Raw genomic sequence first — 55107 nt, forward strand, 5'->3', positions numbered from 1 at the left:
GTACGCGACACCGGCGACGTATTCGCCCGGAGCGCATTGGCCCTTGTAGTGGCCCGACGCGAAGTCGCCGCCGGGGCTCCCGGACGGCCGGTTGTCACCGCGGTCGAACCAGACGGTCCGGCCGGTCCGGCCGAGCGGAGTGGTGGATCCGCCGCACAGGAGTGCGGAGAACGCCGCGCCGGTGACGCTGTAGCCGACCGCGGCGTGATCGGGCGGGCACTGCACCTTGGTGTAGCCGGACGCCCAGTCGATGTCCACATAGGTCTCCCCGCGGACCACGACGTAACCCGCCGGGGCGGCGAGCCTGCCGGTGCAGAGGCCCCGGTTCCCGGTATGGGAAAGACCGGTGAGGCGCTGGCCGTCGGGACAGGCTCCCTTGCGCGCGCCCGGATTCCAGTCCGTCATCGCGCGAACCTTGCGCGAGGCCTGGAAATCCGCGTAGTCGAGGTTCAGCATCGACCAGCGTTCGGTCTCGGGGATCCGTCCGGAGCGGGTTGGCGCGTTCACCAGCCGTCGCCACGCGGGGCCACGCCAGTCCGTGCCGTCGAGCACGTCGACGCGTCGGCCGGCCGCGTCCCACGAGAGCAAGGACCAGCCGTTGCCCGTGCTGCCTTCGTGGAAGCCGACAGCGGGCCAGTAGGCGAAGTCGGTGTCGGTCTCCGCGAGGTAGCCGACGAAGTTTTCGAACCAGGCTCGGCTCGCCGCGTCGGTGGTGTGACGTCCTTCGCCGAACTCACTGATCCAGAGCGGCGCGGTGTAGTGCTTGCCGGTCTCCGCCGAGACGAAGAACGCCTGCCGGTAAAGGACATCACGGAGTTCCTGCGGCGAGAGGTCGCGGTAGCGCGGGTCGTGGGTCTCGCCGGTGCCGGTCGCCCCGGAATGGTTCGGACCGGTGTACCCGTAGAAGTGTGCGGCGTAGACCAGTTTCCCGGAGTCCACGAGCGTATGCGAGAGCGTGCGGGCAGGCTCCAGCGTCGGCCTTCCGTGGGGAAGGCCGTCCACGGGCAGGCCGGTCCAGTTGATGCCCTCGACGATGAGCAGCAGGTCGGGATTGGCCTCGGTCAGGATGCGGTCGGCCACCCGCTGGCTCGCGCGCTGCCAGTCCGTGCCGTTTCCCCAGCCCCAATTGGGATCGTCGAAGACGTTGCGGCGGACCTCGTTGTACAGATCGGCGCCGGCCACCCGTTTGTTCGCGGCGTAGCGGCGCGCCATGAACAGCCAGTCGTCCTGCCACTGCTGTTCGGTCTGCGCGGTGTTCCAGCGCTCGTTGCCGTCGAGGCCACAGCACCAGCGGGAGGTCGTGGTGTGGTTGTTGAGGATCACCGCGAACCCGCGCGTGGTCAGCCGCGCGACGACGCGATCGTAGACCCGCAGCGGAGTGAGGCCGCGCAACTCCGGGTTCGCCGGGAGGTCGGGGACCGGCCTGGTGTCGTGGATCATCGCGTTGGAGAAGGGAAGCCGGACGCTGTTCAGGCCCAGCTCCGCCAGCCCGTCGATGATCGTGTCGATCGAGGCACGGTCCAGCCCGAGCGGAGTCTGGTAGGCGATCTCACCGGCGTGGTGCGCGGCCGGATCGTTCACGTCGCCCGAGCCGGTCCACGTACCGCTCGCGCCGTGCCAGTTGGCGGCCTTCAGCTTGAACCGGTCGCCCGCCGCGTCGACGATGTAGCGGCCGCGCGTGCTCAGCGGCGCCACCCAAGCCGACGGGTCCGCCGTGGCGACGGCGGGCGGGGGAATCACGATTCCGGCGGTCATCAGGACGGCGAGCAGCACACTCTTGATCCTCACCCGCCGGAGGCTAGCCAGTCGCGCGGCCGGTTGTATACGGACGATCGGGTAGCTTCCGTGCATGACCACCGCGCTGATCATCGGTGACCTCCAGCGAGGTATCACGGGGAATTACCCGTTCACCGGAACAGTCCTGCCGCCGATCAAGAGTCTGCTGCCGCGTGCGCGTGCGGGCGGCGCGCTCGTCGTGTTCGTCCACTTCGCACTCCGCGGCAACGGGGCCGACCTGCCGCCCGGGAACGCGCTGTTCAAGACGTTCCACGAGGTGGGGGACACCTTCCACGAGGGTTCGGCCGGGACGGAGATCGATCTGCCGGTCGCCGACGAGGACGTGGTCGTGCTGAAACGCCGTGCCAGCGCGTTCGCCGGCACCGATCTCGATCTGGTGCTCCGCGCCAGGAGGGTCGACACGGTCGCGATCGCCGGAGTCGCGACCAGCGCCATGGTGGCCGCGACGGCCTACGACGCGGCGGACCGCGGCTATCACGTGACCGTGCTGCGCGACGGTTGCGCCGACGGCGATCCGGCGATGCACGGCTTCTTCGTCGACAAGGTGTTCCCGAGCCGCGGCTTCGAGGTCGTCTCGTGTGCGGAGTGGCTCGTCGGCGGCGAATAAATCGCGGGACCGGATCGCCCGGATGTGGCACCGTGGTCGCCGACCTGATCAAGGGGGCCGGTTATGGAGACGAGGCGACTCGGGCGCACCGATGTCGAGGTGACGCGGCTGGGTTTCGGCGGCGGGCCGCTCGGCGGCTTGTTCGCGCCACTGGACGACGAGACCGCGGCGGGGGCGCTGGCCGCGGCCTGGGACGGCGGGATCCGGTACTACGACACGTCACCGCATTACGGGATCGGGCATTCCGAACGCCGCATCGGCGAGTTCCTGCGCTCGCGGCCGCGTGATTCCTTCGTCCTGTCGACGAAGGTCGGCCGCCTGCTGGTACCCCAGGATGCGGACGGGCAAAGGGATCCGGCGGGCTTCCACGTCCCCGCGACGCATCGCCGGGTACGCGACTTCACGCGCGACGGGATCCGGCGCAGCGTCGAGGATTCCCTGGAGCGGATGGGCCTGGACCGGATCGACGTGCTGTACCTGCACGACGCCGAGGAGTACTTCGACGACGCGATGCGCGACGGCTACCCAGCCCTCGCGGAACTGCGGTCGGAAGGGATCGTCGGCGCGATCGGCGCCGGTATGTACGACACGGCCATGCTGACCACTTTGGTCGAGGAGACCGATGTCGACGTGATCATGCAGTCCGGCCGCCACACGCTGCTCGAGCACAGCGCGCTCGACACCTTCCTGCCCGCGTGCGAGGAACGCGGTGTCTCGGTGATCGCGGCGTCGGTCTTCAACTCCGGGCTGCTCGCCGTGCCGAGGCCGGTTGCGGGAGCGCACTTCGACTACGAGACCGCATCATCGGAAGTCGTGGAGCGGGCGAACCGGATCGCCGACGTGTGCGAGGCGCACGGCGTGACGCTTCCCCAAGCGGCCATGGCCTTCCCGCTCCAGCACCCGGCCGTCGCCGGCATCGCGGTCGGGATGCGGTCCGCCGAAGAGGTACGACGCAACGTGGAGTCCTTCGCCGCGGAGGTGCCCGCACAGGTCTGGGCCGATCTGCGCGCCGCGGGTTTGATCGGTTCGACAGCGACTAGGGTGGTCTGATGGTGTCGGTGAAACAGGTCCAGGTCACTTTCGACTGCGCGAAACCCGAGCGTCTCGCCCGTTTCTGGTGCGAGGTGCTGGGGTACGTCGTGCCGTCGCCGCCGGAGGGGTTCGCCACCTGGGACGACCACACCCGCACGCTGCCGCCCGAGAAACAGGACGCCAGCTTCGCCTGCAGTGACCCCACCGGGGTGGGCCCGCGGCTGTACTTCCAGCGTGTCCCCGAAGGCAAGGTCGTCAAGAACCGGGTGCATCTCTGCGTGCGGGCGGGCACCGGGCTCGTGGGGGAAGAGCGTCTCGCCGCCCTCCAGGCCGAACGCACCCGCTTGGAGGCGCTCGGTGCGGTCTGCGAGCGGGTCATGCTCGCCGACGGGGAGAACGAGTCCTGCATCGTGATGCAGGACATCGAGGGCAATGAGTTCTGTCTCGACTGAGGTCACGTTCAGCGCGCGTCGCGAATGCTGAACGTCGTGATGCAGAAGCCGCCGTCCTCCGTGCGGTCCGCGATCACGGTGCCCCTGGCGGACCGTCCTTTGACGACTCCGGCGACGTCGGCCAAGACGAACTTGGCCGTCCCGCCAGTGGTCGTCATCTGAACGCGGGAACCCAGCGGGAGAAGAGAATCGATCTTGTCGTCCATGAACCTCTTCTGCGCCTCGCAAGCGAGCGCGATCGCCGCCGGCTTGTCCCCCGCGGCGATCTCGGCGAGGAAGTCCGCGATCACCTGAATGCCCTTCTCCGGCGGCGGAGCCGGGCGCCTGGTGATGGTGATCCGCTGGCGGCTCGGACGGCTGACCCTGGTGCTGGTCGGGCTTTCCGTGGTGCTCGTGGGTGAAGAGCTGGTCGTCGGGCTGCTGAGCGGGGCGGGCAACGAGATCCCGGGCCCTTTGCGGAGCAGGAAACCGGGCGCGGCGAAACCGGTGACGCAGAAGGCGACCAGCGCGATCACCGCGACCAGGATCCCGATGGCCACACCGGGCTTGACGGTCGAAGACTGGGTGTTCTGCTGGTCGGGCAGGCCTGGACAGGTCATCGGATTCACCCTTCGTGCGGATCTGGATCGGCGATCCGACGAGGTGTTCCCGGTGGGGGTTCCGACCCTTTCGAGGATCTTACGGTTGTGGCGAAAGGTGTTCCGCGACAAGGAAAAGCATGCTGTGGCGGGTTCGCGTGACACGCGAACCCGCCGTCTTGGACTTCAGCAGGGTTGCAACAGCCAGCAGAGCCGGTACTTCGCCTGATAGGTCGTGGATGTACCCGGCGCGATGATGTTCTGCGTCCGCGCACCGCCGTGCGCCCAGCCGGTGAAGGCGTACTTCAGGTTGAGCGGCGGCAGATTCTGCGGGCTGTCCGCGCTGATCGAGTTGGTGGAGCCGGCGATCACCGTCCGGGAGAACGGTGTGCGCTGCTGCGTGCCGCCGACGGTGAGCATCGCCTGGTTGGGACTGGAGGTGAAGCTCAGCGACACCGTCTGGGGCTGGAGGTCGACGGTCTTGCTGCCGGTCCGGCCGGTCGAGTCGGTCACGATGAGGGTCAGCCGCAGGTACGACGGGTAGTCGTGGTCCGGTGCGACGAACGAGCCTGCCGCGGCGCCGGGGAAGTCCTGGACGTTGTGCGTATGGCAGGTGCCGTTGGTCGCGCAGTGCCGGATCGCGAGCCGCCACGAGAGCGCCGCCGCCGGGAGCTGTCCGTCCTGGGCGTCGACGGCGCGGCCGGAGAAGGACACGCTCTGGCCGACGGACCAGGTCAGCGTGCTTGCCGGGCTGTCGATGACCGGCACCGGGTCGAGGCCCTCCGGGTTGCCGACGGTCACCCGCACCGTCGTGGTCGCGCTCGCGCCGTGGGAGTCCGTCACCCGCAATCCGGCATCGACGGCGGCGGCTGCGGTGTAGGTCCAGGTGGGGGCGGAGTCCGACGAGTCGTCGTACGCGCCGTCCGCGTCGAGATCCCAGGCGTAGGACAGGGTGTCCCCGGCGTCCGGGTCGGTGGAGGACGTGCCGTCGAACCGCACGGTCAGCGGAGCCGGTCCGCTCGTCGGATTCGCCGTGGACGCCGCGGAAGGCGGCCGGTTGGTGCCGCCCGGATGGCTCACGCGGCGGAGTTCGCCGCTGCCCAGCGCGACGTAGAACAGGTCGCCGCCCGGTCCGGTGAGCACCTGCACCGGGACGTTGACGCCGGTCACGAACGGTACGAGACGGCTTGGGCTCGGCCGGCCGTCGACGGCCTGCATGGCCCAGATGCACCCACGGGACGAGTCGGAGAAGAACAACGCGCCGGAGTAGTCGGCGGGGTAGTTGCTGCCGGATTCGAACGCGATGCCGCTGATCGACGAGCCTCCGGTGGGGCAGGGGTCGCTCGCCACCACCTTGGCGCGGTGGTTGTAGGCGTAGTAGGGCACGGAGTGCCCGCCGAAGGCGTACAGGGACTCGCAGCGGTCGAGGTTCGCGCCGTCGTAGCCTGCCTGCCTGGCGTTGCCTTCGAAACAGGGCCAGCCGAAGTTCTCCGCCACGCCGTCACCGACGTTGGCGACGCGGTTGATCTCCTCCCAGGTGTCCCAGCCGACGTCACCCGCCCAGAGCTCGCCGGTGCCCGGCCGAAAGCCGAACCGGAACTGGTTGCGAGCGCCGTAGGCGATCACGCGCCGGGCGTTGGCGTCGGCGCTGTTCGCGAAGGGGTTGCCGGGGACGCCTTCGCCGGTGTCCGGGTCGATGCGCAGCACCGTTCCGTTGAGCAGGACCGGCTGCCCGGCAGGGCGCCGTGGCGACTGCGAACGCAGCGCGCCGCCCTCGGCGGTCGGCGGCGCGAGGTTCGTCCCGGCAGGCGAGGGCGGATCGGCGCACGGGTTCCCGGCCTGGCCGTAGTCGGTGAAGGTGAAGCTGGCGCCGTCACCGCCGCCCGCGTACAGGGCACCGTCCGGCCCGAAGGCGAGCGCACCGACCGAGTGGCTGGGGAACTGCTGGCACCACCCCGTGACCAGAGGCTTTTCGCTGACGGCCGTGCCGGCCGAACCCATCGTCAGCTGGGAGACCCGGCCGGTCACGACGCATCCCTTGTCCGTGGCGCCGGGCGGGGTCGGGCAGGTGTCACCCCATCGCGGCGCGGTCCCGCCGGGCTCCGCGTCGAGGGTGTACGAGACGTAGACGTACGGCCTGGCGGGAAAAGCGGGGTCGACGGCGAGCCCGAGCAGGCCGCGATCCCAGAAGTCCTGTGTCTGCGGACGGAGGTCGGCGAACACCGTCGCCGTCGTGTCGGCGAGCGAGTCGAAGACCTTGACCAGACCGCTCTTTTCGGCGACGAACACCCGTCCGTCCGGCGCGAACGCGGTGGCGGTCGGCGAGCTGAGCCCGCCGATCGCCACCGCGTCGGTGAACCCGGCGGGTACCGCGGCTTCGGCGGGGGCGACGGTGACGAGACCGACCGCGAGCGCGCCGATCAGCGGGCCGACCACGCCCACCGCCAGCGCGCGCCGTGATCTTCGGGGGAACGGGAAACGACGGGAACTCAGCACACGAACTCCTCCGCGCGGGGACCGGCCGGAACAAGACGGCTCTCCGGTATGCCGCGAGAAGGCCGAAAGTTGTTACGCGTCTGCCGGAAACGCACGCAAGTGCCGGGTGGGTCGTGCCGCGATCAGCCCGTGGCGGCGGGGAAACCGATCAGGCGGGCGAGCGCGTCGAAACCGTCTTCGGTGCCGGGCCAGTGCGCGCGGACGGCGTCGAGCCCGGCGCGGCGGACGACGCCGCGCAGGACGACCGTGACGATGATGGCGTCGTCGGCATAGCCCAGGACGGGGATGAAATCGGGGACGAGATCGAGGGGCAGGGCGAGGTAGACCAGCAGCAGCGTGAGTCTGATCCGGACGCCACGCGGCAGCGTCCCGTCCGCGGCCAGGCGGCGGATCAGCCGCAGCACGTCGGGCAGCAGCCGCAGCGCCTCGCGGAGCAGTCCGCCACGCGGCCGGGCGAGAACGAGCGTCACGACGAGCGCGAGCCAGGTCACGAGCAGCGCGCCGCCGAGGCCGAGCAGCAGATCCCACCAGAACGACCCGATCATCGCGGCCCAGGTGCGGGGGCTTCGGCGCGCAGAGCGGCTTCCTCGAAGGCGGCGAGTTCGACCGCGGCCTGCTCGACGGAGTCGCGGGCCGCCTGACCGCCCGGAGCGGCGAAATAGTCGCGGGCGGTGATCTTGCCGAGCCAGCCGCGGAACCGGTTCAAGTCGGCTTCGGATTCTTCGACTTCCGCGTAGGTGGCGTTGCCGCGGGCCTGTTCGTCCGCGAGTTCCCGCCGCAGCTCGGGAAGCCGATCGAGGACTTCGGCGTACTCGGCGTCGCGGGCCTCGTTCAGTTCGGCGATCACCGCCTGTTCCTCGGCTGGGTCGGTGAACTCCATCGGCAGCACGCGCGCCGTCCCGCCTTGACGGCGGACCCGGTCGACGAGACGCAGTACCTCCCGCGCCACCTCCGCTCGCGCGGGGAGCAGGCACACCGATTGCTGCAGGTAAAGGGCGCCGAGGGAGCGGAGTTTGCGCCAGACCTGGACACGCAGCGAGTCCGGGGCGGCGGCGGTGGACACGCTGATCACCAGCCAGCCGCGATCGCGAGGTTCACCAGTCACATTGTGATGTTACGTCCGTAACATCACGCTGATCCGGTCGAGTGGCATACGGGCGATTCACCCGTTCGGAATAAGATCCGCTTCGTGGTCTCCCTTCGGCGGGTCTCGGAGCAGTGGCGGCGGCTGTTCGGCCCGGTCTGGTATCTCCCGGTCGCCGCGCGGCCAGCGTGTTCTGGAGTCCGGCCAGCTTTGTGACGTCGTCGCCCCCGCCGTGCAGCAGGACGACGACCGGCCGCCCATCGGCCGGCTCACCGGCGCACGAAACGTTCACCGCACGCTCGCCGACCTTGATCTTCTGCGTTCCGGTGAACGCGGCTCGATCCTGTGTGGCGGCGCTGCTGCTCGCGGGCGCCTCCGGTTCCGCTTCCGTGGCTTCGTCGCAGGCCGACAGTGCCACGCCTGCGACGGCGCAGCACAGTGCGATCAGAGCGGATGCCTTACGGGACATGGTGAACTCCTGGTACAGGGGAACGATTCACCCGGCACGCTACGGATCACGCGGCCGGGAATCGTCACCATGCGGAGTGCACCTGCGCGTAGCTCTCAAGGGTGACAGGACGTCAGCCGTAGGCGCGCAGGAACACGTCCACCCCGTCGGCGAGGATCGCGAGGACCTCCGGCTCGCCCACCGCGCCCGTCTGGTCCTCGTCGGTCACGTCGAGGACCAGGCGCATGGTCAGGGCGACGAAGTGCTGCATGGCGCGCCGCGGGTCGGTCAGCCGGAGCTTGCCGTCCACCGCGAACTTCGCGAACCGTTCCTCCATCATCCGTTCGGGTTCGTCCCGTGCCGCTTCAGGCAGTCGTGGCGCCACCGGGGCCTGGGAACTCAGCCGCCGGAACGTCGCGTAGTCCGAAGTCGGGAACATCCCCGTCGTCACCCGCCGCGCGAAACCGAGCAAGGCGTCGCGGACGTCGCGGTCGTCGGAGAGTTCTTCGTCGATCGCCTTGCGCACGGTCGCGACCACGGCTTCGTTGGCGCGGCCGAGCACGCCGCGGAAGAGGGTCTGCTTGTCACCGAAGTGGTCGTAGACGGTGCGTTTGGACACTCCGGCCCGTGCCGAGATCGCGTCGACGCTGGTGAGTTCGTAGCCGTCCGACACGAACAACGCTTCGGCGGCGTCAAGGATCGCCGTTCGTTTGGTCTCGGCCTGCAGCCGACGGCCCGGTGTCCGTGCGGTAGCTCTCGGGGTCGCCATGTTCTCATCGTATTCTCAGCCACAGAAAACTGCACCGTGTAGTGTAGTTTTTGAGGCGGGGGATCCGCCTTTCCCTGAATCCCGCACAAGGAGTCCTTCATGCAGGAGAGCAGGATCGGCGCAGGACCACACACAAGATGGAACGGACGGCTCGTCGGCCTCGTGGCGGTGCTGGTGCTCGTCAACTTCATGGTCGACACGGCCATCACCGCACCGCTGCTCGTCCTTCCGGAGATGCTCGACCACTTCGGCACCGATCAGACGGCCTGGCTCAACGCCAGCGCCATGCTGGCGGGCGTGATGTGGGCGCCGTTGCTCGGCAAGAGCGCCGACGTGCACGGCAAACGCAAGGTGCTCGTGCTGACCTTGCTGCTCAGCTGCGCGGGCGCGCTCGTCTGCGCGGTCGCACCGAGTCTCTGGGTCTTCGTGCCCGGGCGCCTGTTGCAAGGGGCGGCCGTGGCCGCCTTGTTCCTTTCGGTCGCGATCGTCCGTGAGATCTGCGCACCGCGGATCGCCATGATCGTGGTGGGCATCGTGACCTCCGGGTCCGCGGTGCTCAACATCGGTTCCCGTTTCCTCACCGAGAAACTGGCCGCGGAGTTCGGTTTTCAGATCTTGTTCCTCGTGTCGGCCGTCGTCGCGATCGCGATGGCGATCTGCGTCCGCGCCGTCCTTCCCGAATCCGTGCTCAAGACCCCGGGCAGGATCGACGCCGGAGGGGCGCTGCTCCTCGGCGGCGGCCTTGCCGGAGTGCTCGGCTACGTCAGCCTCGGCTCGGAGTTCGGCTGGCTCGGACTCGGCCCGGTGGTCCTGCTCACCGGCGGTGCCGCGGCCTTGTCCAGGTGGTTCCTCGTCTCGAGCCGGAAGCCCGATTCGCTGATCGACGTCCGGCTTATCGGTGCGCCTTTGGCGCTCACGTTGCTGGTGCTCGTCCTCGGCACCGGTTCGTACCAGAGCATGCTCCAGCTCATCCCGCTGGTCAGCGATGTCTCAGCGGACCAAGGGCTCGGGTACGGCCTGGCAGGTCAGGGAACGCTGGCGCTGCTTCTCGCGGCACCCGGTATCGGCGTCATGATCGGCGGCCCGGTGGCCGGGATGCTCGCCACCCGAGTCGGGCCGGCGATGACCCTGGCCGGCGGAATCGCGCTCGGAACCGTGGCCACCCTCGGGATGTTCGTCGGTGTTTCGCAGTTCCCCGTCGCGGTGTTCTTCGCTTTCCTGCTGGGTTTCACGGTCGGCGCGCTGGGGACCTCCGGCTTCAACCTGGCGGGCGGCCTCGCGCCGGCCGAACGGCAGGGCATCGTCTCCAGCCTGGTCATGGTCGTCGTCGCGATCGGATCGGTGGTGCTGGACTTCGTGGGCGCCGCGGTGCTCAAGTCGACCGCCGTGTCCGTCGGCGGCGAGACGGTGAATTCGGGAACGGGTGTCTTCACCTACGTCACCATCGCGTCCGTCGCCTTCGCGATCGCCGCCGTCCTCGTCGTCATGCTGGTGCGAAAGTCGCGCTCCAGCACCAAAACCCCGTCACTGGCGTCTCTCTGACGGAAACGGAGAATGGAAATGAACACCGTGAAAGGCACTGTTCTGGTCTCTGGAGCGAGCATCGCAGGCCCCGCCGTCGCGTTCTGGCTGCGACGTCACGGATTTTCCGTGACGGTGGTGGAAAAGGCGGGCGGACTGCGCGGCGGCGGATATCCGATCGACGTCCGCGGCACCGCCTTGGAGGTGGCCAGCCGCATGGGAATCCTGCCACAGCTTCAAGAAGCGCATATCGAGACTCGTTTGCTGACCTTCGTCGGCGCCGACGGCGGCGAGGTGGCGTCGGTACATCCGGAGACGGTGACCGGCGGGGTCGAAGGGCGCGACGTCGAGGTGCGACGCGGCGATCTGGCGGAAATCCTGTACGGAGCCACGCGCGACGACGTGGAGTACGTCTTCGGCGACTCGATCGAGACGCTCAGCGAGCACGAGGACGGTGTCGATGTCACCTTCCGCAGTGGAGCGCGGCGCGGTTTCGACCTGGTGGTGGGAGCCGACGGACTGCACTCTCGCACCAGGGAACTCGTTTTCGGTCCCGAGCAGCACTATCACCGCTATTTGGGATATTGCTTCGCCGGCTTCACCATGCCCAACGAATTCGGCCTGTCGCGGGAAGGTGTGCTCTGGAACGCGCCCGGCCGAGGGGCGGCGCTGTACGCGGTCAAGGGAAGCGACCAGCTCCACGGTTTCCTGGTCGCCGCCCGTCCCGAACCGCCGTACGAGATCCTCCGCGATCCCCAAGCGTGGCGAGACCTCATCGCGACGACCTTCGCCCGCGACGGCTGGGAAATCCCGGCCATGCTCGGCGCCATGCGCGACGCGGACGATCTGTTCTTCGACACCGTCAGCCAGATCCACCTGCCACGCTGGTCCAGCGGCCGCGTCGGGTTGGTCGGCGATGCCGCCTACGCGCCGTCTTTCCTGACAGGACAAGGCACCAGCCTCGCGCTCGTCGGTGCCTACATGCTGGCGAGGTCGCTCGCCACCACCGGGGCTTTCGACGCCTACGAAAGGGAAACGCGGGAATTCGTCGAACTGAACCAGGCGCAGGTAGGCGTCGGCGACGCGGCACTCTTCCCGGTCACCGCCGAAGCCCTCGCGCGACGGGACAGCAGGCTCCGTGGTCTCAGCACCTTGCCGCCGGACGGCGGGCGACCCGAGCACACCGCCCTTGTCCTGCCTGATTCCACCGTGGCGTATCAGGACGCGGATTGAGGTTCCAGGATGACGGTGATGGGGCGAGAGGCCCGTCGCCGGTGCGACTGGCGGCCTCCTCGGTGGTCAGACGTGGTGGAAGTATTGCGCCGAGGTTTCGGAACGGATCGCGGTATTGGGGTGGGATGAACTCCGGTGGGTCGTCGGCGGCCATGCGGACTTCCCAGTCACCGTGATGAATCAGCCGGTGATGGAAACCGCACAGCAGCACCAGATTCCGGAGATCGGTGGGTCCTCCGTCTGCCCAGTGATGAATGTGGTGTGCGTGGCAGTTCTTCGGCTTCCGATGTCAGAACGCCGGGGAACGCACAGCCCCCATCGCGGATGTTCAACGCACGCCGCTGGCCTGGGGCGACGAAGCGTCTGAGTCGCCCCACATCCAAGGGTTCGCCCGCGGCGCTCATCACGATCGGCAGCATCAGGCAGTCGCAGGCGGCGAGCGGGGCTTCTCTGGCGGTCATCGTGCCGACGAAGTCCAGGCACGCGGTGCCGAGGCCGGATTTCAGTTCGTCGAGTCCGATGGTGACGTGCAGCAACGTGCGGTAGCCGCTGGTGCCGGGTTGGTCGGGGCGGGCGATGGCGAGGTCGAGGATGTCGGCCCAGGCGTTCGCATTTCATTCGCAGATCGGCTTGCCCGAACTCGTCCACCGGCCGCGGCTGGGCATACGCCTCCAACGCGGCCGCGGTGCGGGCACCGGTCTCGTCATCGAGCAGCCCGGTCAGCTTCCAGAACCCGTCCTTGCGGCGCTCCAGGGTGATTTCCCGGCGCGGCTCCTTGGGCTCGGGATCCTTCGGTTCGTTGCCGTCGGGGTCCAGCCAGCCCAGCAGGTTCGCTTCGGCCTCGGCGAGCTGACGGGACCGGCATCCCGGGCGAGGTCGGCCAGGACTTTCTCCGCACTGGCACGGTCCTCAGCAGAGGTGTCGGCGGGGAGTTTCTTCAAGATCTCCAGGATCTGCTCGATCCGCTCATTCCGACCAACCCCTCTGCCGCCATTACGGCGGTCGCGGGAGCCACAGGCGGAACCTCGGTGCCGTCCAACGCGCGGGTGGGGTTCAGCGCGACGGCCCGGTTCACCACCGCACGCGCTTCACCGACCGACAACCCCGCCATATCGGCGAACCAGTTGGCCGTGCGGCCATAGCCGTACAAGTCTTTCGCACCACGAGACTCGATCTCCGCCAGGAATTGCCCCAATCCGGCGGTAGCCATCCGAATCACCCGCAAGGACTGTTGCACGCCATGGGCAAGCTCCAGCTTGCCGGCGCGCCAAAGTTCTTGCGGCAACGCGATGACCGGACCGCCCGGCTTCGATGCCGAGGCCTACGCCAGAAGCGCCGCCTGCTTTCAGGCCGAACTCGCCATCGCGTCATCATCCTCGAACAGACTCAGAGGACACGGGCTAACGGCGCATCGTCGACAACTTCGGTGTCGCCGGGATCGAGTCACGTTCGACGGAAAAAACGGTGAGGAAGTAGTTCGCCGTAGCGCAGTTGACGTTTTCCCCGCCGGTGAGGTTGACGTTCAACGTATCGCCTTCGACGGTCAGTTCCGCGCCGTCCTCGGCGCAACCGGGCACGACGAAGGCGAAGCCGCGCCGGTCGGCCGGCGGCGCGAACGACAAGGCGGCACGGACTTCGTCCAGGTTCGAGATCTTGGCGCGCTCCAGGGTTCGCTGGAGATCCTGTGCGTCGGCCGTTCCCAGCTCCGCGGGTTCCAAGCCCGCCAGCCCGCGGGCTGAGCCGAGTGCCGTGAAGGTCTCGAGCTCCACCTGTCCTTTGCCCGTGCCCACACCGCATCCCGCCACGACCAGTAGAAGGCACACCGCGATCCATCTCATGTGACGTGGACGTAGTGGGCCATTCCCTCGGTTGCGCCGTTCGGGTCTCGAAGCGATATCTTTCCGGCCCGAGGTCGACCATGACCTCAACGTCCTGCTCGACGCGACCAAGGCTACCGTGACGATCGAGAACGACGTCACTCGCGAGAGCACCGTTTCGTTCGCGGAGTTCCGGCGACTGTGTGTCCGAAATGGACAGAACTGCGTCGTGACCGGGTGTCCTACGGCTGATGTCCGCGCCGGAAAGGTTCGACGCCGACGACATGGCGAGCGCGGGTCGGCTCGACGAGGACCTTGACCCGCCGTTCTTCCGGGATCCGCCATTCGAAACGGTCGGTTCCGACGTACTTCTTCGCCAGCCGGTCCATGCACCGATCCGCCTCGTCGCCTTCGACGAACTCGACGACCCGGCCGTGGATCACGACCCGGTCGTAGGGATTCTCGTTGTCCAGGCAGGACAACGACACCCGAGGCTCGCGGCGCAGGTTCTCCTCCTTTACCCGGCCGACGGCGGTGTTGAACACGATGTGGTCGCCTTCGAGGTCGATCCACATGGCGGAAACCTGGGGGGAACCGTCCAGGTTCACCGTGGCCAGGTGCCAGAACCTCGGTGCCGCGACCCAGTCGCGGATCTGCTCGCTCAGCTCAGCCACAGGGCCCTCCAGTGGGTCAGGACGACGATTGTCGCGTGGCCGACCGCGGATGTCACCTGGTGCCGCCCCTTGACACTCGTGACAGTATTTTTCCAACTGTACGACTAGTGCGTTGCCGGGGTTGTGGCGGAGCAGACGACGATCCGGGCCGGCGCCTCTGGGGAGAGGAACTGTCCATGCGGCCAGCCCGCCGAATCTCTGTCGTACTCGCGCTCGGTGTCGCGGCGGGGATCGCCTTCGCGTCGCCGACCCTCGCGGGTCCGTCCGGTGACGACTACTACCAGGACGCACTCGGCAAGACCGGCCCCGAGCTCAAGGCGGCGTTGCACAAGATCATCAGTACCAACACCAAGCTGACGTACGAACAGGTGTGGGACGGGATCAGGGCCGCCGACGAGGATCCGGCCGACAAGGCGAACGTCGTACTGCTCTACAGCGGCCGCTCGCAGGCGAAGACGGCCAACGGCGGGGGAGTCGACGACTGGAACCGGGAACACGTCTGGGCCAAGTCGCACGGTGACTTCGGCACGGCGGTCGGGCCCGGTACCGACTTGCACCACCTGCGCGCGGAAGACGCGTCGGTCAACAGCACGCGCGGGAGCAAGGACTTCGACGCCGGTGGTTCTCCGGTCGAGGAAGCGCCAGGGAGCCTGACCGATGACGACTCGTTCGAGCCGCGCGACGCGGTCAAGGGCGACGTGGCCCGCATGATCCTGTACATGGGCGTCCGGTACGACGGCACCGACGGTTTCCCCGACCTCGAACCCAACGACGCCGTCGACAACGGGTCCAAACCCCACATCGGCCGGATCTCGGTCCTGCTGAGCTGGCACACCCAGGACCCGCCCGACGCCACCGAGCAGCGCCGTAACCAGGTCATCTACGACCAGTTCCAGCACAACCGCAACCCGTTCATCGACCATCCGGAATGGGCGGCCTCCATCTACGGCTAGACGCTGTCCTGTAAGTCTGTTCTAGGCGATTCTTCTGAAGAAGCAAACCCTGTCCTGGCCAGGACCGTCGTAGTCGCTGTGCACGGGGAGACCGCCGACCTCTCGATCCCCTGGTTCGAGGGTGAACCCCATGGCGCGATGAAAGGCGATGGATCCGGTGTTCCCCGGCGAGGTGATCGCACGGACTTCCGTGCGGCCCGCCTCGGCGGCGCGCTGGAAGAATGTCGTGTACAGGCGGCGGGCCGTCCCCTGCCCGCGAAGTTCGGGGTCCACGCCCACGAAATGGATGTACGCCCCGGCGTCGTCGTCGGGGGAGTGGAAGCCGACGAGGAACGCCCTGATTCCGGTTTCGTCCTCCAAGACCAGGCTCGTGCCGGAGAAGAACTGCAGGAACAGCTTGGGGAGCAGCAGGGAAAGTTCGCGGGCCTGGGCGGGGGTGCGCGAGTCGCCCCACCACCGCTGGACCCGGTCGACGATCGCGCTGTGGTCGGAGACGTGGGCTCGGCGCGGCTCGGACATGGCTCTCCTCTCGGCCGATCTCGTCGCCTCACCGTTCTACCGGGTCGTCAGCCGGTCGGCGAGGAAGGCGAGGATCTCGTCCCTCGCGCGCAGTGTGGGATTCCCGGCGGAGTCGACGAGGTGGGCGGTGACGACGCTGTGCGGCGTGCCCACCAGGTCACGGAAAAACGGGGGAGGGTCGGTGTTCGCGGCGCTGTCCGGCAGCACCCGTCCGTCGAAAGCGTCACCGAGGAGTGCCCGGTAGGCGGCGAACCGCTGTCCGGTGCACCAGCGGTCGCCGTCGAAGCGATAGGCGAGCACCTTCAGGCCGTCGCGCGCGATCCGGTCCCGGACCTCGATCGCGTCCTCTTCGGCGAGTTCGAGCGCTCCCGGGTCGTCCAGGGGTAGCGAAGGGTGGTTGACCACGGGGGCGATGACGGCGGGTTCGAGCGCCATGGTGAGGGCGAAGTTGCCGGTGAAGCACAGGCCGATCGCGCCGACCCCGGGACCGCCGCATTCGGCGTGGGCGATCCGCGCGAGCCCCCGCAGCCACCGCGTGACGGGGCTGGTGCCGCCTCCGGCGAACGCGCGGAATTCGGCGCTGACACAAGCGCGGCGGACCACCTCCTCGCCTGCCTCCGCGGTGGGATAGGCGCCGTCGCGCCCGAAGAGCGAGGGAACGTAGACGGTGAAGCCGGCGTCTCGCGCCCACCGCGCGAACCGAAGGACGTCAGGACTGATGCCGGGCATTTCCGGCATCAGTACCACTCCGGGCCCGGATCCCGCGACGTGAACCGTCTTCGTCACGCCGTCCACCTCCACGAGCCGGTGTGAGAAGTCGGTGATGGCATCGTCCAGGTGTCCACGCATGGCGAAAGCTTCGACCGGCGCGGCCTTCGGAGGGATAGGCCAGATCGCCGGATATCGGGGTAATCTCGCCACATGCTGCGAGTGGGAGTCCTCGCCTACCCTGGCTGCTTCGCGTCCGAGGTGTTCGGTGTTCCCGATCTCCTGACGATGGCCACGCACGTCGCGGGTCCGGACCACGCCGGATATGAGGTTTTCGTCGTTTCCCCTCGTCGCAGGGTCTCGGCGTCGGGCGGTGTCGTGGTGACCGTCTCGCCGCTGCGTGAAGTCGACGTCCTCGTCGTCCCGGGATTCGAGCTCACGCCGGGACAGGACATCGACGCGAAGATCGCGAACCTCGCACCGGAGATCGAAGCGATCCGGTCGCACGCCGCCGCGGGCGACGTCGTCGTCTCGCTCTGCGTCGGCGCGTTCCTGCTGGCCGCGGCCGGCCTGCTCGACCATCGCCGCGCCACCACCTCATGGCTCTTCGCGGACGAACTGGCTCAGCGGTGCCCCGAAACCGAAGTCCGGCCCGAGCGTCTCGTCGTGACCGACAGGGGAGTCACGACGACGGCGGCGTTCAGCGCCATGTACGACTTCGCGCTCGAACTGATCCGTGAGCACAGCGGCGCCGAAGTGGCACGGACGACGGCACGGGTGGCACTGGTGGACGACGCGCGGTCGTCGCAGACGCCGTACGTCGACACGCGCCTCCTGCCGCAGCCCGGCAACGCGTTTTCCCGTCGGGTCATGCGATGGCTGGACCAGAACCTGACCGTTCGTTACGACCTCGCCGCCTTGGCCGGACGTTTCAACGTCAGCACCCGGACGTTGCTGCGGCGCTTCGCGGAGGAGGCCGGACAGACGCCGCTCGAATACCTGCATTCCTCACGTGTCCGGCGCGCCCGGCATCTCCTCGAAACGACGGATCGGACGGTCGCCGGAATCTGCGCCGCCGTCGGGTATCGGGATCCGGGGACGTTCGCGGCGCTTTTCGCGAAGCACACGGGAAGGCGGCCCGGTGACTATCGGGCCGCCTTCCGCCGCGACCCCAGTACTCTGTGATACTTTGTAGTGGTAGTCAGTGACACTGACTACTGGGAGTCGAAGAGGGGCGCGATGGACGGTCTGACCGAGATGCTGAAGGGCACGCTCGAGGGTTGCGTGCTGGAGATCGTCGGTGGTGAGGAGACCTACGGGTATGCCATCACGCGCCGGTTGAACGAGCTCGGTTTCGCGGAAGTGGTCGAGGGGACGGTGTACGCGATCCTGTTGCGGCTGGAGAAGAACGGACTGGTCCAGGTGACGAAACGGCCGTCCGAGCAGGGGCCGCCGCGTAAGTTCTACGCGCTCAACGACGCGGGGCGCGAGGAGCTCGCGAGGTTCTGGGCGAAGTGGGAGTACGTCACGTCGCGGATCGACAAGCTCAAGGAGGGCGGGAAATGAAGTTCTGGGACACCATCACGGGCGGCGATCTCACCAGGGAATGGAAGGCCTTCGAGGTCCGGGTCGGGGCCTTGCCCGCCGACCATCGGGCGGCGTGGGAACAGATCGCCGGGCATCTTTCATCCTATTCGGACTTCACCGGCCGGAATCTGATGCCGATCCTCGACGGCGCGTTGGGGTTGCTCGAGGAAACGGCGGCGGACGGGCAGAGTGCGCGCGAGGTGCTGGGTGACGACATCGAGGGCTTCTGCGCGGCGCTGGCAGGCGGGGAGCGTGGCCGTGGCTATCGCGACCGCTGGCGTCAGCAGCTGAACAGGAACGTCGCCAGGAAACTGAAGCAGCTGGGAGGCTGACGTGGGCATCCAGGACATCATCGAGGGCAAGAAGCAGTGGCGTGCGCACGTGGCGCGGGTCAAGGCGCTCCCGCCGGACTATCGGATCGTCTACAAGGAGATGCAGAAGTACCTTTTCAAGGTGGGACCGGTCGACCTGGCCGACGGGCCCCTGCTGCCCGGGATCGTGGACTTCTTCGAGGAAGGAGCCGCGTCCGGAAAGGGAGTGCTGGAGCTCATCGGTGAAGACGTCGCCGCCTTCTGTGACGAGCTGATCAAGGACACACCCACTTACGCGGACGTCTATCAGGAGTCCCTCGACGGGCGATCCGGCATGGCCGGGAAGTAAGGCCTAGTACCGCTCTCGGGGCGGTTCGGTGTGGGCCCTGCATGTCTTACGGGGCGTGGATTTCGAGGTGGCGAGGGGTAGCATCTTCGCCCTTCTCGGCTCCAACGGGGCCGGCAAGACCACCGTCGTGAGAATCCTGTCCACGTTGCTCAAGGCGGACGCGGGGAAGGCGAGTGTCGATGGCTGGGATGTCGCCACGCGACCGGCGAACGTGCGGGAAAGCATCAGGCAAGATCGCGGACGATCTGCTGGCCCGGTTTTCGCTGACCGACGCGGGCACGCGGAAGGTGTCGACGTATTCGGGCGGGATGCGCCGTCGGCTGGACATCGCCATGAGCCTCATCGGGAATCCGCCGGTGATCTTCCTGGACGAGGCCGAACAGCTCGCCGACCGGATCGCGATCCTCCACAAAGGACGGATTATCGTGAACGGCACGCTCGCCGAACTGAAGCGGCTGCTCCCGCCCGCCGAGGTCGAATACCTCGAGAAACAGCCGTCTCTCGAGGACGTCTTCCTGGCCATCGTCGGCGCGGGCAAGTAGGGGAGAAGACGATGAGCGAACATTTCTTCGGTGACACGACCGTCCTGTTGGGACGCTCGATGAAACATGTCACGCGCAGCATGGACACCATCATCACGACCGCGATGATGCCGGTCGCCATGATGCTGATGTTCGTCTACGTCTTCGGCGGCGCGATCGAAACGGGGACGGATTCGTATGTGAACTAAATGCTGCCCGGCATCCTGCTGATCACGGTCGCGTCGGGTGTCGCCTACACCGCGCTCCGGCTCTTCACCGATATGAAGAGCGGGATCTTCGAGCGATTCCCATCGCTGCCCATCGCGCGCTCGGGCGTGTTGTGGGCGCACGTACTGACCTCGCTGGCCGCCAATCTGCTCTCGCTGGTCATCGTCGTGGGCGTCGCCCTGCTCATGGGCTTCCGTTCGGGGGCGGGTGTGCTGACCTGGTTCGCGGTCGCCGGCATCCTGCTGCTGTTCACCCTGGCGCTGACGTGGCTGGCCGTCATCCCCGGCCTGTCCGCGAAATCCGTCGACGGGGCGAGCGCGTTCTCCTACCCGCTCATCTTCCTGCCCTTCCTCAGCTCGGCGTTCGTGCCCACCGCCACCATGCCGGGCCCCGTGCGCGCCTTCGCGGAGCATCAGCCGGTGACGTCGATCGTCAACGCCATCCGTGCCCTGTTCGGCCGGCAACCGGTCGGCGACGGCATCTGGATCGCCCTGGCCTGGTGTGCCGGTCTTCTCGTCGTCGCGTACTTCTTCGCCACGATCACCTACCGGCGCAAGATCTCCTGACCTGCCGGTCAGTCGTCCGGGCCGCGCAAGGTGAGGACCACGCGGAGCACGTGTTCGACCGCGGCCGGGAACGCGGCTCCGCGTAGTTCGCCGCGGCTGACGAGGGTGCGTCCGGCGAAGTCCAGCATCCGGTCCTCACCAAGGCGCCGGACGGTCAGCGTCGCCACTTCCTCGAGGTCGAGTTCGGGATGGTCCATGCGGGTCAGCGCGAATTCGATGAGCAGCTGTTCGTCCGTCACTTCCCACCTCCGCCTCGCCTCGAGGATACGGCGGCGCCGGGCGGTCAGCGCGAGGTGCGGTCGAGGAAGTCCCGGATCAGGGTGGCGATCTCCGGGCCGTGCGTTTCGAGGGCGAAATGCCCGGCGTCGAGAAGGTGCAGTTCGGCGTCGGGCAGGTCTCGAAGGAACGCGCGGGCTCCGTCGGCGCCGAAGATCTCGTCGTGCTCGCCCCAGGTGATGAGCGTCGGGGGACGGTGGTCGCGGAAGTACTGCTGGAAGGCCGGGTAGACGTCGAGATTGAACTGGTAGTCCCAGAACAGCTGCAGTTGCACCTCCTTGTTGCCGGGGCGGTCGAGCAGGGCCTGGTCGAGGGTCCAGGTGTCCGGGGTGAGCCGGTCCAGCCGGTCGGCGGGGACGCCGTGGGTGTACTGCCAGCGGGTCGCCGCGGGCTCCAGGAGTTCGCGCACGGCTTCTTCGTGGGTTTCGCGGTCCTTGGCGTGCGCGAACAGCACATCCCAGAACGGTGTGAAGCCGTCGACGTAGGCGTTGCCGGACTGCACCAGCAGCGCGCTGACCCGCTCCGGATGACGGCTCGCGATGCGGAGCCCGATGGGTGCCCCGTAGTCCTGGATGTAGAGGGCGAAACGGTCCAGGCCGAGCGCGTCGATGAGCCCCATGGTGATCGCGGTCAGATTCTCGAACGAATAGTCGAACCGATCGACGGGCGGGGCGTCCGAGTACCCGAAGCCGATGTGGTCGGGGGCGATGACGTGATAGCGGTCGGCCAGCGCGGGGATCAACGTGCGGAACATGTGCGACGACGTGGGGAAACCGTGCAGCAGCAGCACGGTGGGCGCGGTGGGGTCGCCGGCTTCCCGGTAGAACACGCTGCGGCCGTCGATGGTCGTCGTGCGGTGAAAGACCTCGTCGGCGGACCGGGTTGCTTCGGGCATGTCAGGTGCTCCTTGCTCTAACTGTCTAAATACGTTTGAACGGTTAGAGGTAAACATGGGGCGACCTAACCTGTCAAGCGGCTGACGGAGGGTAGGATGACGCTGTGCTGCAACGCCCCCTGGTCGGCGAGCCGATCGCCCTGGACCTGCTGAACACCACGTGGCCCGACCGTGGTGAGCAGCGGGACGTCTTCGACGAACCCGGCGGGGTGGGCGCCTGGCTGGCCGAGCGAGGCCTCCCGGATGTGCCGGGAGCGGAGGAACCGTTGCGTCACACGCGTTCCGTCCTGCGCGAGGTGCTCGAAAGCCCCGGCGTTTCCGCCGAACGCGCGCTGAACGAGGTCCTGGCGCGCGGACGTTTGCGGCCGGAGCTGCGGCAAGGCGGCCCCGAAGAAGTGGTCGAGGTCGAGGAAGCGGCCTGGCGACCGGCATGGCTCGCGGCATACGGCTACTTGACCCTGCTTCGCACGCGCCCGGAACGGATCAAGCGATGCTCGGCGTATCCGGTGTGCACGCTGTACTTCGACGACACGACCCGCAACGGCACCAGGCGATGGTGCTCCATGGAAACCTGTGGCAACCGGGCGAAGGCCGCTCGTCACTATCGCCGCGAACGGTCGGCCTAGCGCCCGCCCTCGAGGGCTACCGCCGGAACCAGCGGCGCCGTTTTTCCTCGGTGTCGGCAGGCTGTAGTCCCAACCTTCCGGTCAGGAAGAAGGTTCCCGTCACGATGTTGCCGCGCGCGGGCGGCTGCTCCAGTTCGGTGGCCGCGATGGCGACGTCGAGCTCGATCGCGGCGATGGTGCGGACCCGGATCCGATGGAATGCCTTGCCGGTGACCGTATTCACGGGAGTTTCGGCCTCGACGACCTCGCCGGCGAACAGCGCGTGGGCGGACGGCGTCCAGTCGGGCGAGGGCTCCTCGGGCGCGAAGGTGCCGGACGGGATGAAGTGGTCGGCTGCGAATTTCAGTCCGTCGTCGTCCTGGGAGGCCGCGTAGGCATCGGCGTCGGCGTGCACGGTGACGTCTTCGGCGAGAGCCGCCAGCACCAGGGAGCCGGACTCGAGCCGCCCGCCGGCGTTGGCGAGGACCGCCCGGTCTTCCAGCTCGACCGCGATGGGGCAGATCATCTCCCCGGCGACGCCGTCGAGGAGGTCGAGCATCGCGGTCTCGGCGTCGACGAGGCGAACGTCGCGCACCGGTACCGCCGTCGTCGTGCCGGCCAGGCAGGGCAGAAGGAAGTCGATCTCGCCCTTGCGAACCTGCGCGACCAGCCGGGCGCCGGAAGGGTCGGTCCAGACATGTTCGCTGGTCTTCTTGTCGATCTGCCGGGCCGCGCCCGCGCTGATCGAGGAGACCACCAGTTCCCCGAACTCGTCCTGACTGGTGACGCCGATCCCGATCGCCTCGAAATGGCTGGCCACGATAACTCCCTCTGTCGCACTGTCCGCTGGAGACTACTGGGCGGACCCGAACAAGGTCATCCAGGTGTTCGTGCGGCCGCAGAGACCGGCGCTTGCGTAATACTGGCCGTCATGAACCAGACCGCCCGCGAGTTCGCACGGTTACGAAGTCTGATCGAGCGGGAACTACCCGGCGCCGCGCCGTTCCTGCCCGGCGCGACCGAACGCGACCTCGACCGGCTCGCCACCGAGACCGGGCTTGTCCTGCCGCCCGAACTGTGCGCCCTGCTGAGCGTGTCGGCGGGCCAGGACGACCCCGACGAGTTGAACGGCCCGCTCAACTTCCAGCATTTCCTGACCATCGACGAGATCGTCGAGATGCACCGGATGCTGACCGACGTGGTCGGCGACATGGCCACGCCCGTCGGGCAACCTTCCTGCTACCGGTGGACGGTGTGGTCGGAATCCTGGCTGCCGTTCCTCGCGTTCCAGGGCGATTGCCACTTCCTGGACCTGGATCCCGGCGAACGTGGCACCCGCGGTCAGGTCGTGTTCCGTCCCAACGTCCCTGAGCTCGACGAGCCGAAAGCGCCGTCGCTCAACGCGTTTCTCGCCCGTGCCGCCGACCTCGTCGAAGCCGGGCACGTCAAGGTCGAAGACAGCACGTTCGTCGTCCCCGATCTTTGCTGAACGGGTGAGCCGGGCGCCGAGGTGCTCTTCGGTGTCGTCGGAGCCAGGTCGGGGCTGTTCGTCATCCTCGTTCACTGAGGTGCTGGACGAGTTCGTCGATGAGCAAGGCCTCAGCGATCTCCACGGCGATCTTCGCGACGCCCGCACCGGCGACTGCGGACTCGAAACAAAGTATGTGCTTCTTCGGCCGTCAGCTCCCGGGTCGATTCGCCCGCGGCCAAGGTGATCCTGTACAGATCCGCCACGTAGCTGAAGGACAAGGCGACGAGGAAGAAGAGGTACAGGGTGAAGACGGCGTACTCCACGCCGTCGTCCTCGGCGAGCTCTTCGAACTTCAGCATGGCTTCGACAGCCAAGTTGCACACACCTGGAATCATCACTGGAAGGACAGCCTGCGAAATCCTTTCCGCCGTTTCGTCTTGCCCCCGAGAATCGGCATCGGAGTCCGTCCGTACGGTGACTCCGCGGCGATGATGAGCCAACAGCCGGTCGACGAAATCGGCAGTCGAGCTCCGCACCGACTTGAACTTCTGCAGCGCGAAGCGCATGGCGCACCCGGCCGTCATCGCATCGTATTCCCCTGGAGGAACGCGGCAATGTTCGAGGAGTCAGCAAATGAAGCGTCGAATCGTCGGCGAAATGACAGAAGAGCGACGGTCGCGACGGCGGGCGCGGCGATCCGGTCGAAAAGACTTGCCATTCGGCGAACTGGTGCGGCGGTGTTTCGTCCGCGGAGCGGCGACGGCGGCCGGCGGCGCCGTGATCAGCCTGGCGATGTTCTGGATCGAGAACCGTGGCTGAATTGCGAGGCGCCGTGAAATCGACCGACAACGGCGGTGGAACGCGAAGCGTCGAGGACGATCAGGCCAGGTGTGGCTCCTGAACTCGCCAAGTCCTGTGTGGACGTCGAGGCAGCCGTCGCTTTGACCGAAGGCCATGGGGGCAAGGAACAGCGTCCCCAGGATGAGGGAGTCGTGGTCCGTCGTGAAGGGGTTTCCACCGCTGACCTGCCGCCCGGTGGCGAAGGCCGGTGCCCACTGTCCGGGTGTGATGGCACCGCGGTGCCAAGGTGGGGCACGATCCGTTCGGCGTCCTCTCGCCGGGCCGAGTCCGGAGTGGTGACTCACTGTCCGCCGGTAGATCCCGGCCGCCCGACGGTGGTCCATCTGACGCGCGTGGAAAAGACGGAGGTCGGCCTCGCTGCGGCGATCGGCGAGTTCGCCGACAGGCGTCCACTCATCGGGTCGCTGCTCGGATGCGGCGTCACGCTGGGTCGGCCATTCGGCCGATGTGCACCCCGGCCGATGAGCCGATCCAGTCGTGATCATCACCCCATAGCGTGACGACTGTCAGCAATTCGTCGTCTTCGGGGAGTTCACGATAATGCTTCGCAAAACAGGCGTACTGATGATCGGGTTGGCCACGGCGGGAGCGGTGCTGGTACCGGGGATCGCCGCGGCGGCTGACGGGCCGACGCCCTACGTCATCGGCGGGCACGACGCCACCGAGGATTACTCGTTCATGGTGTCGTTGCAGCAGGGCGGGAGGCACTTCTGCGGCGGCTCGCTGATCAGTGAGGACTGGGTGGTGACCGCGGCGCACTGCGTGCAGGGAGCGCAGCCGGGGCAGATCAGGACCAGGATCGGGGCGCGGCAGCACGCCGGCGGGGGCACCGAGACCGGGGTCAGCCGGATCATCGTGCATCCGGACTTCACCGGGAAGGAGCCGCTGGGCCAGGACATCGCGTTGGTGCGGCTGGACAAACCGGTGACCGAGCGGCCGATCAAGATCGCCGAGGCCGTGGGCGACGCGGGAACGGCGACCCGGATCCTCGGCTGGGGTGAGCACTGCGCCGACCAGAACTGCGGCGCGCCGGAGATCCTCCAGGAACTGGACACCGAGGTCAGGCCGGCGGAGGACTGTCGCACCATCGCCGCGGGCAAGGAGATCTGCACCGGTTCCGACACTCCGGACGCGATGGGCTGCTACGGCGACTCCGGCGGTCCGCAGATCAAGGGCAGGCCCGGTGAGTGGGAACTGGTCGGCGCCACCAGCCGCGATGGTGACGCGGATCCGAAATGCGCCAGCGGTCTGGGCATCTGGACCGATGTGACGGTGTACCGGGACTGGATCGCCGAGCAAACGAGCCGAACGCAGACCGTGGCGTGATGTAGGGGCGTGTCGTGAAAGCCACCTTCGGCACCGCGGAAGTGGCTTTCGCGACACACCTGACGAGGCCGTCCTCGCCCTCAACCGCCGCCTCGCGGGGCCACCGGAGCCGCCGGTCGGCGCGGACGTGGTGATCCGTCCCGCCACTCCCGGCGACGGGGCGGCGATCGACGAGATGCACGCTCGGTGTAGCGAAGAGAGTCGCGTCCGGCGGTACGGCCGTGACCGGCCACCGGCATCGAGCGCCTGCTCGGGCACAAGGGGACTCGGACCCTCCTCGCCGAAACCCGGGCGGGTCTGGTCACCGGGGTGGCGACGCTGCGGAGAAGCGGCCGCTGCGCGGAGGTCGGCATCCCCGTCGAGGACCAGTGGCAAGGCCGCCGCGTCGGCACGGCTTTGCTCGACCGGCTGATCACCCTCGCGCGCGCCGACGACAGCGTGGCACTCGTCGCGATCGCCCAGGACGCGAACACGGCGATGATCCGCGCGATGCGGCGAGCCGGCGCCCAAGCCGAGCGGGTCGAACCGGATCTCACCTGTCTCACGGTGCCCCTGGACGCGCGTCCGGGAACTCGGCCGGACGACGTCGTTCGATAGCAACCCGTTGGCATGTCGCGAAACGGGTGGCCAGGGCGTCGCAGTACTGTGTGGAGCTGAATGGGGGGAGGAGGGTTCCTTGGGTCTATGACGATCGATAGCAGCAGAAACCGTTGCCGCCGCCGCGACTGCGACGATGTGGAGTTCTGGCTGGGCTTGTGCGTCCAGGACTGGGTGCGGTGGCAGGACGGCTTGGAAGCCCTTGACCTGCCGGATGACGAGAGACCGGCGCCGCCTCGCAGCGTGTTCATCGCCCCGGTGCACGCCGGCAGTGTGTCGCGGCGGGCACTGGCGACGGGTTGACGCTGTCCGGAGGCCATGGTCACCGGTCATTCGACCGCCTGGTTGCGGCGGCACTTCCCGTTGATCCGCCCTCCGCGGTACAGCCGAGGCTTGCCGGCAGGGGTGACGCGCCCGGCCGTCCTGACGTCGGCTGAGCTGATGTCCCGCGGTCAACCTCGTGGTGAAGTGTCCGGAGCGGAGTCTTGGAGCGCGTTGTGGAGGTCGTCGGGCTCGACGCCCAGTTCGGTTCGCGCGATTTCCGGGTCGAGGATCATGGCGGTGGCGTGCAGTTTGCTCCACTGTGCCGGATGGAAGCCGATGGTGAAGCCTTGGCGGCGCCGGCGGATGCCTTCGAAGCGGATCAGGAGTTCGATGACGCGTGAGTGAAGCTTCCAGACGCGTTGGGGAGGGCGGCCGCTCGCGGTTGCGAGGCGGGTGAAGAGATCGGCCCAAGCGAGGTTCGCGGTGACGATCGGATAGTCGCCATTGGCGCGACGGTCCAGTGCCGCGACGGCGGCTCGCGCGACTTGGGTGACGGTGACCACGGCGGTGGCGCCGGAGTAGGCGAAGATGCCTGCGTCACCGATGGACAGGCTGTGCAGCATGGGCGCGAGAGGTGATTGCCGGCCGGGGGTTGTGCCCGCGACGTAGGGGAGTTCCAGAACGGCCACGGACGTTTCCGTGTTGACCGCGGCGCGTGCGTGCTCGGCTTGTTCGATTCTGCTGGCGATGTACGGGTTGAGTTCGGCCAGGCGGAGTGCCGGCTGTTCGCGCTGGAGGGTGGCGTAGAAACTGCCGAGGATGACAGCGCGGTCGCATTGTGCCCGGCATCCGGCGGTGAGCAATCTCGCGACGGGGGCGACGTTGGTGTCGTGGAAGAACGCGGCGATGTCGGCGCCGCGCGGTGCGGCGACGGCGGCGGCCGATGCGATGACGATGCCCGTGTGGCCGGCGACGATCGTGTCGAGTCGTTCGTCGGAGAGGTCGGTGAGGTCGCCGAGTCGGACCGTTACCGCGGCGGGGAGATTCGTGGGTGGCGTGCGGACCAGGACCGTGACGTCGTGCCCGCGTGCCAGTAGTTCGCGCACGATGTGATGTCCGATGAACCCGGTTCCGCCTACTACCAGGACCTTCACAGGCCTGTCCTTTCATCGGGGGCGGTAAGTACCTGTCGTCCTGCTGAGCACCGCTTGACTGAAGGCGCCGTCGAGTCTTTTGGGCCGTGTCGGCGCCGGAACAGCAGACTTCGGCCCAGCCGGCAGGTGTAGATCATCTTGGGTGCCGTCCTGATCGCGGCCGCGTGGCCAGTGCTGGATCCATCAGCCGGAGCCAGATGTCCTGGTCGTCGGTCAGCGGACGCGGAAGGGGAAGCGGCTGGAACCGGCAGGCGAACCTCATGCCGGCGTCGCTGCCGGTTCCCCCGGCACAGTGTATCCAGTCATCGGCTGTGTCGTTGGGCGCCAGCAGGTGAAAGTAAGTGGTGCGACGGAGTTGTCCGGTCTCTGGATGGGGTTTGTCCTCGGTCGCCAGCGCCTTGACGACAGTGACGCCGGCCAACCCTGTTTCCTCAAGGACTTCCCGCAGCACTGCCTTCGGGAGGTCTTCGTTGGAGTTCACTCCTCCGGCAGGGACTTGTTGTCCGGCTTCGGGGACGTCGATGTGCTCGAAGATCAGGAGTTCAGGCTGTTGTCTCGGGCGGATGACGTAGGCGGCGACACGGATTCTCGGGTTCGGGAGAACTGTCCCGGAGTTCGGTAGTGACAGTACAGCCGTCTCCCTTGGGTGTGAGCCGATCATCGGCGGAAGGAGTTGCCGGAGGTTCGTGCCTGCCGCGGGATCCACGCGACCGCGGTCGCCAGGAGAGCCAAGCGCAAGATCCGAAAGCTGTTCCTCGGCGGGCTGGGCGGGCACGAAAGGTGGCGCGGCCGCCGCGTGGGTTCCTTCGAGAGTATGCCTCAGTTCGAAGAATTGTGCCTGCAGTTCCGCCACCTGTTCTCGTGAAGGCGCTCGGCGGCTGAGAAAGACCTGGAAAGAACGAAGGTCACCGCCGCACCGACCAGCCTGCCGCGAGAAGGGAGTTCGTCGTTTCTCTTTCATGGCCGCCCAGGTCTGGCCTCGTTGCCGGCCGGTGAGACCGAGTATCGCGATACCGACCAGCACGGCCGCCGTGGAAACCAGGAGTTCGAGCGTCTCTGCCCGCGAGTCCGACTTTTCGGTGACGAAATACGAGTGCGTGTAACGGACTTCGTCGCCGTATCGGATCTCCAGCCATCGCCGCGAACCATGCGACTCGCCACCGGTGACATCGGCCTTGAGGATGATCAGCTGCTGGCCCCGGTGGTATGTCGCGGTCGACTCGCCTTCGACTGACGGGCATCGCCGGACGTTCGCCTCGTCACCGGAGATATAGGCGACGTCCTTCCCCGCAACGCTGGTCGCCGGACCTCCGAAGAACAGCATCAACCCGACGAGGAGGATGGTCGCGATCGCGATGACGCTGAGCCGGCCAGTGCCGCGCCGAGCTGAACCTGCCACAGGAAGCCTTCCGCCTTTGACCGATCGCGAACGAGATTGGCCATGATCTCGCGACGGCCGGAGGCGGGAACCGCGTGACGTCTCACGATCGGCCGGCGCGTCCGCCTTCTCGCAAGGCGATTACCCGGTGGCAGCCGGCCAGTGTGGCGGGGCGGTGGGCGATGACGAGGACACCGATGTCGTTCCCGGCCGACGCGAGGGCCGCGGTGATGGCTTCGTCGGCTTCGGGGTCGAGGTTGGCGGTGGCCTCGTCGAGGATGAGGATCCGGGGATTCACCAGCAGCGCCCTGGCGACGGCGACTCGTGCTCGCTGGCCACCGGACAGTCCGTCACCGGATTCGCCGACGACGGTGGCGAGTCCGGCGGGGAATCCGGCTCCCGGGTCGAGGATCCCCGCCCGCCGCGCGGCTCGTTCGACTTCGATGTCGCCGGCATCCGGGTTTCCGAGCCGGATGTTGGTGGCGATCGTCCCGGTGAGCAGGCCGGGTTCCTGGGGAACGGCGCTGATCGCGCGGCGGAGGTCGTCGTCGGTCAGCTCGGTGAGGTCGACGCCGTCCAGGGTGATGCGGCCGGCGTCGGGGTCCCACATCCGGGTCGCGAGCAGCGCGCACGTGGTCTTGCCCGCCCCGGACGGCCCGGTGAGGGCGACCCTTTCGCCGGGGCGGACGGTGAACGACACGTCGCGCAGGACCGGCGGAGCGTCGTCGCGGTAACCGAAGGACACGTGATCGAAGACGAGCCCGGTCGCGCGATCACGGGACGGCAGGGGCCGGGGCGCGCGGGGCTCCTGGACCGCCGGTGCCCGGTCGAGGATTTCGGTGATCCTGGTACCGGCGGCGCGCAACGTGCCGACGTTGCGCAGCAGATCCGAAATCTGTGCGATCGGGCCGAGTGCCGCGGTGGCCAGCACCATGGCGACCGGTGCGAGCGCGCGGTCGATCGTGTCGAGGTTCGCCGCGCAGACCGCGAGCGCGCCGATCGCACTGAGCGCCAGAGCCGCGTCCGTGACAGCGCGCTCCCAGCCGACCCGGGAGCCGATCCTCGTTTGCACGGCGGTCAGCGCACTCGTCCGTTTCTCCAGGGCGGCGGTGCGACGGTGCAGGGCTCCCGCACCGCTGAGTTCGCCGAGTCCCCGGACGGTGTCGACGAGTTCGGCGTTGAGGGTCGCGGCGGCCTCGGTGAGTTCGGTGCCCTGCCGCGTTCCCGCTCGGCCGGACAGCCACGGCAGCGCCGCGGTCACGACGACGAACGGTACCCACGCCAGCAGCAGCCACGGCGTGACGAGGAGCGACAGGGTCGCGGTGGCGGCGACCATCATGGCCGAGGTGAGTGCTTGGGCCGCGGTGTGGGCGTAGAGCCATTCGAGACGGTCGATGTCGGCGAAGGCGACGGACACGAGATCACCGCTCCTGCGTGGCTTCCGGCGGTCGGGCAGGCTCACGCGGAGCCGGTCGAACACCCGGGCACGCAAGGTGCCGATCAGCCGGTAGGCCAGATCGTGGGAGACCCAGGACTCGCGCCAGGTCATCGCCGCGGTCACCACGGCCAGGCCGCACAGGACGGTTGCGACGATGGCCAGTGGCGCGGTACTGGTCGCCGCGGCCCGCCCGGCCAGCCACGTGCCGAGCACGGTCGTCGTCAGCGCACCGAGCTGGACGGCCGCGTTGCTCGCGACCGTCCAGACGAAGGTGGCCCGCTGCTCGCCGACGACCGGCAGCAGCCGCCGGAGCGGTCCGCTCACGAGTGGACCGCCTGCCCGGTGACGCGGCCGGACTCGATCGTGACGATCGCGCCGGCGTCACGCAGGGCGGTCTCGCGGTGGGCGATCACGACGCGGGTGGTGCCATCGCAGTGTTCCGCCAGCCGGGTGAGGACGCGTTTCTCGGTGTCGACGTCCAAGGCCGAGGTCGCTTCGTCGAGCAGCAGCACCGGAGGCGCGGCGAGCACGGCCCTGGCGATGGCGAGGCGCTGCCGCTGGCCGCCGGACAACTGGGTCCCGTTCTCGGTGAGGACCGTCGCGAAGCCGCGGGGGAGTGCTTCGACGAACTCGATCGCGTCCGCGACGTGGGCGGCGGCGCGGATCTCGTCGTGCGTGGCGCCGGGCCGGGCGAGCCGGAGGTTCTCTTCCACGGTGCCATGGAAAAGATGGGTGTGCTGGCCGACGACGCCGATGCTCGCGCGGAGAGCGGCGAGGGTGTACCCGGCGATCGGGGTTCCGTCGAGTTCGATCGTCCCCTGCTGCGGGTCGGCCTCGCGGATGAGAAGCCGGGCGATCGTGCTCTTCCCGGCGCCCGACGGGCCCACGATCCCGGTCGTGTTCCCCGGCGCGCATTCGAAGCTGATGCCGGAAACGCCCGCGCCGTTCGGGTAGCGGTATCCGACGTCCCGCAGCCGCAGCCGAGCCCCGTGCCGAGCGGGTTCGGTGCGGGTGCCGGTGTCGGCGACCTGCGGACGCGCCGTCATGATCTCGTCGATGCCCTCGACCGCGCCCAGCCCTTGGTAGCCGACGTGCCAGTGGGCGGACAGGTCGAGCACGGGCCGGAAGCATTCCCTGGCGCACAACAAGAACATGAACACCGACGCCGCGGGCGCCTGACCGCCGACGATCCCGGCGCACGCGACGACCACCGTGGCCGCGAGGCCGAGGTGCAGTGCCAGGGCGCTGACTCCGGCTTCCACCAGCGAGACACGCAGCTGGGCCATCGTGACCCGGTGCAGGCGGTCGCCGCGGTGGGAGAGTGCCTCGCCCGCCCGGCGGCCCGCACCGAAGAGCCGGATGACGGCGATCGACTGGGTCGCCTCCAGATAGTCGGCCGCCAGCTTTTCGTAGGCGCTCCACCGGGTTCGGCCCGTCCGGAGCAGCCGGGCATCCCAGAAGCGTGGGACGGCCACGGCGCACAGGACCGCTGTCGCGAGGATCGCGGCGGCGGGGACGGACACGGTGAACAGCCACCCGGCGACGGCGGCCGGAACCAGGCAGGTCACGAGCAGCTGCGGCAGATAACGGCTGTAGTAGGCGTCGAGGGCTTCGACCCCGTCGACGACCGTGTGCGTGATCGCCCCCGCGCGCTCTCCCCGCGTCCAGGCCGGTCCCAGCAGGGTGATGCGGCGCAGAAGCTCGCCGCGCAGCCTGGTGCGGATGGCGATGCCGAACCGGGCCGCGGCGACCTCCCGTGCCCACAGCAGGATCGCGCGCACCACGACGACACCGGTCAACGCCGCGATCGCGGGTGTCACGGTCGCGAAGCCCCCGCCGCGAGTGAGATCGGTGAGGACGGACGCCGTCAGGACGGCTCCGCCGACGTAGCAGGCCGACACGAGTATCGACAGCACCGCGAGCAGCAGGACGGGAGCGAGGACCACACCCGCCAGCCGCAGGAGCCTGCGATGGATCACCGGGTGAACGCGTCCGCGTGGAGCCGTTGCGCGATCTCCCGCACCACCGAGATGTTCCCGAGGGTGCCCGGATAGGTGTCGGCGGCGTCGATCGCGATCAAGCGCTGTTCGCGGATGGCGGTCATGGCTGGGAAAGTACGGGTGAGGTAATCGATGCTCGCCTGCTTCTGCGCGGCCCCGTTGACGGCGAACACGATCGCGTCGGGATTCTTCTCGGCGAGCGCCTCGGGGGTGATCTGCGCGGCGAAGAACTTGGCGAACTGCGGGTCCTTCGGTGAGAACACGTTGTCGCCGCCCGCCCTGCGGATGATGTCGTACTCGATGCCCGCGCCGATCGCGGTGACGGTGGCACCTTCCAGGAACACCTGGGCGACGGTGGGTTTGGGGCGGCCCGTGATGGCCTTGTCCACGGCGGCCAGATCCGCCCGGCCTTGGTCGACCAGTGCCTTCGCCTTGTCCGGCACGGCGAAGATCCTGCCGAGGTTCTCCAGGTCGGTGAAGAGATCCTCGACCGTGCCGTTCATGCGGCGTTCGGCGCATCCGCCCGCGGCGACATAGGCGGCGACGCCGCTTTGCCGCAGTTGCTCCAGGCTCGCGAAGCCCTTCTCGGCGGTGAACTCGTAGGTGGTGGGGGAGAAGACGAAGTCCGGCTTCGCGGACAGGAGCTTCTCCCGGCTCGGCGGTCCCGACTCGCTCAGCACCGGGATGGCGGCGGCCTGTCCGGCCACGTCTTCCGGGAGCGGTGCGGTGGCGGTCTGTGCTTGGCCGACCAGCGAGCCCGCGAGACCCAGCCGCAGCAACAGTTCCGTCTGCGACGGGCTGAGCCCGACCGCGGCGCGGGGAACGGCGTTGACGGTGACATCCCGGCCGCAGTTGGACACGGTGACCGCCGTGCTCGCGTTGTTCGACGGAGCGGCCGGAGTGACCGAGGTACCGCAACCCGCGATCAGCGACATGCCGACACCGAACGCGGCAAAGGACAGGGTTTTAAGCATGGTTCTCTTTTCCGGGTGTGCTGAGAGGTGAACGGGTCTCCGCATGACGGCCGAAGACCAGCACCGGCCGGCCGTCGCGTGGATGGGTGAGCTGATCGACGGCGACTCCGAACACGTCTTCCACGACGCGTGGGGCGAGCGCTGCGTCCGGCGTTCCGGTGGCGACGACACGGCCGGCGTCGAGCACCGCGATGTCGTCGCAGTAGGTGGCCGCGAGGTTGAGGTCGTGCAGGGCGGCGACGATGGTGCGATCGAGCCCGGCCGCGATCCGCATGAGCTCCAGCTGAAAGGCGATGTCGAGGTGGTTGGTCGGTTCGTCGAGGACGAGGACGGGGGAGTCCGCCGCCAGCGCTCGGGCCAGCATCACCCGCTGCCGCTGCCCGCCCGACAGCCGTCCGATGGACCGGTCGGCGATGTCGGTGGCGCCGACCCGGTCGAGCGCGGTCCACGCGAGATCGAGGTCGGCTTCGGTGTCGCGGCCGAATCCGCGCTGGAAGGGCACCCGGCCCAGGAGCACGACGTCGAGGACCGTCAGGTCGAACTCGGACGACGTCTCCTGAGTCATCACCGCCACCGCCCTGGCGACGGTCCGCCTGTCGGTGCGCCACACGTCGTGCTCGCCCAGCAGCACGCGGCCCGATGACGGCGCGACGGCGCGGTAAAGCGTGCGCAGCAAGGTCGACTTGCCGCTGCCGTTCGGGCCGACGAGCCCGAGGAAACGGCCGGAGCGGACCTCGATGTCCACATTCCGCAGCACCTGGTCACCGCCCAGCGTGGCGCTGACGTCGTGGAAATGGACCTTCATCGGCCGAACCCCGCCCGCGCGGCCGTGTCCCGGCGCATCAGCCACAGGAAGAACGGCGCGCCCACGACCGCGGTGAGGATCCCGATCGGTGTTTCGCCAGGCGCCGCGACCGTGCGCGAGAGCAGGTCGGCGACCATGAGGAACAGGGCGCCGCCGAGTACCGCGACCGGCAGCATCCGGCGATGGTCCGAGCCGACGAGGATCCGCGCCACATGCGGGATCACGAGACCGACGAAACCGATGCCGCCGCTGACCGACACGATCGACCCGGTCAGGAGGGCGGCGGTCACGAGAAGCACGGCACGGAGCCGGTTCACGTCGACTCCCAGTGCGGTCGCGGATTCGTCGCCGCTCAGCAGCGCGTTCATGGCCCTGGTCCGCAGTCCGACGACGACACAGGCGGCCGCGAACGCCACCGCCGGCACGGCCAAGGAAGCCATCGAGGCGGCGGAAACGCTGCCGAGCAAGAAGAACAGCACGCTGAAGACGTTCTGCGCCTCAGTGGTCAGCGTCAGATAGCTCGTGATCGCGCTGAACAGGGAACCGAGGGCGACACCGGAAAGGATCATCCTGGTCGGCGACAGGATGCCGCGATGCCGGGCGACCAGCGCGACGCACACACTGGCCACCAAGGCCCCGGCGAAGGCCGCCGCGCCCAGGGGAAGCCCGCCCACGGCGGCCGAACCGAAGGTGATCACGAGAACCGCGCCGACACCCGCGCCGGACGACACACCGAGCAGGTACGGCTCCGCGAGCGGGTTGCGCACGATCACCTGCATGATCGCCCCGGCCAGCGCCAGTCCCGCCCCGGCGAGCCCCGCCAGCAGCGCGCGAGGGAGCCGGAACTGCCATACCGCCTGGTCCTGCAACACGGTCAGGCTGCCGTCCGACATCCACGGCACGTTCGGCACCAGATGACCGACCACGATCCGCGCCGCGTCCGCGAGCCCGACCTCGACCGTCCCCACCGAACCGGATACGACCAGCATCACGAGGATCGCGACAGCGAGGACCGTGACCGTCCCCCGGTGCAGAAGCCGGGACCGGGCAAGTGCCGCCTGCCGGTCGCGAACGCCCGAGGGCGACGCGGACGGCCGCGAACGAACAACCATGGGGGCGCCGATCGATCTGTGGTGGAAGGACACCGGAGCCTAACCGCACCCGATAATCGTTATCAACAGATAATCGGTAATGATTATCATCACAGCTTGGCGGGTCGAGTCGGTCACGACATCGTGCGGTCGCTTTCCGTTCTCAGCCCTCGAGAGACGCCGCGCGCCGGCAACGGTCGAGCACTTCGAGACTGAGCTGTGCGGCCCGGGCGCGGCTGATGACGTACCCCGCTGCCCAGTGGGCTTTACGCGCGGCTTCGACGGGGTCGTCGTCGAACGCGCCGAGCAAGACGCGCAAGACGTTGGCTCGCACAGGGTCCTGGCCCGCCGAGTTCCGTTCCCGCTCGAGGCGGGCGGCGTGCGCGGCGCGCTCGTCGCGCGGCTCGCGCAGAGCGGAGAGTGCCTCGGCGATGACCGGTTGGTCGCCGAGCCCGGTGTGGGCGACCACGAGTTGGGCGATGAGCCTGGTGATGAGCGGCAGCTTGTCAGGCCGCGGGTCGGCCAGGGCTGGATCCTCGGCAAGACCGTCGGGCACCAGTTCCGTGCCGATCGGCCTGACTTTCAGGCACCGGTGCGACGCCGTGAGCCAGTGCTCGCCGAGCCGTATCCCGCTGAGCCGTTCCATCGCGGCGAGACCGGCGGCTTTCCCATCGGACCCCCCGAAAGGCAGATCTCCGAGTCTTGTGTCCAGCGAGGTGGGCGCCTGACCGAAGCGATCGCCAGGGTCCGTCAGAGCGAAGTCCGCCAGCAGCCTGCCGTCCTCGGCGAAGCCGAAAGACGAGTTGTCATCGACATTCCAATAGACGCTGAACGCCCTCGAACCACGGCTGACGGCTTGCGACACCTTCGGCAGGGAACGTGGAATCCTTTCGGCTCGGTCATGATCGTCCAGCCCCGGTGCCGATGACGAGCACACAGGGGACCGTCCGGCGCTGATTCGGCTTCGAGGAGCGACCGGCTGGTCGCGGTGTCGGGTTCGGTCCCGAAACGCGCCGTCACGCCGTCCGCGTCGGGATCCGCCACGGCGGTCACGCAGAGCGCGTTCGCGAGTGAGGGCGCCAGGTGAGCAGCTCCCGGTAGTGCCGGAGGGAATCGTCGTCGTTCATCGCTCACCTCGCGCCCCGATCGGGCGGCTGGTCCGCTCGCAGGTTCTCGAGGATCTTGGTGGCGAGGTCGGCGAACTGGTCGAGTTCTTCAGGCGTGAGGCGGTCGATGACAAGGCGCCGGACCTGTTCGCCTGGAGCTGAGAAGTCATCGCGGCAACAGCAGCACGATGGAAGCGAGACGGGTACCAGCTCAGAAGCGGTGATCGTCGGTCTCGCGACCGCAGCGGTCCACGCGTTTCCACGGCCATTCCGAGGCGAGCCAGCGCGCGACGGCGTCGGCGAGTGCCGCGTCGAGTTCCGCTTTGTCGGCCCGTACCCAGGATTGCACCGTGACATCCCACTCTTCGGAGTCCGGGGGGTACAGGTACACGCAACCGATGACGACGTCGTCGGCCGGGTCGAGGACGGTGAAGGTGAACCCGGTGCGTCGCGCGAAGTCCGAGGCGTGGCGGCGAAGATCGGTGAGGTTCTCTTCGGGAGTCATGCCGTAGCGAGGCGGCCAGTCGCCGTCGGGATAGCCGGGAGTGGAGCGAATGTGCTCGATACTCGACATCCATGCGGCGTGGTCGGCCGAATTGTGCTGCGGTCCCAGCGGTTCCAGGCGGAACTGTTCCGTCACGAGTGAGGTCGGAGGGACGAAACCTGCCGGCACGAACTCTTCCGAGGTCATAGCCGGGACCGTAGCGGCCGTCCGGCCTTCTTGCACCTGAGTTTCCGGACAGGGTTCCGCGGGCGATCAGGCCAGGGTTCGCCGCGCGTCTGGGAGGGTGTTCGCCTCGACGAGGTCCGTGATGACGAACACCCTTTGCGCGGCTATGCGGCCACGGACTTCCGGATCGCGTATTCGCCCGGTTCGCACTTCGCGATGGAGAACTTCACGATCGCCGTGGTCCCGGACACCCTGCGGGAGCCGAGGTTGCCTTCTACTGGGTACTCATATCCCTTCCAAGCGCACTTGATCACCGTCCTGAACGTTCCGGTTCCGGAGTGGCAAGCACCCCGCGCTCCCACGTTGTAACCGCCTTCGGCGATCCACGTGCTGCTGCAGTTGCCGACGGCGGCCTGCGCCGTCGCGGGTACGGCGACTGCTGCGGCGGTCACCGCGCCGAAGACGGCGCATGCCTTGCTGAACCGACGAAATCGCATGACTTCCTCCCCGAAAAGTGCTGATTGGAGGAGAAGCCTCCCCTATCCCTGCCGAGAGCGCGACACTTTTGCGGGAAACCGCAAAAGCGCTGGCAGCGAGTAATTCCCAGGGCGTCACGACGGCCGTGCTGAACCACCTGCTCGCGCTGCCGCAGTACCACGAGTATGTACTGGAGGACGTCGCCGACACGAACGCGCCCGCGATCGCGCTCTACGAAAAGCTCGGCTTCCGCGAGTGCGAGTGGAAGAAGGTGCGACACACCAGGCGGACCGCTCATCGCTGGCATGGCGACCGGATCCGGCGAGTGACCGGGCAGGCAGTGGTCCGGGAGACAATCCTCCTGGCGACCGGCGAAGACAGGAGACCGGCTCTCGCATGATTCACCGTCGTGGCGGTGTTCCGCCCAGCCCGCTAAGGGCCTCATTTCCAGGTTGCCGAAGGAGGCGGGCTCGACGCGCTGCGCCGGGGGATCTCGTGTTCTACAGTCCGGGTCTCATCCATCACGTGGGGAACGCCCTCGGCGAGAACCGGATGATCAACGCGCCGTACTAGGGTGGATCCGGTCGATCCCGCCGAATACACCGGTGGTGTGCGCCTGCTGGCGGCTGCGGTCAGATGATCCCGTCCTTCCACTGCCTCTGTGTCCAAGCGCTCCAGCGGATATCGGGCTTGGCGTATCTGCGGTCCTGTTTGACCCGCTCACGCCATTCGGTGAGCAGGTTCTGCGCCCAGACGACGGTCGGATGATTCGGTCCGTACCGGCTGAGGTTCTCCACCAGGTCGGCGGTGCTGTCGCGGGCCTGCTCGTTTCCCATGACGCACCCGGTCCACCATGCCTTCAGCTCGAAGGCTTCGAGGGTTTCCGGGTGAATCAGCCCCTTCGTGTGCTGACGATGCTCAAACAGCTCGCAAGACAAGGCGTACGCGGTGTGGGCATCACCTACGTATCCACTCGCGTGAGCGGCGTTCGTCAGAACCGCCAGGGTGCGGTCGTCAGCGCGCCCGTAGGACGCGGTGTATTCGGCAAGGGCCTGGTCGTAGAGGTCGTGCGCTCGCCGGACATCGCCGTGTTCGAGAGCCCAAAAAGCTGCCCCTTCCAACGCCTCGAGGTAGTCGGCCCGATCGCCAGGGCCGCGGCGCCAATGAATCAGGCGCAGGTCGCCGAACAACTCTCTGGCTTCAGCGATCTGGCCCGACTCTCCCAGGAAATCGGCCTGCCTGGCGAGGGCACGGAGTTCGGCGGGAGTCGCGTTCACCATCCTGTCCAGCCAGGCGCGTTTGTCCGGCGGGAGGTTCAGGTACATCGCGTTGCCGTCGCCGACCTGCGTCCCGAAGTTGTGATGAATGTCGAAATCAGACATCGGCTACGAAGTGAAGTTGTTGGTCATGGTGTTGCCATCGCCGATCTGGACACCTTGGTTGTCGTGGATGTGGACGCGGTCGGCCGTTGCCGGCGACACCAGCATCATCACTCGTTCGGCTGCCGCGGCCAGTTCGGCGTCCGTGCCGGCGTCGACGGCGGCCAGCGCCTCGGTCAGTTGCCGCCGATGATCCTGCGGATTCGCCAGGTGCCGCTCGATCTCCGCGGCGTCCACTGATCGATCGCGGCGCAGTACCTTTCGTGTGACGGTCTTCAACCCCGTGTAGGCGTCCTTGACCGCCGTGGACGCCGTGTCGGTCATTCCCGCCGTCGCGCCGGCGGCCAGCGCGGCCACCACGAGCTCGATCGAGCCGGTCATGCACATCTCCTCCCCGCTGTGGATGTCGATCCACCTTGGTTATCGGCAGCAGGAGCCAGCTACCTGACACTTCACTCGATCGGATCGGTACCCAATCAAGGGCGACCACAACCGTGGGGCTCACCCGTCTCAGTAACAGAGAGCTGGTGGAGAAGGCCAGTTCTGACGTCACTGAGAAGAGGGAGACGGGAATGGATCCGATCACCGCTGCCGCGGTCGCGGCCGGTGGACACGTCGTCCATCGGTTCGGTCGTGAGGCCTCTCCCATCGCAGGGAATCTGATCATCGAACGTGCTCGGCGACGGACGATGCTGGACGTTCTCGACCGATTGCCTCAGGATTACGAATTCAGTGAGTGGCGTGCGGACGGCAGCGGCTGGTCAGTGCGCCCACCGCGGCCACAGGATGGCGTCGCGGCGCACGACGACCGGAGTGCAGGGTGACGGCTTCCGCCGGCGACACAGGAGACGACGTCTCCGAAGCGCGCGATCAAGAGTTCACAGAGCTGTATCGCCGAGAGCGCACACGACTGCGGCGTTATGCCGCGATGATGAGTCCGCATCTGGATTGGGAGGCAGCCGTGCATGATGCCTTCGTGGATGTGTTTCGCCGCTGGGACGAGATCCATACGTCGAAGAGAGCCTGGCTCAACAAGGCGGTCTACAGCCGTCTCGTCGACCAGGGACGGCGGTGTGAGCGTCCTGAGGACATCAGCGACGATTTCCTCGGCCTGTGGAAGACCACGCGTCACATTCAGGTGCAACGACTTCGGGATCCCGAGGAATGGCAGGAACTACGGGAGACCTTCGGCGCGATCCACCTGCTGCCGGACCAACGTCGATGTGCGCTGGTCCTGCGGTTCCTCGGATCGGCCGATGACGAGATCGCTCTGGTTCTCGGCGTCGACCGTGCCACGGTGCGGCGCTATGTTTCCGATGCGCTCCGGCAGGTCACCGAGATGGTAGGGAATCCGGAACGCCGGCTGCGGGCGAGACGGCAGCGACGACGGCCGCGGCAGGACACAGAAACCGGAGGCGGGGAGGAATGATGAACGACAACGTCGGCCAGCGCCCCGCGATGCCGGACGCGGACGAAGTGGCGGCCAGTCGGCTCGATCAGCTCTACGACGCTATCTGTGAAGTGGTTCCCGATGACGACGAGGCGGCTGAGCAGGACCTTGCGCGCGTCATGAAGCAGGCCCGGAGTGGATCCCGAGAGGGCGAGCGAACTTCGGGGAACGGGGAACTGGAAGGTGTGAACGCCAGGGCCGAAGCGTTGCACCGCAAGCGACTGCTGGTCGAAGAGGCCGAGCAGATCGCTGTCGTGTCGACTCAATGGAAAGCCGGCGGGGACCGGTTGCGGGCGATCCTCGACGAGTACAAGTCCGTCCGAGGCGTCGATCGTCGCGTGGACACCGAATTGTGGATGAGGTTTTCCAAAGCGCGTGAGCTCTACAACCGCCGTCGTGGTGACTATCTCGCCGGTCTGGGCGACATGCGAACTGCCGCGAAGCGGCGCAAGGAGGAAATCGTCTCCGAAGCCGAGGCCCTTTCGGAATCCTTGGAGTGGGTGACGGCGGCCGGTCGGTACAAGGAACTGGTGGGTGAATGGAAGGCGGCCGACCGTGCTCCGAGGGGAGACGACGAGTTGTGGCGGCGGTTCCGCGCAGCGCAGGATCGGTTCTTCACTCGACGATCCGCGTTGTCGTCGCCGTGGGACACCGAACTCGCGGCGAATGCCGTGAAGAAGGACGGGCTGCTTAGGGAAGCGGAGCGGATCGATCCGAACCAGGACCTGTCGTCGGCGCAGGCGCAGCTGGACCGGATTCTTGAGCAATGGGAACGGATCGGCAGAGTTCCGCGCGAGCGCGTACGAGAGCTGGAGGCGCGGCTCGCTGCGGTCGAGGAGCAGGTCAGGCTCGCCGCTGAGCGTAGGTCGGCGCCGAAATTCTCTTGGGCGCGCCAGGTGAGGACGCATCTCCAAGAGCCGGTCGAAAGCTCCAAGGCACCAGCACGAACGACGGAGCAACGGCGTCAAGGTGCGCAGGAAGCGGATCTCGGTTCGTCGTCCCCTGGATCCAGGGAGTAGCCCGACGGAAGGTGGGGTGAGATCGGAGCACTCAGCCGGTCTCAACCGCCTGCTGGCACATTCCGGGCCCAGCGTCGATGAGCCGCATCGAACGGGCCTGCGACGGCGCATGCCTGAACCATGGCGACATGCGACGGACGTGCGGTTGATGCTGCGTTCGCGTACTTCCGCTGGTCAGATAGTGGGAGCAGGCCAGAGTCAGTTCCGACCTCCTCCCGACCGCCACGTTCGACCCGTCGCGCCAAGGAGTTCTGGCGTTCGCGCGCACATGGAGGCAGGCATCAGCGCCGAGAACCTCCGGCTTCCCATCGTTGAGTGGGACAGAACTGAAGTCATCGAACCGGATCGTTTCTTGGCCCCGACAATTAACTGTGTGAAGCCCGACGGACGCGTCGGTCGCAGTAAGGCTATCAGTGCAAGTGTCGGACATAACGCAGGCAGTGATTTCAATTTCAGCTATCTACTCTGGAAAAGGCAGGCGGCAAATAGAGCTGCTCTTCGTGGTGGGTGGGACGTAGCTGATGCAAAGCCTCGGTGCCGCCGTCGTGATCTCGTGGCCGGCAACGCAGATGACGTCGATTCCGGGCGTCGAGGTGAACCAGATGAGTGGGCCTGAACCGGAGTCGCCGCCCGGCCTGAACTGCGATTTATTTGCGCCGATCCAGCTCATGTTACGGGCAGGGCGTACTGGCTGAAGGCTGTGCCCGGCGTTCTCTCTCAGGTTTCCTTCACCTCGTCGCCGCCGAGCCAGCGACTTCCCTGGTAACAGTGACTACGGTAGGTGGCCGAGCTTCAGGCATCGCGAGGCCAGTTGCGGATTCACCTTTTCGAGGCACTCCACCGTGGGGTCGTCCAGCAGCTGTTCCAGGTAGTACATACGACTGCGGCCCAGCTCCGAGCCGGTGTCGAAAATGTACTCGTCGCTCATGAACCGAGGGGATGCGGTTCCTCTACTTGTCGTTGTCCTGGAGATTTCCGGGCGGGTTCAGGGACGCGATCTTCGAGACCAGTTTGTCGATGTCGATTCTGGACAGCTCCAGAAACGCTTTGAACGAGTCGATCGCGCTGATTACATCGGGTACGACGAAGAGGAGGTCATCGATGAGCTTCTTGGCGTTACTCATGCCGCCTCGGCCGCTGAGGGTCAAGGCGATCTCCACCGCCAGGTCTGCCAGCGTCAAACACGCCTCGGCGATGACAGCGCCTTCGGCGTCCATCCGGTTCGCGGTGCCGTCGAGGACTGCGGCCGAGCGGCGAAACAGGTCGGCATGCTGCGACAACGCCTGGTCCCATGCCTTCGCCGATCGGGCGTAGCCGTTGGCGGCGTCTCCGGTCCAGTCGGTGCCCACCAACATGTCGGCCCCGGCGGACATGATCCGGCCGATCTCCTCCACCGCGCTCGCTGCGGCACGGTACTGGTTCGCGGTGAACCACAGGACTCCCCAGTCGCCCAGCAACGGCTTGACGCATTCCTTCGCGGGGCTGAACCCGCAGATGTACTCGACAAGAGCGTCGGCCGAGGTGAAAGAGGGCCCTTCGACAACTGTCATGAGGGTGTCCAGCGTCTTCTCCATCGTCGGCTTGAACGCCATGTCCGGGATGATGTCGCCGTCTACGTCCGTCGCGATGTAGTCCTTGGCGTCGAAGCTGGTGCTCCAGTCCGAGTTGGGCTCTCCGCCGGTGATGGCTTCGGCGGTTTTCTTCGCATCCTCGGACGGATCCGCGCCGGCGACTTCGGCCTCAGCCTCCTCGTCCCGTTTTTGGTAGGCCTTCGCGGCCTTCCTCAACCTCTCCGCGGTGCTGACCATGCTCGTGGACATCGGCTTGTCGCACGCCAGGCAGAGGGCCCTCGCGAGGGTGTCGCTGGCCTCCTGGAAAAGGAAGAGCGGTTCGTTGAGCAAGCCGGTGTAGCCAGCCAGAATACTCTTCAGGTCCGACACGTTCTTGGCATCGTCGTAGACTTCCTCGACGACACCGCCGAGCTTGTCGTACTCCTCGGAGAGAGCGGATAGCTGATCCGCGCAACCGTGCAGATCCGGCAGCGACACCCTGAAGCCTGTCATGATCGTCCCCTTTTGCCGAGCTGATCCTTGTGGGCGCGGGCTTGGGCCCGGTTGATCGCGGCGGCCAGGTAGTCGGTGACCCGCTCGGCAGGCATCACACGCAAGGCGTACTCGTGCAGGTCGACGTCCGTCAGTCCGCCGAGCTTGTCCACATATACGTACCCCAGCCTGCCCTCGACGGGTTCTGCCACGACGCCGTCACCGGCATCGCGCGGGCGTTTGCCCACTGTCCTGCGTTCGGGTTCGCCGGGTTCGTCGAGGTCGTGCAGCCTCATCAGGTGCGGATCGCTCATGGCCGAACCTCCTCGGAGCTGCCGGGCAGCGGGCCAAGCCGGTCGACCAGCATTCGCACGAACGCGAGCTTGGCCTCCGCCTGCGCCTGGCTCACGGCCTCCACGACCTGCCGCTCCAACTCCGTGACCGGCACGCGGGTCATCGTGACGTCAACGACGTCGAGCGACACCAACCTGCCGTTCCGGTCAGCAGTGGCGACGACGTTGCCGCGCACCGAGGTAGCCGAAAAATACCCACCGTCGAGTGTCTTGTCGATGTCGGTGAATGCGGCGGAACTCTGTTCGAGTCTGGCGTGGATACGCTGCATCTGATCGCTGAACTTCCCTGTCGAGCTGTTCATTGAGTTCCCGTCGTCGAGTACCGGGCGACCGTATCGAGCTGAAAGCGTGACCGGGTGGAACCGGCGGCGAGCTCGGCTTCGGTGATCCGGGCCCGCGTTTCGAGCGGCAGATGGAGTCGTTCCCAGCGGGGGAGCCGCTGTCGAGCGGGTCGGGTGAACCACGCGGATTCCAGTCGTGGAAGGTTCGTCGATCAGGTCGTGGTAGCGGCCAACAGGCCGATCAGGTCGCGTAGCATGTCGCGGCCCTGCGCCGGCCGCCGAGCCCGGCCGTAAGCCTCTATTTGACAAGGGTTTCGTGACCAGTCCAGTGGTGCGAACTCGCGCGACAGTACTACTACTGCTGCGCAGCAAGCACCTCTATGCCGCTCGCTCTCTAACGAGCGCGGGGGGCACTCGTCAGAGAGCGGCCCTATGCTGTCGGGTGGCTGGGTTTCAGGCTCGATCAGGCTACTCGGTGACCTTGCCGGTCCTGCACTCCTTGACCTTGCCGTTGTCCCATCCGCATGCCTTCCAACTGGCCGTCTTGCCGTTGGGAATGTTTCCCACGCCCATGCAATAGGCGCCGCCGTTGTAGACGTGCTTGTAGTAAGTCTTCCCAGTGTGGTTGTTCTTCACCCACAGCGAGGACGATTGTCCGTCGAGGATCGTGTCCTGGATGAAAAAGTTGTCCTGGTCCTTTCCGCCATCGTAATCGTGCCATTCGACCGAGCCCGCATAAGCGCCCTCGCCATCAGGAATCGACCAGCTACGTTCGGCCGGCCCCCAGCAGTCCGCCGCCTGGGCATCAGCGGACTGCGCCGACGACGAGCCGGATGCGGTATCCGCACTGGCGGAGGCCGGAAAGAGCAAGGCGGCGGCGAAAGCCACACCGGCCAGACTGAAACGCGTGCGGTTCTTCATGATGTACTCCCGAGTTGTCCAGAGAAGTTCCTGCCGGCACAGTGCCGATCAGGAGCTTGATGCCTCTGATGGACCGCGACGGCTCCTAAGAGCATGGGGCGAGCAGTTGGGCTCGGCCACACCTTTGCGTCCTAGCGAAAACAACCGATAGAAGATGCCGGGTTGGGTCGCGCCGTCGACGTGACCGACGATCACCGCGGGCCCGGTCTGGCCGGGCGCCGGCCCCGGTTCGTACCAGCCGGCTTGCATCGAGGCCGAGCTTGATCGGTGACGAGTGGGCGTCGAGCTTGAGGACGTGTACCGCGATCGGGGTCACCCGGACCATGGGGTTGTTGACCGTGGCGATCGGCCGGGTCTGTGGGGATGGCGGTGGGGCCGATGTGGGGAGTGTCGTGCCGGGCGCGGCGGTTGTCGCGGCCGGTGACGGCGCCGGGTCCGTGGTCAGGCTGACTACCAGTCCCAATGCCGCCGCAGCGGCCACGGCCGCGGTGATCGCGCCGAACGCGAGGCGCGATCGCCAGCGCGTACGACGTGATGACCCAGGCCATCGACGCGAGCCCGCCCAGATCGCCGACGATGCTCGGCAGTGCGGTGGCGACGATGTAGCTGTCCATCATGCCGAGGAACATGCCGAACAACGCGCCCGCGATCCCGAGCTTGACCAAGCGTGGATGGCCGGTCGCCGACTCCGGTGGAGCGGCGGTATCGGCGGCGGTCGTTTCCGACATCGTGTCTCGTCCCTTCCTTTCGTGCCGAGTGCTCCGACGCCCACACCTCGATGGCTTACTGCATAAAGTCATGAACTAGCCACTCTTTGTAGTCGAGTGAAGTCGTGGCCGTTCCCGGTTTCGGGTGTGGCGGAACGCGCCCGTGTTCAGCAGGCCGTCGCGGACGGCCTCGTTCGATCGTGCGATGGGGTCAGGGGCGGGGTGGTGGTGGCAGGCCCAGGGAAATCCCGGTGAACACCTCGTGCAACAAAGCGGGCATGGACACTGACGGGTCGGTGTCCACGTAGCGGTTCAGTGCGGCGTTCATGGCGCCGATGGTCACGTTGGCGACGAGCTGGGGGTACAGATCGGCGTGCGGATCGGTGCCGGTGCGCTCGGCGATAGCCTCGACCAGGTCGTCGATGGTGTTCCGGGCCATCGCGGCCTGCATTTCCGGTGTCGCGTTCAGCTTGCGCACTTCGAGGCGCTGCTCGTCGGTCGGCTGCCCGAAGGGCACCCCGTCATCGCGCAACGGCTCGATCAGTGCTTCGGCGATCGCGGTCCACAAGGGCTCCTCCGCCGGCCGGGCGCGCAACAATTCGGCACTGCGACGTAGCCGGTGGCTGACCCGGTAGGCCAACGCGTCGTACTTGCTGCTGAAGTAGTTGCTGAACGTCCGCAGCGACACCCCGACACGTGCCGCGATGTCTTCACGGACGACGTTCTCCAGGCCGACCTCGAACATCAGCTCCAACGCCGCGTCGCTCAACGCCTTGCGGGTGTCGAGCTTCTTGCGTTCCCGCAGGCTGACGGGTGCTTCGCTGGGCATGTCCCGATCGTATGAGCAACATGCCCAGCAGGCAATCTTGCCTTCCGGGCATATTTAACGCCATGATCGGCGCTCGGTCAACGGGCGAACCACGTCCGCAGGGCCTCGTCGAGACCGTCGGTGGCGCCGTCCTCCCGGACCCAAGCGATGATGCCGTCGGGGCGGACCAGTACACCGGTGAGCGCGGGGTGGCTGACACATTTGGTGCTCAGCGGCCGGACCCGGCCCTTGGCGAGGTCGCGCACGGTGGCGGAATCGTTGAGGTCGAGCAGCAGCGTCTCGCCGTCCTGGAGGTGCTCGCCGAGACGGGAACCGTCGGCGAACTCGAAGTCGGGCGCGGAGGTGCCGACGAGGTCGTGCTCGCCGCCGAGCGGGTAGCGGAGCTGCAGCCCGGAATTCCGCTTCGCCAGATACATGGCGCCCTCAGGGCTGGCCAGCAGATCGGTGACGACACCCGGGAGGGCGATCGTGGCGGCGTCCGGCCGCATCAGCGCGACCTGCGCGCGGGACCAGTCCAGCACCCACTCGCCGACCGGATGCCGCTCGGTGGTGTAGCTGTCGAGCAGGCCTTCGGGCGCGTCGCCGTGAACCGTGGCGGCGAGTTTCCAGCCGAGGTTCACCGCGTCGCCCAACCCGAGGTTCAGGCCCTGACCACTGAAAGGCGAGTGCACGTGGGCGGCGTCCCCGGCGAGCAGGACCCTGCCGAGGCGATAGGTCGTCGCCTGCCGCGTGTTGTCGGCGTAGCGCGTCGCGGACTTGAGTTTCGTGACACGGACGTCCGCGCCGGAGACCCTTCGCAAACTGGCTTCGATCTCCTCGGCGGTGATCGCGGCGTCGCGGCGGCGGGCGGGCCGTCGAACTCGATGGTGACGATCCGGCCGGGCATCGGCCAGTGGACGAACAGTCCGTTGTTCCCCAGCGTCCAGCGGGGACGCAGCGCGCCGCCGCCACTGGGATCGCCGACGAGGACGACGGCGGCACCGGTCACCTCCAGATGGGACAGCAGGACCTCCTCGACTTCGCCGAGTTCGATGCGGTTGCCGCGCAACTCGACCTGCCGGTCCAATCGGCCGCAGATCTCCAGTTGCCCGTCGTGCGTCCAGCGGGCCAGGTCGCCGGTCCGGTAGAACCGGCCGAACTCGGGATGTTCGCCGAACCGTTCCGCGGTCGGCTCCGGCTTTCCGTGGTAGCCGGACGACAGGCCGGCGCCCGTGATGCACAACTCGCCGCGCACGCCCACACGGTGGCCTCGGTCGGTCCGTACAGGTTGAGCAACGTGCACCCGGTAGCGGTCAGCGTCGAGGACGAGACGCCAGGTGGTCGGCGTCGCCGAAAGGACCGAAACGTCGTGCCGGTCCAGTGCTTCGGCGAGCGTCGCGCCGTGGGTGCGCGCCTCGTCCGGGGCGACGACCAGCGTGCCGCCGGTGGCCAGTGGCAGGAACAGTTCGAGGGTGGACATGTCGAAGCTGAACGCCGTCACCCACAGCATCGACCTCTCGCGGGCGTCGAGTGCTTCGGCGAAGTGGGTGATCAGGTTTGCCAGCGCGCGGTGGTCGCTCCGGGTGCCCTTGGGACGCCCGGTCGAGCCCGACGTGTAGATCAGGTAGGCCTGATCGTCCGCGGTCACCGGAACGAGGTGCCCGCGGCGCCCGTTTCCGGCCGCGGCAGCAGACCGGAGGCGTATCCGGCTTGGAAGTACGCCACCGTGTCGGTCAGGATTCGGTTCAACAGCGCCACTTTCGCGGGATCCGGCTTCGCGAGGCGGGTCGCGGCGAGGAACGCCGCCCACCACGGCACGAGATCGCCGAGTTTCGATGCCGTGTGGCCGTCCAGCGGCGCCAGAACGTTCGCCACCCCGTTCCCGATGTCTGCGGGGGAGGGGTGCTCGGCCGGCACCTCGTCCTCGACCAGTTCGATCAGCAGCGGGTTGTCGGCCAGGTCGATCACCTGCGCGGGCTCGTGGGAGACCGTCTGGTCCGGATTGGTGTCGAACTGCGGCGGTACCCGGCTGACGTAGGTGACGCGGTGCAGCAGCCGCCACGCGCCCTGCCCGGTCAGCTGGACGTTGCGCAGGGCCACCGCGTCCGGGTCGCTACTGGAGGTCAGCCATTCCTTGTCGATCACCTGATCGTGGAACGTGTCGCCATTGTCCGCCGAAGGCGGCAGGTAGATCGACATGAACCGGTAGGCGTCGACCTTGCCGGGGCAGTAATCCGGGGTGTAGCCGGTCTCCGCGTGGTAGCCCTGCAGCATCGGATCGCCAGGGCAGGTCACCGCCAGTGAGAAGCCTCGCGACTCGTTCTCCGACTTGCCGACCTGGACTTTGACGTGTCCGCCGAACAACGCGTCGATCGCGCCGTACAGACCGTATTGGGCGGTGAAGGTGATCTCGCCGGTGAGGCCGGTCAGATGCGTGTAGTCGCTGAATCCCGTGTAGACGCGTTCGTGGGCGGCGGAGAACTGCTCGGTTTCGGTGTGCAGGCCGCCGGACGCCGTCCAGACGTACCGGTTGGCGATGCCGCGGGTCGGGACGTCCCTGCCGAAGTCGTAGAACTGCTCGTCCTTGATCCCGTCCAGGTCGGCGCTGCCTTTCTCACCGAGGCTCGCCGCCTTGAACTGGTTGTACCTGCTCCGCATGGCCGCGTCGGACTGCGCTATCTTCGCGGCCAGCCGGTAGGCCTCGTCCGGTTTGAAGTAGCTGCCTCTGGCGACGTCGGCGCGCGGGAAGTCGGCGTCGTTGACTAGACCGACCTTCCCGTCCAGCGTCCCGTTCTTCACATAGCGCGGGTCGATCTGGAAGGTGATGATGTTGCGGTCCGGCGGGATGTCCAGATCGGGCAGCACCATCTTGCCGACCATCGCCCCGGTGGAGCGCAGCCGCATCGCGTACAGATCGGCCGTCATCGACTCGACGAGGGCGTACCCGAGGTTCAGCGGCTGGTAGCGGCGGCCGACCACCGGGTTGAGGTAGTCCGACCGGTCCGGCCGCGCCTGTTCCCACATTCCCCGCAGCCCCAAGGTGTCCGTCGTGGTGCGGGTCCACGCGGAGAGGTACGTTTCGTCCCGCTGGCGGGCGATTTCCAGGTTCGACTTGTGCCGGGCGCCGATCTTCCCGGTACCGGCGGTGAGCAGATGCGTCCACGCCAGCACGGACGCGCTGTCCGCCCATTTCGCGGCGACCCCGGCTTTCGTGTCGATCTCCATTTTCAACGCGGTTTTGTAGTCCGACGACGTGAACTTGACCGACGTGCTCTCCTCGGACCGGACGGTGACCGTGGACGCGTCCTGATAGGAGTTGTAGCCGAACGGGCTGTCGTAGAGCGGGCGGGACAGGTTCTCGCTGGGCACCGGCGGCGCGCCCTCGATGTACCCGATCAGCGTGGGGCGGGTCTGGACCTGGCCCAGGTACACCAGATCCGTCTCGCCCATGCCGTAGCCGGTGGACAACGTGAGCGCGGTGTCTTCGAAGAAATAGGCACGACGCATCACCGCGTAGGGCGTGCCGTCCCCGTGGGTTTCCATCTCCGGGTATTCGACGACCGCGGCCTTGCCGGAAAGCGGGCGCTGGAATCGGGTCCGCGGACCTTGGTAGACGTTGGTGAGCTGAGGCCCCTCGTTCGCGACGGGCGCGGTGGAGGCGACATAGCCGGGTGAGCCGATGAGACGCCCGTTCGCGCCCCGGCCGGTCAGGTCCGCGCTGGTGTTATCCAATGACCAGTAGCCCGCCAGGTCGGTCTCGTCGCCCTTCAGCTTCCGGAACAGGGTGGACGTGATCTGGGAGCGGGTGCGCGCGGAGCGCCAGATCCGTACCTCGGCCAGCGATCCGGTGAGGGTGTCCTGGAGCTTTCCCGCGCCCTGCTGGTAGGCGCCGAAGGTGCATTGGTCGTACCCGAGATAGCCGTCGACTTCGCCCGCGGGCAGCACCGACCCGATCGGCAGGCCGTCGTGGTAGCACCGGTACCGGCCGACGTTCTGGAGCACACCCCACAGATCCGTGTCGGTCAGCAGGAAGTCGTTGTCGTTCACCGAATCCGCGGCGACATTGCCGGAACCTTCGGTGAACCACCACGCCGAAACCACGCCGTGGTCGGTGTCGGCGGCTTGATTGCGCCGCAGCACCGACCGCACCTGGGCCGCCGACAAGCCTGTCGACCAGAATCGCAGCCCGCCCAAGGCGCCGGTGAAGCGCGCTTGCGCTTCCAAGGCCACCCGGCCCGCCTTCGACGGCGGAGTGCCGATGCCGAGTGTCAGCGGCGCCGAGGAATCGACGGACGTCACGGTCTTCGCGCCACGCAGTGTCGTCTGCGCCGTCCCGTTCTCGAAACCGTCGACGTAGATCGTGAGCGTGCACCGCAGGCCCGCCTTGACCTGAGCCGAAGTCAGCGTCACGGCGATGTGGACGGCCGGGCCGCGCAGGACGAATGCGTTGCCCCGCACGGTCAGCCGGCTCCGGTCGCCACTCGCCGGGTCGACGATTCCGGCCGTGCAGAACGGATTCCCGTCGGAGTCCAGCGCGAGCCGGAACGACTGGTCCTTTTCGGACTCTCCCCACTGCGAGAGGATCGTCTGCTGCAGACCGGTGGAGCCCACTCCCTCCACCCAGCAGTCGATGCTGAACTGGCCGTTGAACGCGAGGTCGCCGGGTTCGGGGCAGACGCCGTAGGACGGTGGAGCCGAGGCCGCGCCCGCGAGGTTCAGTTTCAGTGCGCCGGCCGCCTGATAGCTGACAGCCACATGGTTCCACTCGCCGGGACGCAGGCGCGCCCGGGCTCGCACTGGCGCCGTCCCGCCGACGCCGGCGACGATGCCGAGGAACGGGTCGTCATCGCTGGAGCCGACCGCTTGGGATTTGGCGAGCTTCAGTTGGGCGTCGAGCGCGGGCCCGGTCGCGGTCGCGTGGTTGGCGAAGACCGACTTGGCGGTGGTGTGCCCCTCGGCCAAGGACCAGGCGCCCTCCAGCCCCGGTTCGCTTCCGGTCAGCGCCGCGGTGTTCGTCTGGCGCAGTTCCGCGGCCGTCCTGGCGAAGGACCAGAGACGCACATCCGACAGCGCGCCGAACATGCTGACGTGCGGGCCGATCGCCGCGCCGATCGCCAGCGACGGCGAGGTCGACTTCGACGGTGGTTGCAGCTTGACGTTCCGCACGGTGTTGACCAGCACGGCGCCGACGTAGATCTTCAGCGTCCAGGTCCCGTTCTGCCATGCCCCCGTCGCCGCGACATGCGACCAAACACCGGCGGGCAGGGGATTCCCGGCCGTGAGGTAGCTCGACTTCGGCTCGTGGCTTTGCGGCCGGTAGCCCAGCGACAGGTGGCGCCCGACGTCGAGACCGAGATTGAGCAGCGGCTTGCTTTTGCTCTTCGCGTCGCAGACCTGCAGGACGCTGCCGAGCCGGTTCGCCTTGGGACACGGCTTCTGGTCCGGTTTGATCCACGCCTCCCAGGTGAAGCCGGTGGGGCCGGGCGTGAACGCCGGGTTCGACGGCACCGCGAGGTAGGAGCTTTTGGTGTTGTTCTTCTGGGTGAAGGCACCGAAGCGCACCGTGGGCAGGCCGGCGACGCCGAGATAGTAGGACGGCGTGAGTTCGCCCAGCCCCTTCGCCGGCCCGTTGTCGTAGGTGATCACCGTGGCCGGGTCGCTGCCTTCCGGCCGGATCCAGGATTCCATGGTCCAAACCGGTCCCGGCGCCAACTGGGTGTTGGTGAGCGCGACGCTCATCGCCTGGCGGCCGTTCAGCGCGAGCGCTTTCGCCTGGTGCGCGGCCAGCCATTTGCCGTTGTCTCCGCTCACCGTCCGGGTACTCGTTCCGTCCACCGCCAGCGGTGCCCGGCCGAACAGCGCGCTTTCCGGCTGGAGCGCGGTCATCGCGATCATCGCCCGGCCGACGGTGGTGTCCGGTGGTGCCGGGGTCAGCGAACGTCCTTGCCAGTTCGCCGCGTCGACCTGCCCGGCGGCGAGCTCTCCCACGTCGGCCGGTTGGAGCACGTCGAACAGCACCGAGCCACCGCGCAGATCCAGGGGAGTTGTGAAGGTCTGGTCGGCGACAGGCCCGGGTTTCGGATCGGCGGAGATATGGCTGAACACCGCTTCGGCCGCGCTCCAGGCACGCAACCGCGCGACGAAACCCGCCTGGTCACGGGGAACGTTCTCGAGTTTCACGGCGGGCTGCCCGCCGGTGACGAGGGAAATGGTGCAGTGCGCCGGATCGCCGTCCGCGGGTGAGATCGTCAGCGACGGGTTCCCGGTCGTCTTGCCGAAGAGCAGGATGCTGCCACCGCCGGTGCTCAACGCGTAGACGGGGGTGTCGCCCGCGGCCCGGTGATAGGGGTAGGTCGCCGGAGCCGCGTCACCGTTGAGGACCGGCGCCGCGTCGACGGTGCTTGACGGCACTGCCTGCCAGGTCTGCACCGCGGTGACACCGGTGTCCGAGGTGTAGCGCATGATCAGATCCACGGTCCCGTTCGCCGCAGCGGTGACCTCGACCCGGGAGAGCGGCATGTCGGGACGGTGGGAGATCAGCACGAGCCTGCCCGCGGAGGCCAGGGGCAACCGTACCGACGGCTGGTGGCCCAGGAAGTCGTAGAACGGCCGGGCTCCGGACAGGACCGCTTTGTCAGCGGGGTCGTCGGAGAACGCTCCGTTGAGGACCGAGACCATGGTCCGGACGTCTCGCGGGACACCGCCCCAGTTCTCGTGCGGCAGGCCGGCGGCGGTGCCGTAGTCGATCGTCACGTCGCAGAGGTCGGACGCGGTGACGCCGTCACGGACGCAGGGCGCCACGGTCGCCACGACGTCGTCGAACGTGCTGCCACTGCGCCGGGCGATCAGGGTGAACGTGCCGGTCTGGTCGTCGGCGTTCCAGGGCATCGTGAGCCGGGTCCTGGTCACCGTGGGGTCGTACTGGGCTACCGCGAAAGCTTCGGTGCCCGCCGGGCTGGACGGCTGGGGGAAGTAGCAGTGCACGAGCCCGTCGGCACTGTCGAGGACGGCGGGTGCGGCGGCCGGTCTCGGCGTGCCCAGCAGGACCGCGCTCACCGTGCCGGCACCGGCCGAGCGCACCGCCTTGGCTGGGACGGGGTGGTCGCCGGTGCCCGGGGTGAAACCGCCGCCGTTCAGCGTGCCGTCGATCAGCACACAGCCGATCCCCGCCGGGAACGTCGGGATGGTCCCGTCCGGCAGCACGCCGAAGTCGTAGACGGCCAGCGCTCCCGGCAGTCCGGCCCCGGCGTTGGCGACCGGGACGGTGACGCCCAGCCGGACGGCCCGGCGCAGGCTCGACGGCAGACCCGGCTCCGCGCCGGTCCTTTCCTGCTCGGCGTACAGGCTCGCGCCGACACCGGCGGTCGGGGTCAACGGGGTGCTCTTTCCCGAATTCCAGAGCGTGGGGGTGATCGTGAAGGTACGTGCCAGCGCCGGATCGACCTCGATGCCGCCCGTGCTGTCCTGCGGATACGAGACGAAGGTGAGGACTTCGCCGGTGACGGCGATGATGTGCCAGCGGCGGACATCGGCGTCCGAAGTGGGCGCGAGAACGACGTCGAAACGGCCGCCGGTGATACCGGACAGCGCCGACAGTTCGATGGTGGGCTCCGGGAACGGCTCGTCGATCATGTTGCGGAAGCCGAGTTCGTCGCCGGGGCCCGCCGGTGCGTCGCGGCGTTCACTGCGCCGGTACCGCACCTCCCACACCCGCTCCATCCGCCAGCCGCCTTGGTTCTCACCGTCACGCGAGCCGCTGGTCCGCTGTGGCGGAGTCCGCACGAGCGCGAAGCGATCCACGTAGAGAGTGCCGGTGGCGGACTGGCGGAAGCACGAGATGTACCTGCCGTCGGTGACGGCCCGGAAAGGCGCGTCCGCGGGCTTCGGAGCGGCGGCGGCCGAATCGACGGTGATCAGGTCCATGCCGGCGATCCGCAACAGTGGACGGTCGTCCGCCGACCCGGCGGTTCTCCCGGTGAGCCGCAGTTCGTTCCAGCCCGCCCATTCCTGGGGAACACCGGGATCCGTCCCGGAGACACGTACGTTGTAGTACAGCGAACCGACCGTCGTGGCGGCTTTTCGGGCGAGTAGCACCACTGTTCCCGCGAGAGTGAGAGCGACGGGATCGACCAGCGTAATACCGTTGCAGTCGGTCGAGGGCCAGGTCTGTTCCGAGGTCGTCATAGCCATCCCTCACTCGGGGAAATGTCGGCGATCTTTCATGTTATTGAGGCAGGAGCACGCGGACAGCCCCCTGGAATAGTGAAAGAAGGTGACGCACCGTTTTTCCGGACGGCGGTTGGTGAGCCTGTTCGGGACGATGGCTTTCCGACAGTGTGTTTCTCGGGGTTTGTCGCTGGGCGGTGCGACCGCCTGCCAGGTCGTTCCGGTCGACGGCCAGGACACAGTTGGCCCGGGCGCCACCGAAGGAGGCCCACCGCTCAGGAACGTGTTCCCGATCAGCGGAGTATCGGTTTCACCGCGGGTGTTCCCGGGTGCAGTGCCACCG

General features: G+C 67.6%; 57 protein-coding genes and 4 pseudogenes (1 of these 61 cut by a window edge). 23 read left to right on the forward strand and 38 right to left on the reverse strand.

What is annotated here, in order from left to right; all coding sequences use genetic code 11:
* Positions 1 to 1755: the 5' portion of a glycoside hydrolase family 5 protein gene (locus AC0685_RS32225; protein WP_478229008.1), read on the reverse strand. The gene continues 54 nt to the left of window position 1, outside the view; 1755 of the gene's 1809 nt are visible here — the first part of the coding sequence; its start codon is at positions 1753 to 1755; its stop codon lies beyond the left edge, outside the window.
* A 94-nt stretch (positions 1756 to 1849) separates the two neighbouring features.
* On the opposite strand from AC0685_RS32225, the gene AC0685_RS32230 reads away from it, so the two are divergent.
* From AC0685_RS32230 to AC0685_RS32240, 3 genes are all read left to right on the forward strand, one after another.
* Positions 1850 to 2404 carry a cysteine hydrolase family protein gene (locus AC0685_RS32230; protein ID WP_478228942.1) on the forward strand — a complete coding sequence of 185 codons (555 nt, stop codon included), beginning with the start codon at positions 1850 to 1852 and terminating at the stop codon, positions 2402 to 2404.
* 63 nt (positions 2405 to 2467) lie between these two features.
* Entirely contained in the window at positions 2468 to 3454 is a 987-nt protein-coding gene (locus AC0685_RS32235) for an aldo/keto reductase (protein ID WP_478228943.1), read from the forward strand.
* Complete coding sequence (locus AC0685_RS32240; protein WP_478228944.1) at positions 3454 to 3888, forward strand: VOC family protein; 435 nt, start codon at positions 3454 to 3456, stop codon at positions 3886 to 3888. Before AC0685_RS32235 ends, AC0685_RS32240 begins: the two co-directional genes overlap by 1 nt.
* 8 nt (positions 3889 to 3896) lie before the next feature.
* On the opposite strand, the gene AC0685_RS32245 is transcribed toward AC0685_RS32240, so the two are convergent.
* The 6 genes from AC0685_RS32245 to AC0685_RS32270 form a co-directional block, all read right to left on the reverse strand.
* Complete coding sequence (locus AC0685_RS32245) at positions 3897 to 4487, reverse strand: hypothetical protein (protein ID WP_478228945.1); 591 nt, start codon at positions 4485 to 4487, stop codon at positions 3897 to 3899.
* A gap of 165 nt (positions 4488 to 4652) precedes the next feature.
* A complete protein-coding gene (locus AC0685_RS32250; protein WP_478228946.1) occupies positions 4653 to 6962 on the reverse strand; it encodes a PQQ-dependent sugar dehydrogenase in 2310 nt (769 codons plus the stop codon).
* 122 nt (positions 6963 to 7084) lie between these two features.
* Entirely contained in the window at positions 7085 to 7507 is a 423-nt protein-coding gene (locus AC0685_RS32255; RefSeq protein ID WP_478228947.1) for a YkvA family protein, read from the reverse strand.
* Positions 7504 to 8067: a Chromate resistance protein ChrB gene (locus tag AC0685_RS32260; RefSeq protein ID WP_478228948.1), complete on the reverse strand. Its 564-nt coding sequence runs from the start codon at positions 8065 to 8067 to the stop codon at positions 7504 to 7506. The genes AC0685_RS32255 and AC0685_RS32260 overlap by 4 nt, the downstream gene beginning before the upstream one ends.
* Positions 8057 to 8515, reverse strand: coding sequence for a hypothetical protein (locus tag AC0685_RS32265; protein WP_478228949.1), 459 nt, complete (start codon positions 8513 to 8515; stop codon positions 8057 to 8059). Before AC0685_RS32265 ends, AC0685_RS32260 begins: the two co-directional genes overlap by 11 nt.
* A 112-nt stretch (positions 8516 to 8627) precedes the next feature.
* Positions 8628 to 9263, reverse strand: a complete 636-nt coding sequence (locus AC0685_RS32270; RefSeq protein ID WP_478228950.1) for a TetR/AcrR family transcriptional regulator — start codon at positions 9261 to 9263, stop codon at positions 8628 to 8630.
* 99 nt (positions 9264 to 9362) lie between these two features.
* On the opposite strand from AC0685_RS32270, the gene AC0685_RS32275 reads away from it, so the two are divergent.
* Entirely contained in the window at positions 9363 to 10805 is a 1443-nt protein-coding gene (locus AC0685_RS32275) for an MFS transporter (protein WP_478228951.1), read from the forward strand.
* Between the two features lie 18 nt (positions 10806 to 10823).
* Positions 10824 to 12017 (forward strand): FAD-dependent monooxygenase, encoded by a 1194-nt coding sequence (locus AC0685_RS32280; protein ID WP_478228952.1) that lies wholly within the window; start codon positions 10824 to 10826, stop codon positions 12015 to 12017.
* A gap of 66 nt (positions 12018 to 12083) precedes the next feature.
* Here AC0685_RS32280 and AC0685_RS32285 read toward each other — a convergent pair.
* From AC0685_RS32285 to AC0685_RS32295, 3 genes and pseudogenes are all read right to left on the reverse strand, one after another.
* A pseudogene (locus AC0685_RS32285) lies at positions 12084 to 13308 on the reverse strand (HNH endonuclease signature motif containing protein).
* A gap of 109 nt (positions 13309 to 13417) precedes the next feature.
* Positions 13418 to 13786, reverse strand: a complete 369-nt coding sequence (locus AC0685_RS32290) for a hypothetical protein (RefSeq protein WP_478228953.1) — start codon at positions 13784 to 13786, stop codon at positions 13418 to 13420.
* 290 nt (positions 13787 to 14076) lie between these two features.
* Positions 14077 to 14508 (reverse strand): PPOX class F420-dependent oxidoreductase, encoded by a 432-nt coding sequence (locus tag AC0685_RS32295; protein ID WP_340682820.1) that lies wholly within the window; start codon positions 14506 to 14508, stop codon positions 14077 to 14079.
* Between the two features lie 176 nt (positions 14509 to 14684).
* On the opposite strand from AC0685_RS32295, the gene AC0685_RS32300 reads away from it, so the two are divergent.
* The gene (locus AC0685_RS32300) at positions 14685 to 15461 is read left to right on the forward strand and encodes an endonuclease I family protein (RefSeq protein ID WP_478228954.1); all 777 of its coding nucleotides are present in this window, start codon (positions 14685 to 14687) and stop codon (positions 15459 to 15461) included.
* A 21-nt stretch (positions 15462 to 15482) separates the two neighbouring features.
* On the opposite strand, the gene AC0685_RS32305 is transcribed toward AC0685_RS32300, so the two are convergent.
* Positions 15483 to 15980 carry an N-acetyltransferase family protein gene (locus AC0685_RS32305; RefSeq protein WP_478228955.1) on the reverse strand — a complete coding sequence of 166 codons (498 nt, stop codon included), beginning with the start codon at positions 15978 to 15980 and terminating at the stop codon, positions 15483 to 15485.
* A 36-nt stretch (positions 15981 to 16016) separates the two neighbouring features.
* The gene (locus AC0685_RS32310) at positions 16017 to 16829 is read right to left on the reverse strand and encodes a dienelactone hydrolase family protein (RefSeq protein ID WP_340682817.1); all 813 of its coding nucleotides are present in this window, start codon (positions 16827 to 16829) and stop codon (positions 16017 to 16019) included.
* A gap of 72 nt (positions 16830 to 16901) precedes the next feature.
* Here AC0685_RS32310 and AC0685_RS32315 point away from each other — a divergent pair, with 72 nt between their 5' ends.
* From AC0685_RS32315 to AC0685_RS32340, 6 genes and pseudogenes are all read left to right on the forward strand, one after another.
* Entirely contained in the window at positions 16902 to 17873 is a 972-nt protein-coding gene (locus AC0685_RS32315) for a GlxA family transcriptional regulator (RefSeq protein ID WP_340682816.1), read from the forward strand.
* 54 nt (positions 17874 to 17927) lie between these two features.
* On the forward strand, positions 17928 to 18254 hold the full coding sequence (locus tag AC0685_RS32320) for a PadR family transcriptional regulator (RefSeq protein ID WP_340682815.1): 327 nt from the start codon (positions 17928 to 17930) through the stop codon (positions 18252 to 18254).
* On the forward strand, positions 18251 to 18607 hold the full coding sequence (locus AC0685_RS32325) for a DUF1048 domain-containing protein (protein ID WP_478228956.1): 357 nt from the start codon (positions 18251 to 18253) through the stop codon (positions 18605 to 18607). Before AC0685_RS32320 ends, AC0685_RS32325 begins: the two co-directional genes overlap by 4 nt.
* A gap of 1 nt (position 18608) precedes the next feature.
* Positions 18609 to 18935 (forward strand): DUF1048 domain-containing protein, encoded by a 327-nt coding sequence (locus AC0685_RS32330; protein WP_478228957.1) that lies wholly within the window; start codon positions 18609 to 18611, stop codon positions 18933 to 18935.
* 28 nt (positions 18936 to 18963) lie between these two features.
* Positions 18964 to 19477 (forward strand): annotated as a pseudogene (locus AC0685_RS32335) (ATP-binding cassette domain-containing protein).
* Positions 19478 to 19488: 11 nt separating this feature from the next.
* A pseudogene (locus tag AC0685_RS32340) lies at positions 19489 to 20250 on the forward strand (ABC transporter permease).
* Between the two features lie 8 nt (positions 20251 to 20258).
* Here the strand turns inward: AC0685_RS32340 and AC0685_RS32345 are convergent.
* Together AC0685_RS32345 and AC0685_RS32350 are read right to left on the reverse strand one after the other, a co-directional pair.
* The gene (locus AC0685_RS32345; RefSeq protein WP_340682811.1) at positions 20259 to 20489 is read right to left on the reverse strand and encodes a hypothetical protein; all 231 of its coding nucleotides are present in this window, start codon (positions 20487 to 20489) and stop codon (positions 20259 to 20261) included.
* Positions 20490 to 20533: 44 nt separating this feature from the next.
* Complete coding sequence (locus AC0685_RS32350; protein ID WP_478228958.1) at positions 20534 to 21421, reverse strand: alpha/beta fold hydrolase; 888 nt, start codon at positions 21419 to 21421, stop codon at positions 20534 to 20536.
* A 104-nt stretch (positions 21422 to 21525) separates the two neighbouring features.
* On the opposite strand from AC0685_RS32350, the gene AC0685_RS32355 reads away from it, so the two are divergent.
* Entirely contained in the window at positions 21526 to 22047 is a 522-nt protein-coding gene (locus tag AC0685_RS32355; RefSeq protein WP_478228959.1) for a CGNR zinc finger domain-containing protein, read from the forward strand.
* A 16-nt stretch (positions 22048 to 22063) separates the two neighbouring features.
* Here the strand turns inward: AC0685_RS32355 and AC0685_RS32360 are convergent, their stop codons facing one another.
* Positions 22064 to 22846: a hypothetical protein gene (locus AC0685_RS32360; protein WP_478228960.1), complete on the reverse strand. Its 783-nt coding sequence runs from the start codon at positions 22844 to 22846 to the stop codon at positions 22064 to 22066.
* A gap of 111 nt (positions 22847 to 22957) precedes the next feature.
* On the opposite strand from AC0685_RS32360, the gene AC0685_RS32365 reads away from it, so the two are divergent.
* Positions 22958 to 23515 (forward strand): SMI1/KNR4 family protein, encoded by a 558-nt coding sequence (locus AC0685_RS32365; protein WP_478228961.1) that lies wholly within the window; start codon positions 22958 to 22960, stop codon positions 23513 to 23515.
* 110 nt (positions 23516 to 23625) lie between these two features.
* Here the strand turns inward: AC0685_RS32365 and AC0685_RS32370 are convergent, their stop codons facing one another.
* Positions 23626 to 24063 (reverse strand): hypothetical protein, encoded by a 438-nt coding sequence (locus tag AC0685_RS32370; protein ID WP_478228962.1) that lies wholly within the window; start codon positions 24061 to 24063, stop codon positions 23626 to 23628.
* Positions 24064 to 24154: 91 nt separating this feature from the next.
* Between AC0685_RS32370 and AC0685_RS32375 the strand changes: the two genes are divergently transcribed.
* The 4 genes from AC0685_RS32375 to AC0685_RS32390 all read left to right on the forward strand — a co-directional run bounded on the left by AC0685_RS32375 (position 24155) and on the right by AC0685_RS32390 (position 26584).
* Entirely contained in the window at positions 24155 to 24316 is a 162-nt protein-coding gene (locus AC0685_RS32375) for a hypothetical protein (protein WP_478228963.1), read from the forward strand.
* A 582-nt stretch (positions 24317 to 24898) separates the two neighbouring features.
* Positions 24899 to 25684, forward strand: coding sequence for a S1 family peptidase (locus AC0685_RS32380; protein WP_478228964.1), 786 nt, complete (start codon positions 24899 to 24901; stop codon positions 25682 to 25684).
* 297 nt (positions 25685 to 25981) lie between these two features.
* The gene (locus AC0685_RS32385; RefSeq protein ID WP_478229009.1) at positions 25982 to 26281 is read left to right on the forward strand and encodes an N-acetyltransferase family protein; all 300 of its coding nucleotides are present in this window, start codon (positions 25982 to 25984) and stop codon (positions 26279 to 26281) included.
* A gap of 87 nt (positions 26282 to 26368) precedes the next feature.
* A complete protein-coding gene (locus tag AC0685_RS32390; protein WP_478228965.1) occupies positions 26369 to 26584 on the forward strand; it encodes a hypothetical protein in 216 nt (71 codons plus the stop codon).
* Positions 26585 to 26733: 149 nt separating this feature from the next.
* Here AC0685_RS32390 and AC0685_RS32395 read toward each other — a convergent pair whose 3' ends face one another.
* The 8 genes from AC0685_RS32395 to AC0685_RS32430 all read right to left on the reverse strand — a co-directional run bounded on the left by AC0685_RS32395 (position 26734) and on the right by AC0685_RS32430 (position 36250).
* Positions 26734 to 27699 (reverse strand): NAD-dependent epimerase/dehydratase family protein, encoded by a 966-nt coding sequence (locus AC0685_RS32395; protein ID WP_478228966.1) that lies wholly within the window; start codon positions 27697 to 27699, stop codon positions 26734 to 26736.
* Positions 27700 to 27832: 133 nt separating this feature from the next.
* A complete protein-coding gene (locus AC0685_RS32400; protein ID WP_478228967.1) occupies positions 27833 to 29023 on the reverse strand; it encodes an NUDIX domain-containing protein in 1191 nt (396 codons plus the stop codon).
* A 157-nt stretch (positions 29024 to 29180) separates the two neighbouring features.
* Positions 29181 to 30839 carry an ABC transporter ATP-binding protein gene (locus tag AC0685_RS32405; protein ID WP_478228968.1) on the reverse strand — a complete coding sequence of 553 codons (1659 nt, stop codon included), beginning with the start codon at positions 30837 to 30839 and terminating at the stop codon, positions 29181 to 29183.
* Complete coding sequence (locus tag AC0685_RS32410; RefSeq protein ID WP_478228969.1) at positions 30836 to 32494, reverse strand: ABC transporter ATP-binding protein/permease; 1659 nt, start codon at positions 32492 to 32494, stop codon at positions 30836 to 30838. The genes AC0685_RS32405 and AC0685_RS32410 overlap by 4 nt, the downstream gene beginning before the upstream one ends.
* On the reverse strand, positions 32491 to 33489 hold the full coding sequence (locus tag AC0685_RS32415) for an ABC transporter substrate-binding protein (protein WP_478228970.1): 999 nt from the start codon (positions 33487 to 33489) through the stop codon (positions 32491 to 32493). Before AC0685_RS32415 ends, AC0685_RS32410 begins: the two co-directional genes overlap by 4 nt.
* Positions 33482 to 34294, reverse strand: coding sequence for an ABC transporter ATP-binding protein (locus AC0685_RS32420; RefSeq protein ID WP_478228971.1), 813 nt, complete (start codon positions 34292 to 34294; stop codon positions 33482 to 33484). Before AC0685_RS32420 ends, AC0685_RS32415 begins: the two co-directional genes overlap by 8 nt.
* Complete coding sequence (locus AC0685_RS32425; protein WP_478228972.1) at positions 34291 to 35406, reverse strand: FecCD family ABC transporter permease; 1116 nt, start codon at positions 35404 to 35406, stop codon at positions 34291 to 34293. The genes AC0685_RS32420 and AC0685_RS32425 overlap by 4 nt, the downstream gene beginning before the upstream one ends.
* A gap of 142 nt (positions 35407 to 35548) precedes the next feature.
* Positions 35549 to 36250: a DUF6461 domain-containing protein gene (locus AC0685_RS32430; RefSeq protein ID WP_478228973.1), complete on the reverse strand. Its 702-nt coding sequence runs from the start codon at positions 36248 to 36250 to the stop codon at positions 35549 to 35551.
* A gap of 235 nt (positions 36251 to 36485) precedes the next feature.
* On the opposite strand from AC0685_RS32430, the gene AC0685_RS32435 reads away from it, so the two are divergent.
* A complete protein-coding gene (locus tag AC0685_RS32435) occupies positions 36486 to 36653 on the forward strand; it encodes a hypothetical protein (protein ID WP_478228974.1) in 168 nt (55 codons plus the stop codon).
* A gap of 49 nt (positions 36654 to 36702) precedes the next feature.
* Here AC0685_RS32435 and AC0685_RS32440 read toward each other — a convergent pair whose 3' ends face one another.
* The gene (locus tag AC0685_RS32440) at positions 36703 to 37182 is read right to left on the reverse strand and encodes a GNAT family N-acetyltransferase (protein WP_478228975.1); all 480 of its coding nucleotides are present in this window, start codon (positions 37180 to 37182) and stop codon (positions 36703 to 36705) included.
* A gap of 143 nt (positions 37183 to 37325) precedes the next feature.
* A complete protein-coding gene (locus tag AC0685_RS32445; protein ID WP_478228976.1) occupies positions 37326 to 37658 on the reverse strand; it encodes a hypothetical protein in 333 nt (110 codons plus the stop codon).
* A gap of 125 nt (positions 37659 to 37783) precedes the next feature.
* Here AC0685_RS32445 and AC0685_RS32450 point away from each other — a divergent pair, with 125 nt between their 5' ends.
* The gene (locus AC0685_RS32450) at positions 37784 to 38038 is read left to right on the forward strand and encodes a hypothetical protein (protein WP_478228977.1); all 255 of its coding nucleotides are present in this window, start codon (positions 37784 to 37786) and stop codon (positions 38036 to 38038) included.
* A gap of 232 nt (positions 38039 to 38270) precedes the next feature.
* Here AC0685_RS32450 and AC0685_RS32455 read toward each other — a convergent pair whose 3' ends face one another.
* Together AC0685_RS32455 and AC0685_RS32460 are read right to left on the reverse strand one after the other, a co-directional pair.
* The gene (locus AC0685_RS32455) at positions 38271 to 39020 is read right to left on the reverse strand and encodes a hypothetical protein (protein WP_478228978.1); all 750 of its coding nucleotides are present in this window, start codon (positions 39018 to 39020) and stop codon (positions 38271 to 38273) included.
* A 3-nt stretch (positions 39021 to 39023) separates the two neighbouring features.
* Positions 39024 to 39398, reverse strand: a complete 375-nt coding sequence (locus AC0685_RS32460) for a hypothetical protein (RefSeq protein WP_478228979.1) — start codon at positions 39396 to 39398, stop codon at positions 39024 to 39026.
* Positions 39399 to 39589: 191 nt separating this feature from the next.
* On the opposite strand from AC0685_RS32460, the gene AC0685_RS32465 reads away from it, so the two are divergent.
* The 3 genes from AC0685_RS32465 to AC0685_RS32475 are packed head-to-tail and all read left to right on the forward strand — an operon-like array spanning position 39590 to position 41486.
* On the forward strand, positions 39590 to 39841 hold the full coding sequence (locus AC0685_RS32465) for a hypothetical protein (RefSeq protein ID WP_478228980.1): 252 nt from the start codon (positions 39590 to 39592) through the stop codon (positions 39839 to 39841).
* On the forward strand, positions 39838 to 40446 hold the full coding sequence (locus AC0685_RS32470) for an RNA polymerase sigma factor (protein ID WP_478228981.1): 609 nt from the start codon (positions 39838 to 39840) through the stop codon (positions 40444 to 40446). Before AC0685_RS32465 ends, AC0685_RS32470 begins: the two co-directional genes overlap by 4 nt.
* Entirely contained in the window at positions 40443 to 41486 is a 1044-nt protein-coding gene (locus tag AC0685_RS32475) for a DUF349 domain-containing protein (RefSeq protein ID WP_478228982.1), read from the forward strand. Before AC0685_RS32470 ends, AC0685_RS32475 begins: the two co-directional genes overlap by 4 nt.
* Before the next feature lie 772 nt (positions 41487 to 42258).
* On the opposite strand, the gene AC0685_RS32480 is transcribed toward AC0685_RS32475, so the two are convergent.
* The 10 genes and pseudogenes from AC0685_RS32480 to AC0685_RS32525 all read right to left on the reverse strand — a co-directional run bounded on the left by AC0685_RS32480 (position 42259) and on the right by AC0685_RS32525 (position 54782).
* A complete protein-coding gene (locus tag AC0685_RS32480; protein ID WP_478228983.1) occupies positions 42259 to 42414 on the reverse strand; it encodes a hypothetical protein in 156 nt (51 codons plus the stop codon).
* A 22-nt stretch (positions 42415 to 42436) separates the two neighbouring features.
* Complete coding sequence (locus AC0685_RS32485; RefSeq protein ID WP_478228984.1) at positions 42437 to 43534, reverse strand: WXG100 family type VII secretion target; 1098 nt, start codon at positions 43532 to 43534, stop codon at positions 42437 to 42439.
* A gap of 11 nt (positions 43535 to 43545) precedes the next feature.
* Positions 43546 to 43842, reverse strand: a complete 297-nt coding sequence (locus AC0685_RS32490) for a hypothetical protein (RefSeq protein WP_478228985.1) — start codon at positions 43840 to 43842, stop codon at positions 43546 to 43548.
* Positions 43839 to 44183, reverse strand: a complete 345-nt coding sequence (locus AC0685_RS32495; protein WP_478228986.1) for a hypothetical protein — start codon at positions 44181 to 44183, stop codon at positions 43839 to 43841. The genes AC0685_RS32490 and AC0685_RS32495 overlap by 4 nt, the downstream gene beginning before the upstream one ends.
* Before the next feature lie 447 nt (positions 44184 to 44630).
* Positions 44631 to 45083 carry a hypothetical protein gene (locus AC0685_RS32500; protein WP_478228987.1) on the reverse strand — a complete coding sequence of 151 codons (453 nt, stop codon included), beginning with the start codon at positions 45081 to 45083 and terminating at the stop codon, positions 44631 to 44633.
* A gap of 191 nt (positions 45084 to 45274) precedes the next feature.
* Positions 45275 to 45811: a hypothetical protein gene (locus AC0685_RS32505; RefSeq protein ID WP_478228988.1), complete on the reverse strand. Its 537-nt coding sequence runs from the start codon at positions 45809 to 45811 to the stop codon at positions 45275 to 45277.
* A 190-nt stretch (positions 45812 to 46001) separates the two neighbouring features.
* Positions 46002 to 46619 carry a TetR/AcrR family transcriptional regulator gene (locus AC0685_RS32510; RefSeq protein WP_478228989.1) on the reverse strand — a complete coding sequence of 206 codons (618 nt, stop codon included), beginning with the start codon at positions 46617 to 46619 and terminating at the stop codon, positions 46002 to 46004.
* Between the two features lie 77 nt (positions 46620 to 46696).
* The gene (locus AC0685_RS32515) at positions 46697 to 47839 is read right to left on the reverse strand and encodes an FAD-dependent monooxygenase (RefSeq protein ID WP_478228990.1); all 1143 of its coding nucleotides are present in this window, start codon (positions 47837 to 47839) and stop codon (positions 46697 to 46699) included.
* 128 nt (positions 47840 to 47967) lie between these two features.
* A pseudogene (locus AC0685_RS32520) lies at positions 47968 to 48246 on the reverse strand (AMP-binding protein); the annotation flags it as partial.
* Positions 48243 to 54782, reverse strand: coding sequence for a LamG domain-containing protein (locus AC0685_RS32525; protein ID WP_478228991.1), 6540 nt, complete (start codon positions 54780 to 54782; stop codon positions 48243 to 48245). The gene AC0685_RS32525 and the pseudogene AC0685_RS32520, both read right to left, overlap by 4 nt.
* Between the last annotated feature and the right edge of the window lie 325 nt (positions 54783 to 55107).

This window comes from Amycolatopsis sp. NPDC043889, assembly GCF_056435645.1.

Bases quoted from the DNA above. Each gene is read 5' to 3' on its own strand.
- AC0685_RS32230 (WP_478228942.1), top strand. From the start codon at position 1,850: ATGACCACCGCGCTGATCATCGGTGACCTCCAGCGAGGTATCACGGGG.
- AC0685_RS32235 (WP_478228943.1), top strand. From the start codon at position 2,468: ATGGAGACGAGGCGACTCGGGCGCACCGATGTCGAGGTGACGCGGCTG.
- AC0685_RS32240 (WP_478228944.1), top strand. From the start codon at position 3,454: ATGGTGTCGGTGAAACAGGTCCAGGTCACTTTCGACTGCGCGAAACCC.
- AC0685_RS32245 (WP_478228945.1), bottom strand. From the start codon at position 4,487: ATGACCTGTCCAGGCCTGCCCGACCAGCAGAACACCCAGTCTTCGACC.
- AC0685_RS32255 (WP_478228947.1), bottom strand. From the start codon at position 7,507: ATGATCGGGTCGTTCTGGTGGGATCTGCTGCTCGGCCTCGGCGGCGCG.
- AC0685_RS32265 (WP_478228949.1), bottom strand. From the start codon at position 8,515: ATGTCCCGTAAGGCATCCGCTCTGATCGCACTGTGCTGCGCCGTCGCA.
- AC0685_RS32270 (WP_478228950.1), bottom strand. From the start codon at position 9,263: ATGGCGACCCCGAGAGCTACCGCACGGACACCGGGCCGTCGGCTGCAG.
- AC0685_RS32275 (WP_478228951.1), top strand. From the start codon at position 9,363: ATGCAGGAGAGCAGGATCGGCGCAGGACCACACACAAGATGGAACGGA.
- AC0685_RS32280 (WP_478228952.1), top strand. From the start codon at position 10,824: ATGAACACCGTGAAAGGCACTGTTCTGGTCTCTGGAGCGAGCATCGCA.
- AC0685_RS32300 (WP_478228954.1), top strand. From the start codon at position 14,685: ATGCGGCCAGCCCGCCGAATCTCTGTCGTACTCGCGCTCGGTGTCGCG.
- AC0685_RS32305 (WP_478228955.1), bottom strand. From the start codon at position 15,980: ATGTCCGAGCCGCGCCGAGCCCACGTCTCCGACCACAGCGCGATCGTC.
- AC0685_RS32310 (WP_340682817.1), bottom strand. From the start codon at position 16,829: ATGCGTGGACACCTGGACGATGCCATCACCGACTTCTCACACCGGCTC.
- AC0685_RS32315 (WP_340682816.1), top strand. From the start codon at position 16,902: ATGCTGCGAGTGGGAGTCCTCGCCTACCCTGGCTGCTTCGCGTCCGAG.
- AC0685_RS32320 (WP_340682815.1), top strand. From the start codon at position 17,928: ATGGACGGTCTGACCGAGATGCTGAAGGGCACGCTCGAGGGTTGCGTG.
- AC0685_RS32325 (WP_478228956.1), top strand. From the start codon at position 18,251: ATGAAGTTCTGGGACACCATCACGGGCGGCGATCTCACCAGGGAATGG.
- AC0685_RS32350 (WP_478228958.1), bottom strand. From the start codon at position 21,421: ATGCCCGAAGCAACCCGGTCCGCCGACGAGGTCTTTCACCGCACGACG.
- AC0685_RS32365 (WP_478228961.1), top strand. From the start codon at position 22,958: ATGAACCAGACCGCCCGCGAGTTCGCACGGTTACGAAGTCTGATCGAG.
- AC0685_RS32370 (WP_478228962.1), bottom strand. From the start codon at position 24,063: ATGCGCTTCGCGCTGCAGAAGTTCAAGTCGGTGCGGAGCTCGACTGCC.
- AC0685_RS32375 (WP_478228963.1), top strand. From the start codon at position 24,155: ATGACAGAAGAGCGACGGTCGCGACGGCGGGCGCGGCGATCCGGTCGA.
- AC0685_RS32380 (WP_478228964.1), top strand. From the start codon at position 24,899: ATGCTTCGCAAAACAGGCGTACTGATGATCGGGTTGGCCACGGCGGGA.
- AC0685_RS32390 (WP_478228965.1), top strand. From the start codon at position 26,369: ATGACGATCGATAGCAGCAGAAACCGTTGCCGCCGCCGCGACTGCGAC.
- AC0685_RS32400 (WP_478228967.1), bottom strand. From the start codon at position 29,023: ATGCTGTTCTTCGGAGGTCCGGCGACCAGCGTTGCGGGGAAGGACGTC.
- AC0685_RS32415 (WP_478228970.1), bottom strand. From the start codon at position 33,489: ATGCTTAAAACCCTGTCCTTTGCCGCGTTCGGTGTCGGCATGTCGCTG.
- AC0685_RS32420 (WP_478228971.1), bottom strand. From the start codon at position 34,294: ATGAAGGTCCATTTCCACGACGTCAGCGCCACGCTGGGCGGTGACCAG.
- AC0685_RS32425 (WP_478228972.1), bottom strand. From the start codon at position 35,406: ATGGTTGTTCGTTCGCGGCCGTCCGCGTCGCCCTCGGGCGTTCGCGAC.
- AC0685_RS32440 (WP_478228975.1), bottom strand. From the start codon at position 37,182: ATGACCTCGGAAGAGTTCGTGCCGGCAGGTTTCGTCCCTCCGACCTCA.
- AC0685_RS32445 (WP_478228976.1), bottom strand. From the start codon at position 37,658: ATGCGATTTCGTCGGTTCAGCAAGGCATGCGCCGTCTTCGGCGCGGTG.
- AC0685_RS32455 (WP_478228978.1), bottom strand. From the start codon at position 39,020: ATGTCTGATTTCGACATTCATCACAACTTCGGGACGCAGGTCGGCGAC.
- AC0685_RS32460 (WP_478228979.1), bottom strand. From the start codon at position 39,398: ATGACCGGCTCGATCGAGCTCGTGGTGGCCGCGCTGGCCGCCGGCGCG.
- AC0685_RS32465 (WP_478228980.1), top strand. From the start codon at position 39,590: ATGGATCCGATCACCGCTGCCGCGGTCGCGGCCGGTGGACACGTCGTC.
- AC0685_RS32475 (WP_478228982.1), top strand. From the start codon at position 40,443: ATGATGAACGACAACGTCGGCCAGCGCCCCGCGATGCCGGACGCGGAC.
- AC0685_RS32480 (WP_478228983.1), bottom strand. From the start codon at position 42,414: ATGAGCGACGAGTACATTTTCGACACCGGCTCGGAGCTGGGCCGCAGT.
- AC0685_RS32490 (WP_478228985.1), bottom strand. From the start codon at position 43,842: ATGAGCGATCCGCACCTGATGAGGCTGCACGACCTCGACGAACCCGGC.
- AC0685_RS32495 (WP_478228986.1), bottom strand. From the start codon at position 44,183: ATGAACAGCTCGACAGGGAAGTTCAGCGATCAGATGCAGCGTATCCAC.
- AC0685_RS32500 (WP_478228987.1), bottom strand. From the start codon at position 45,083: ATGAAGAACCGCACGCGTTTCAGTCTGGCCGGTGTGGCTTTCGCCGCC.
- AC0685_RS32505 (WP_478228988.1), bottom strand. From the start codon at position 45,811: ATGTCGGAAACGACCGCCGCCGATACCGCCGCTCCACCGGAGTCGGCG.
- AC0685_RS32510 (WP_478228989.1), bottom strand. From the start codon at position 46,619: ATGCCCAGCGAAGCACCCGTCAGCCTGCGGGAACGCAAGAAGCTCGAC.
- AC0685_RS32525 (WP_478228991.1), bottom strand. From the start codon at position 54,782: ATGACGACCTCGGAACAGACCTGGCCCTCGACCGACTGCAACGGTATT.